At 72.2% G+C, this 44,748-nt stretch carries 42 protein-coding genes; 8 read left to right on the plus strand and 34 right to left on the minus strand.

From position 1 onward, the window contains the following. Positions 1-433 precede the first annotated feature (433 nt). Positions 434-1,636, plus strand: a complete 1,203-nt coding sequence (locus ABZV94_RS20565; RefSeq protein WP_356342107.1) for an amino acid deaminase/aldolase — start codon at positions 434-436, stop codon at positions 1,634-1,636. A gap of 6 nt (positions 1,637-1,642) precedes the next feature. Here ABZV94_RS20565 and ABZV94_RS20570 read toward each other — a convergent pair whose 3' ends face one another. From ABZV94_RS20570 to ABZV94_RS20580, 3 genes are read right to left on the minus strand one after another with little or no spacing between them, the layout of a single operon-like run. After that, on the minus strand, positions 1,643-2,425 hold the full coding sequence (locus tag ABZV94_RS20570) for a 3-oxoacyl-ACP reductase (protein WP_356342109.1): 783 nt from the start codon (positions 2,423-2,425) through the stop codon (positions 1,643-1,645). Next, positions 2,422-3,795: an aldehyde dehydrogenase family protein gene (locus tag ABZV94_RS20575; protein ID WP_356342111.1), complete on the minus strand. Its 1,374-nt coding sequence runs from the start codon at positions 3,793-3,795 to the stop codon at positions 2,422-2,424. Before ABZV94_RS20575 ends, ABZV94_RS20570 begins: the two co-directional genes overlap by 4 nt. 11 nt (positions 3,796-3,806) lie before the next feature. Continuing rightward, a complete protein-coding gene (locus ABZV94_RS20580; RefSeq protein WP_356342113.1) occupies positions 3,807-5,165 on the minus strand; it encodes a glutamine synthetase family protein in 1,359 nt (452 codons plus the stop codon). 97 nt (positions 5,166-5,262) lie between these two features. Here ABZV94_RS20580 and ABZV94_RS20585 point away from each other — a divergent pair, with 97 nt between their 5' ends. Beyond that, on the plus strand, positions 5,263-6,000 hold the full coding sequence (locus tag ABZV94_RS20585; RefSeq protein WP_356342115.1) for an FCD domain-containing protein: 738 nt from the start codon (positions 5,263-5,265) through the stop codon (positions 5,998-6,000). 64 nt (positions 6,001-6,064) lie between these two features. After that, on the plus strand, positions 6,065-6,751 hold the full coding sequence (locus tag ABZV94_RS20590; RefSeq protein WP_356342117.1) for a gamma-glutamyl-gamma-aminobutyrate hydrolase family protein: 687 nt from the start codon (positions 6,065-6,067) through the stop codon (positions 6,749-6,751). 35 nt (positions 6,752-6,786) lie between these two features. On the opposite strand, the gene ABZV94_RS20595 is transcribed toward ABZV94_RS20590, so the two are convergent. From ABZV94_RS20595 to ABZV94_RS20615, 5 genes are all read right to left on the minus strand, one after another. Next, complete coding sequence (locus ABZV94_RS20595; protein ID WP_356342119.1) at positions 6,787-7,704, minus strand: LysR family transcriptional regulator; 918 nt, start codon at positions 7,702-7,704, stop codon at positions 6,787-6,789. 143 nt (positions 7,705-7,847) lie between these two features. Next, positions 7,848-8,567, minus strand: coding sequence for a helical backbone metal receptor (locus tag ABZV94_RS20600; protein ID WP_356342121.1), 720 nt, complete (start codon positions 8,565-8,567; stop codon positions 7,848-7,850). A gap of 90 nt (positions 8,568-8,657) precedes the next feature. Next, the gene (locus tag ABZV94_RS20605; RefSeq protein ID WP_356342123.1) at positions 8,658-9,230 is read right to left on the minus strand and encodes a helix-turn-helix domain-containing protein; all 573 of its coding nucleotides are present in this window, start codon (positions 9,228-9,230) and stop codon (positions 8,658-8,660) included. Between the two features lie 403 nt (positions 9,231-9,633). Further along, positions 9,634-11,448 carry an ABC transporter permease/substrate binding protein gene (locus tag ABZV94_RS20610; RefSeq protein ID WP_356342125.1) on the minus strand — a complete coding sequence of 605 codons (1,815 nt, stop codon included), beginning with the start codon at positions 11,446-11,448 and terminating at the stop codon, positions 9,634-9,636. After that, positions 11,441-12,517, minus strand: coding sequence for a glycine betaine/L-proline ABC transporter ATP-binding protein (locus tag ABZV94_RS20615; protein WP_356342127.1), 1,077 nt, complete (start codon positions 12,515-12,517; stop codon positions 11,441-11,443). Before ABZV94_RS20615 ends, ABZV94_RS20610 begins: the two co-directional genes overlap by 8 nt. A 155-nt stretch (positions 12,518-12,672) precedes the next feature. On the opposite strand from ABZV94_RS20615, the gene ABZV94_RS20620 reads away from it, so the two are divergent. Together ABZV94_RS20620 and ABZV94_RS20625 are read left to right on the plus strand one after the other, a co-directional pair. Next, positions 12,673-13,593: a 5'-3' exonuclease gene (locus ABZV94_RS20620; RefSeq protein ID WP_356342129.1), complete on the plus strand. Its 921-nt coding sequence runs from the start codon at positions 12,673-12,675 to the stop codon at positions 13,591-13,593. A gap of 110 nt (positions 13,594-13,703) precedes the next feature. Next, complete coding sequence (locus ABZV94_RS20625) at positions 13,704-14,552, plus strand: siderophore-interacting protein (RefSeq protein WP_356342131.1); 849 nt, start codon at positions 13,704-13,706, stop codon at positions 14,550-14,552. A gap of 127 nt (positions 14,553-14,679) precedes the next feature. Here ABZV94_RS20625 and ABZV94_RS20630 read toward each other — a convergent pair whose 3' ends face one another. Next, entirely contained in the window at positions 14,680-15,261 is a 582-nt protein-coding gene (locus tag ABZV94_RS20630; RefSeq protein WP_356342133.1) for a GNAT family N-acetyltransferase, read from the minus strand. 86 nt (positions 15,262-15,347) lie between these two features. Between ABZV94_RS20630 and ABZV94_RS20635 the strand changes: the two genes are divergently transcribed. After that, on the plus strand, positions 15,348-16,298 hold the full coding sequence (locus ABZV94_RS20635) for an RluA family pseudouridine synthase (protein ID WP_356342135.1): 951 nt from the start codon (positions 15,348-15,350) through the stop codon (positions 16,296-16,298). Positions 16,299-16,671: 373 nt separating this feature from the next. Here the strand turns inward: ABZV94_RS20635 and ABZV94_RS20640 are convergent, their stop codons facing one another. The 16 genes from ABZV94_RS20640 to ABZV94_RS20715 all read right to left on the minus strand — a co-directional run bounded on the left by ABZV94_RS20640 (position 16,672) and on the right by ABZV94_RS20715 (position 33,684). Continuing rightward, positions 16,672-18,171, minus strand: coding sequence for a cytochrome P450 (locus ABZV94_RS20640; protein WP_356342137.1), 1,500 nt, complete (start codon positions 18,169-18,171; stop codon positions 16,672-16,674). An 81-nt stretch (positions 18,172-18,252) separates the two neighbouring features. After that, positions 18,253-18,873: an ATP/GTP-binding protein gene (locus ABZV94_RS20645; RefSeq protein WP_356342139.1), complete on the minus strand. Its 621-nt coding sequence runs from the start codon at positions 18,871-18,873 to the stop codon at positions 18,253-18,255. Then, positions 18,854-19,306 carry a DUF742 domain-containing protein gene (locus ABZV94_RS20650; protein ID WP_356342141.1) on the minus strand — a complete coding sequence of 151 codons (453 nt, stop codon included), beginning with the start codon at positions 19,304-19,306 and terminating at the stop codon, positions 18,854-18,856. The genes ABZV94_RS20645 and ABZV94_RS20650 overlap by 20 nt, the downstream gene beginning before the upstream one ends. Then, positions 19,303-19,707, minus strand: coding sequence for a roadblock/LC7 domain-containing protein (locus ABZV94_RS20655; protein WP_103812405.1), 405 nt, complete (start codon positions 19,705-19,707; stop codon positions 19,303-19,305). Before ABZV94_RS20655 ends, ABZV94_RS20650 begins: the two co-directional genes overlap by 4 nt. Then, the gene (locus ABZV94_RS20660; RefSeq protein WP_356342143.1) at positions 19,704-21,374 is read right to left on the minus strand and encodes an ATP-binding protein; all 1,671 of its coding nucleotides are present in this window, start codon (positions 21,372-21,374) and stop codon (positions 19,704-19,706) included. Before ABZV94_RS20660 ends, ABZV94_RS20655 begins: the two co-directional genes overlap by 4 nt. Before the next feature lie 706 nt (positions 21,375-22,080). Beyond that, positions 22,081-24,933 carry a DEAD/DEAH box helicase gene (locus ABZV94_RS20665; protein WP_356342174.1) on the minus strand — a complete coding sequence of 951 codons (2,853 nt, stop codon included), beginning with the start codon at positions 24,931-24,933 and terminating at the stop codon, positions 22,081-22,083. A gap of 132 nt (positions 24,934-25,065) precedes the next feature. Then, complete coding sequence (gene tatC / locus ABZV94_RS20670) at positions 25,066-26,016, minus strand: twin-arginine translocase subunit TatC (RefSeq protein WP_356342145.1); 951 nt, start codon at positions 26,014-26,016, stop codon at positions 25,066-25,068. Between the two features lie 47 nt (positions 26,017-26,063). Beyond that, positions 26,064-26,345 (minus strand): Sec-independent protein translocase subunit TatA, encoded by a 282-nt coding sequence (gene tatA, locus ABZV94_RS20675; protein ID WP_356342147.1) that lies wholly within the window; start codon positions 26,343-26,345, stop codon positions 26,064-26,066. 259 nt (positions 26,346-26,604) lie between these two features. Beyond that, on the minus strand, positions 26,605-26,799 hold the full coding sequence (locus ABZV94_RS20680; RefSeq protein ID WP_356342149.1) for a hypothetical protein: 195 nt from the start codon (positions 26,797-26,799) through the stop codon (positions 26,605-26,607). Positions 26,800-26,841: 42 nt separating this feature from the next. Continuing rightward, complete coding sequence (locus ABZV94_RS20685; protein ID WP_356342176.1) at positions 26,842-27,102, minus strand: hypothetical protein; 261 nt, start codon at positions 27,100-27,102, stop codon at positions 26,842-26,844. Positions 27,103-27,322: 220 nt separating this feature from the next. Further along, the gene (locus ABZV94_RS20690; RefSeq protein ID WP_356342151.1) at positions 27,323-28,327 is read right to left on the minus strand and encodes a WYL domain-containing protein; all 1,005 of its coding nucleotides are present in this window, start codon (positions 28,325-28,327) and stop codon (positions 27,323-27,325) included. Positions 28,328-28,345: 18 nt separating this feature from the next. Beyond that, positions 28,346-29,299 (minus strand): WYL domain-containing protein, encoded by a 954-nt coding sequence (locus ABZV94_RS20695; protein ID WP_356342153.1) that lies wholly within the window; start codon positions 29,297-29,299, stop codon positions 28,346-28,348. Between the two features lie 148 nt (positions 29,300-29,447). Next, positions 29,448-29,819 carry an FKBP-type peptidyl-prolyl cis-trans isomerase gene (locus ABZV94_RS20700; protein WP_030654003.1) on the minus strand — a complete coding sequence of 124 codons (372 nt, stop codon included), beginning with the start codon at positions 29,817-29,819 and terminating at the stop codon, positions 29,448-29,450. An 87-nt stretch (positions 29,820-29,906) separates the two neighbouring features. Further along, positions 29,907-30,911 carry an FKBP-type peptidyl-prolyl cis-trans isomerase gene (locus ABZV94_RS20705; RefSeq protein WP_356342155.1) on the minus strand — a complete coding sequence of 335 codons (1,005 nt, stop codon included), beginning with the start codon at positions 30,909-30,911 and terminating at the stop codon, positions 29,907-29,909. Between the two features lie 142 nt (positions 30,912-31,053). Next, positions 31,054-32,415 (minus strand): Pup--protein ligase, encoded by a 1,362-nt coding sequence (pafA, locus tag ABZV94_RS20710; protein ID WP_171157931.1) that lies wholly within the window; start codon positions 32,413-32,415, stop codon positions 31,054-31,056. A 9-nt stretch (positions 32,416-32,424) separates the two neighbouring features. Then, positions 32,425-33,684: an MFS transporter gene (locus tag ABZV94_RS20715; RefSeq protein WP_356342157.1), complete on the minus strand. Its 1,260-nt coding sequence runs from the start codon at positions 33,682-33,684 to the stop codon at positions 32,425-32,427. 117 nt (positions 33,685-33,801) lie between these two features. Here ABZV94_RS20715 and ABZV94_RS20720 point away from each other — a divergent pair, with 117 nt between their 5' ends. Further along, positions 33,802-34,821 carry a LacI family DNA-binding transcriptional regulator gene (locus ABZV94_RS20720; protein ID WP_356342159.1) on the plus strand — a complete coding sequence of 340 codons (1,020 nt, stop codon included), beginning with the start codon at positions 33,802-33,804 and terminating at the stop codon, positions 34,819-34,821. Positions 34,822-34,879: 58 nt separating this feature from the next. Here the strand turns inward: ABZV94_RS20720 and prcA are convergent, their stop codons facing one another. The 6 genes from prcA to arc all read right to left on the minus strand — a co-directional run bounded on the left by prcA (position 34,880) and on the right by arc (position 40,742). Further along, entirely contained in the window at positions 34,880-35,635 is a 756-nt protein-coding gene (gene prcA, locus ABZV94_RS20725) for a proteasome subunit alpha (protein ID WP_356342161.1), read from the minus strand. A gap of 61 nt (positions 35,636-35,696) precedes the next feature. After that, complete coding sequence (prcB, locus tag ABZV94_RS20730) at positions 35,697-36,542, minus strand: proteasome subunit beta (protein WP_103812392.1); 846 nt, start codon at positions 36,540-36,542, stop codon at positions 35,697-35,699. After that, positions 36,494-36,697: an endonuclease domain-containing protein gene (locus tag ABZV94_RS20735; RefSeq protein ID WP_356342178.1), complete on the minus strand. Its 204-nt coding sequence runs from the start codon at positions 36,695-36,697 to the stop codon at positions 36,494-36,496. The genes prcB and ABZV94_RS20735 overlap by 49 nt, the downstream gene beginning before the upstream one ends. A gap of 144 nt (positions 36,698-36,841) precedes the next feature. Then, positions 36,842-37,060 (minus strand): ubiquitin-like protein Pup, encoded by a 219-nt coding sequence (locus ABZV94_RS20740; RefSeq protein WP_030608326.1) that lies wholly within the window; start codon positions 37,058-37,060, stop codon positions 36,842-36,844. Positions 37,061-37,231: 171 nt separating this feature from the next. After that, positions 37,232-38,743 (minus strand): depupylase/deamidase Dop, encoded by a 1,512-nt coding sequence (dop, locus tag ABZV94_RS20745; RefSeq protein WP_356342163.1) that lies wholly within the window; start codon positions 38,741-38,743, stop codon positions 37,232-37,234. A 232-nt stretch (positions 38,744-38,975) separates the two neighbouring features. After that, positions 38,976-40,742 carry a proteasome ATPase gene (gene arc, locus ABZV94_RS20750; protein ID WP_356342165.1) on the minus strand — a complete coding sequence of 589 codons (1,767 nt, stop codon included), beginning with the start codon at positions 40,740-40,742 and terminating at the stop codon, positions 38,976-38,978. Positions 40,743-41,263: 521 nt separating this feature from the next. Between arc and ABZV94_RS20755 the strand changes: the two genes are divergently transcribed. Continuing rightward, positions 41,264-41,566, plus strand: a complete 303-nt coding sequence (locus ABZV94_RS20755; RefSeq protein ID WP_356342167.1) for a ferredoxin — start codon at positions 41,264-41,266, stop codon at positions 41,564-41,566. A 7-nt stretch (positions 41,567-41,573) separates the two neighbouring features. Here the strand turns inward: ABZV94_RS20755 and ABZV94_RS20760 are convergent, their stop codons facing one another. The 3 genes from ABZV94_RS20760 to ABZV94_RS20770 form a co-directional block, all read right to left on the minus strand. Next, complete coding sequence (locus ABZV94_RS20760; RefSeq protein WP_356342169.1) at positions 41,574-42,155, minus strand: hypothetical protein; 582 nt, start codon at positions 42,153-42,155, stop codon at positions 41,574-41,576. A 229-nt stretch (positions 42,156-42,384) separates the two neighbouring features. Continuing rightward, positions 42,385-43,287, minus strand: coding sequence for a tRNA (adenine-N1)-methyltransferase (locus tag ABZV94_RS20765; protein WP_356342171.1), 903 nt, complete (start codon positions 43,285-43,287; stop codon positions 42,385-42,387). Positions 43,288-43,424: 137 nt separating this feature from the next. After that, positions 43,425-44,748, minus strand: a 1,324-nt coding sequence (locus ABZV94_RS20770) for a site-2 protease family protein (protein ID WP_356342172.1), incomplete at its 5' end; no start/stop codon positions are given.

Genomic DNA, 44,748 nt, shown 5'->3' on the forward strand with positions numbered 1-44,748 from the left:
GGGTGCGGGCCGCGCACCGCGCGGGGTGAAGACCGACGGCTCCTCGTCGGGGTCGTCGTCCGGGCGGGGCGGGACGGAGGGCGTCGGCGGGCGCTGGGCCGGGGGTCCCGGGGGAGTCGACGGGCGTCGCGGGATCGGGGCGTGGCGGGCTCCCGTGCTCATGCACCCCCCGTTTCCTCGTGCCCGGGCCGTCTCCTCGTACGCGGGCCGGTCTGCTCCTCGGCTGCGCCCGGTGTGGAAGCTCCTCCCGGGCACGCATACCCGTACGGCCGGACCGGCATCCCGGTTCACGTGGTGGCCGGACGCGTTCCGCCGTACGTGCGCGTCACTCTACGGGTTGTCCGGGAGAGAAGGAGAACCAGTCCACGAGCCAGGGGCATCTGCCCGGAACGTCCCCCTACCCTGCGGTAATCCTGTCTGGCAGGCTTCCGTCATGACTGCGCGCGCCGCCGACCGGGCCCGTTACGACCGGGCCACCGCCCATCTCGACGCCCCTCTCGCGATCGTGGACCTGGACGCCTTCGACGCCAACGCGGACGACCTGGTCCGCCGTGCCGGGGGCAAGCCCGTGCGGGTCGCCAGCAAGTCGGTCCGCTGCCGGGCCCTGCTGGAACGCGTCCTGGCCAAGGACGGCTTCCGGGGCATCATGTCGTTCACCCTGGACGAGTCGCTGTGGCTCGCGCGTTCCGGGTTCGAGGACGTCCTGCTGGCCTATCCGTCGGCGGACCGCGCCGGCTTCGCCGAGCTGGCCGCCGACCCCAAGCTGGCCGGTGCCGTCACCGTGATGATCGACGATCCGGCGCACCTGGACCTCATCGACGCGGCCCGCGACGGCGGGCGCGAAGTCGTGCGGGTGTGCCTGGAGTTGGACACCTCGCTGAAGCTGCTCGGCGGCCGGGTCCGGGTCGGCGCCCGGCGCTCGCCGCTGCACTCCCCCGCCCAACTCGCCGAGCTGGCGCGGTCGGTGGCCCGGCGGCCGGGCTTCCGGCTGGTGGGGATCATGGCGTACGAGGGGCACGTCGCCGGGGTCGGGGACGCGGTCGCCGGGCGGCCGCTGCGCTCGCGGGCGATCCGGCTGATGCAGGCCGCCGCCCGGCGGGAGCTGGCCGAGCGGCGGGCCGCGGTCGTGCGGGCGGTCCGGGCGGTCGTCCCTGACCTGGAGTTCGTCAACGGCGGCGGCACCGGCAGTGTGCAGCACACCGCCGCCGAGGACGCGGTGACCGAGATCGCGGCCGGTTCCGGGCTGTACGTGCCGCGCCTGTTCGACAACTACACGTCCTTCACCGGCCGCCCCGCCGCCCTCTTCGCCCAGCCGGTGGTCCGGCGGCCCGGCGTCGGCGTCGTCACCGTGCTCGGCGGCGGCTACCCGGCCTCCGGCGCCGCCGGCCCCGACCGGCTGCCGGTGCCGTATCTGCCGGAGGGGCTGAGGTACGACCCGCAGGAGGGTCCCGGCGAGGTGCAGACCCCGCTGCTCGGCTCGCCCGCCGACGATCTGCTCATCGGCGACAAGGTGTGGTTCCGGCACGCCAAGGCGGGCGAGCTGTGCGAGCGGTTCGACACCCTGCACCTGATCGAGGGCGACACGGTGACGGCCGCGGTGCCCACTTACCGGGGTGAGGGGCGCACGTTCCTCTGAGCCGCCCTAGAGGGGGGTGACGTACGCGCCGGCGATCCCGCCGTCCACCAGGAAGTCGGTGGCGTTGACGAAGGAGGAGTCGTCGCTGGCCAGGAAGGCGACGGCGGCGGCGATCTCCTCGGCCTCGGCGAACCGGCCGACCGGGATGTGGACGAGGCGGCGGGCGGCCCGCTCCGGGTCCTTGGCGAACAGCTCCCGCAGCAGCGGGGTGTTGACCGGGCCGGGGCACAGCGCGTTGACCCGGATGCCCTCCCTGGCGAACTGCACGCCCAGTTCGCGGGACATGGCGAGGACGCCGCCCTTGGAGGCCGTGTAGGAGATCTGGGAGGTGGCCGCGCCCATCCGCGCCACGAACGACGCCGTGTTGATGATGGACCCCTTGCCCTGGCGGCGCATGTAGGGGATGGCGGCCTTGCAGCACAGGTAGACGGAGGTGAGGTTGACCTCCTGGACGCGCTTCCAGGCCTCCAGGCCGGTCTCCAGGATGGAGTCGTCGTCGGGCGGGGAGATGCCGGCGTTGTTGAAGGCGACGTCGACGCTGCCGTAGGTGTCGTACGCGGCCCTGAACAGCGCCTCGACCTGCTCGGGGTCGGTGACGTCGGTCTCCACGAAGAGCCCGCCGACCTCGTCGGCGGCGGCCTTGCCGCGGACCTCGTCGACGTCCGCGCAGACGACGTGGGCGCCCTCGGAGGCGAGCCGGCGGGCACTGGCGAGTCCGATGCCGCTGCCGGCCCCGGTCACGACGGCGGTACGGCCGACCAGGCGGCGGCAGACACTGTTGTCGGTCACTGTGCGGGGACCTCCGTGCTGAGGAAGACGTTCTTGGTCTCGGTGAAGGCGGTCAGGGCGTCGGGGCCGAGTTCCCGGCCGAGGCCGGACTGCTTGTAGCCGCCGAACGGGGTCCAGTAGCGGACGCTGGAGTGGGAGTTGACGGACAGGTTGCCCGCGCGGACGGCCTGGGACACGCGCAGGGCGCGGCCGACGTCCCGGGTCCAGATGGAGCCGGACAGGCCGTAGGGGGTGTCGTTGGCGAGGCGGATCGCGTCCTGCTCGTCGGTGAAGGGGAGCAGGACGGCGACCGGGCCGAAGATCTCCTCGCGGGCCGCCGGGCTGTCGTGCCGCTCGCCGGTGAGCACCGTCGGCGGGAACCAGAAGCCGGGGCCGGCGGGGGCCTTGCCGCGCAGGGCCGGGGCGTCGTCGGGGACGTAGGACCGTACGCGCTCCAGCTGCCGGCCGGAGATGAGCGGGCCCATCTGGGTCTTCTCGTCGGCCGGGTCGCCCACGACCACGGCGGCCAGCGCGTCGGCGAGGAAGGCGCGGGCCTCGTCCAGCACCGCCTCCTGGACCAGGACGCGGGTGCGGGCGCAGCAGTCCTGGCCGGCGTTGTCCAGGAAGGAGAAGGGGTCGAGGGCGGCCTGGAGGTCGGCGTCGGCGAAGACGACGTTGGGGCTCTTCCCGCCGAGTTCGAGGGTGACCGGTTTGACCAGGCGGGCGCAGCGCTCCATGACCTCGCGGCCGGTGCGGGTGGAGCCGGTGAACACGATCTTGGCGACGTCCGGGTGGTCGACCAGGGCGCGCCCGGCGGTGTCGCCGTGGCCGGGCAGCACCTGGAAGAGGTGCTCGGGCAGGCCCGCCTCCAGGGCCAGCCCGGCGAGGCGGAGCGCGGTGAGCGGGGTGGCCTCTGCGGGCTTGAGGAGGACCGCGTTACCGGCCGCGAGCGCCGGGAAGGAGCCCCAGGCGGCGATGGGCATGGGGAAGTTCCAGGGGGCGATGACGCCGATGACGCCCAGCGGTTCCTGGAAGGTGACGTCCCAGCCGCCGGGGACCGGGATCTGCCGGCCGACCAGGCGCTCGGCGCCGCCTGCCGCGTACAGGAGCAGGTCGCGGGCGTTGCCGGCCTCCCAGCGGGCGTTCGCGACGGTGTGGCCGGCCTCGCGGACCTCCAGCTGGGCGAGTTCCTCGGTGTGGGCGTCGACCACGTCGGCGAAGCGGCGCAGCAGCCGGGCCCGGTCGGCGGGGGCGAGGGCGGCCCAGCGGGTCTGGGCGCGGGCGGCGCGGGCGACGGCGGTGTCCACGTCGTCGGCGGTGGCGGCGGGGACGGTGGCGACGACCTCCTCGGTGGCGGGGTCGAGGACGGTCAGCTCGTTCGGGTCGGGCACGGGGTGACCTTTCACAGGCGTTCGAAGGAGCGGCGCAGCTCCCAGTCGGTGACCGCGGCGTCGAAGGCCTCCAGCTCGACGCGCGCCATGTTGCGGTAGTGGGCGACGACCTCGGCGCCGAACGCCGCCTCGGCGATCGGGCTGTTCTCCCACAGGTCGGCGGCCTCGCGCAGGGTGGTCGGCACGTGCGCGTAGTCGGCGGTGTAGGCGTTTCCGGGACAGGGCTCGGGCAGCTGAAGCTTCTGCTCGATGCCGTGCAGACCGGCGGCGACGAGCCCCGCGACGGCGAGATGCGGATTCACGTCCCCGCCGGGCAGGCGGTTCTCGAAGCGCAGGGAGCGGCCGTGGCCGACGACGCGCAGGGCGCAGGTGCGGTTGTCGTGGCCCCAGGCGACGGCGGTGGGGGCGAAGGAGCCCGGCTGGAACCTCTTGTAGGAGTTGATGTTGGGGGCGTACAGGAGGGAGAAGTCGCGGAGGGCGGCGAGCTGTCCGGCGAGGAAGTGCCGCATCACCTCGGACATGCCGTCGGGTCCGGCCATCGCGTTGGTGCCGTCGGCGTCGGCGAGCGAGAGGTGGATGTGGCAGGAGTTGCCCTCGCGCTCGTTGTACTTGGCCATGAAGGTGATCGAGACGCCCTCCTGGGCGGCGATCTCCTTGGCGCCGGTCTTGTAGAGGGCGTGCTGGTCGCAGGTGCGCAGGGCCTCGTCGTAGCGGAAGGCGATCTCGTGCTGGCCGGGGTTGCACTCGCCCTTGGCGGACTCGACGGTGAGGCCGGCGCCGGCCATGTCGTTGCGCAGGCGGCGCAGCAGGGGCTCGATGCGGCCGGTGCCGAGGATGGAGTAGTCGATGTTGTACTGGTTGGCGGGGGTCAGGCCCCGGTAGTTCGCGTCCCAGGCCTGCTCGTAGCTGTCCTTGAAGACGATGAACTCCAGCTCGGTGCCGACCTGGGCGGTGTAGCCGTGCTCGGCGAGCCGCTGGAGCTGGCGGCGCAGGATCTGGCGGGGGGCGGCGGCGACCGGGGAGCCGTCGTTCCAGGCGAGGTCGGCGATGAGCAGCGCGGTGCCGGGGTGCCAGGGGACGCGGCGCAGGGTGGACACGTCCGGGTGCATCGCGAAGTCGCCGTAGCCGCGTTCCCAGGAGGACATCGCGTAGCCGTCGACGGTGTTCATCTCGGTGTCGACGGCGAGCAGGTAGTTGCAGCCCTCGGTGCCGTGGTGCAGGACCTCGTCGAGGAAGAAGCGGGCGGCGAACCGCTTGCCCTGGAGGCGCCCCTGCATGTCGGGGAAGGCCAGGACGACGGTGTCGATCTCCCCGCTCGCGACCAGGGCGTGCAGTTCCTCGACGGCGAGCGGGGGTGTGCGGTCTGCCACGGGAGAGCCTCCTTCGGCGCCCTCGCGCCTTTTTCGGCCGGGCCGGGAGCCCTAAGGTATTGCCGGGAACCATTGGTTGGGAAGGGGGTGCGGCCGGATGTCGCAGCGGACGCGGGCGAGGGCGGTGGACGACCGGCTCGCTCCGGTGCTGCGGCCGGTGCGGGCGGGCAACGGCTTCGAGGAGGCGCTGGAGCAGATCCTCCAGGTCGTGCGGCTCGGCCTGGTGCCGGCCGGCGAGCGGCTCCCGGCCGAGCGGGAGCTGGCCGAGCGGCTCGGGGTCAGCCGGGTGACGCTGCGCGAGGTGCTGAAGGTGCTCCAGGACCAGGGCCTGGTGGAGGCGCGGCGCGGGCGGTACGGCGGAACGTTTGTGCTGCCGCGCCCGGACGCGGGCGGCGAGGACGAACTGCGGCGCCGGATCGCCGAGGCCGACATCGAGGACGTGCTGCGCTTCCGCGAGGTGCTGGAGGTGGGCGCGGCGGGGCTGTGCGCGGCGCACGGTCTGGCACCGGAGCGGGCGCGGCGGCTGCGGGAGGCGCTGGACCGCACCCACGAGGCCCCGCTGACGGACTACCGGCGGGCGGACACGCTGCTGCACCTGACGCTGGCCGAACTGTGCGGTTCGCCGTCGCTGACCGCGCAGTACGCGGCGGTCCGGGCCACCGTGAACGACCTGCTGGACTGCATCCCGCTGCTGGTGCGCAACCTGGAGCACTCCCAGCGGCAGCACACGGCGCTCGTGGAGGCGGTGCTGGACGGGGACGCGGACGGGGCGCGGGAGATCGCACGCGAGCACTGCGCGGGCACGGCGGCGCTGTTGCGGGGCTTCTTGGCGTGAGCGGCCCGGAAAGGCGATCACCTGAAAGGTGGTCAGGGAAACCTTTGAAGCTCGGGAGGGCGACATGACCGTACGGCCGCTGATCGGTGTGAGCACGTATCTGGAGTCCGGTGCGCGCTGGGGGGTGTGGGAGCTGGACGCGGTGCTGCTGCCGGCGGGCTATCCACGGCTGGTCCAGCGGGCCGGCGGGCTGGCCGCGCTGCTGCCGCCGGACGCGCCGGAGCAGGCCGCGGCGGCGGTGGCCCGGCTCGACGGGCTGGTCGTCGCGGGCGGCCCGGACGTCGACCCGTCCCGGTACGGCGCCGAGCGCTCGCCCCGCACCGGGCCGCCCGCGCCGGAGCGGGACGCCTGGGAACTGGCGCTGATCGACGCGGCGCTGGCGGCGGGTGTGCCGCTGCTCGGCGTGTGCCGGGGCATGCAGCTGCTGAACGTGGCCCTCGGCGGCACGCTCGTCCAGCACCTGGACGGGCACGCGGAGGTGGTCGGCGCCTTCGGCGAGCACCCGGTGAAGCCGGTGCCGGGGACGGTGTACGCCGGGATCGTGCCGGAGGAGGTGAGCGTGCCGACGTACCACCACCAGGCGGTGGAACGGCTCGGCGAGGGGCTCGTCCCGTCGGCCTACGCGGCGGACGGCACGGTGGAGGCCGTCGAACTCCCGGCCGACCGGGGGTGGGCGCTGGGGGTGCAGTGGCATCCGGAGATGGGCGAGGACCTCCGGGTGATGGCGGCGCTGATCGCTGCGGCGGGCTGAGCACCGCCCGGCGTTCGGCCGCGCTTCCGGGCGCCTCAGCCTCGGGTCAGGGACAGCAGTTCGCGGGCCGGGCCCGTGGGCCGGTGCCCTGTCGGCCACACCGCTCTCAGGTCCCGGCGGAGGGAGACGCCCTCGACCGGGATGCTCACCAGGCGCCGCATCCCCAGCTCCTCCCCCACCGCCAGTTCGCTGAGCACGGAGGGGCCCGCGCCGCTGACGGCGGAGGCCTTCACCGCCGTCGTGGAGGACAGCTCGATCAGCGGGCGGGCCAGGCCGCCGAGGGCCGCGTCCAGGACCTGGCGGGTGCCGGAGCCCCGCTCGCGCAGGATGAGCGGGGTCGCGGCCAGTTCCGCCGCCGTCAGGGGCCGTCGGCGGCGGGCCCACGGGTGGGCGGGCGCGGTGACGACGATCAGCCGGTCGCGGGCGATGACGGTGGAGTCCAGGCCCGTGGGCACGGTCAGCCCCTCCACGAAGCCCAGGTCCGCCTCGCCGGCCAGCAGGAGTTCCGCGACCTTCGCCGAGTTCCCGGCGAGCAGCGAGACCGCCGTGTCGGGCCGCTCGGCGTGCAGCGCGAGCAGCCAGCCGGGCAGCAGGTACTCGGCGATGGTCATGCTCGCCGCGACCCTGAGCCGCGAGTCCCGCCGGTCCCGCAGTGCCCGCGCGCCGGCGTCGAAGGCCGCCGCCGCCTCCACCACCCGCCGGGCCCAGTCCGTGACCAGGGCGCCGGCGTCGGTGAGCCGGGAGCCGCGCGGTGAGCGGTCGACCAGGGCCACGCCCAGCTGCCGTTCCATGGAGCGGATCCGGCTGCTGGCGGCCGGCTGGGTGATGCCGACCTCGCGTGCCGCCGCGCCGAGACTGCCCAGCCGCGCCACGGCGAGCAGCAGCTCCAGCGCGGCGAGGTCCGGTACCCGGTGCGCCAGCGATTCCGTGTGGTGCCCCTCCGCCTCGCTCATAAGACCAGCTTATGCCCTGCGCCGCTGCCGACCGGCTCCCGGCCGGCCGTCAGCGATCGGGCCAGGGGCCTCCGTGGCCTCCGGGCTGCTCGTCCCCGTGACGGCGCCGCTCGTGGCGGCACGGGGCGCGGAGCGCGGCCTGCTCAGCGGCGTGCTGCTCGCAGCGCCCCGGCCAGCACCCGTGGCGCTTCCGTCAGGGACGGGCCGTACCAGGTCAGATGCCGTCCGCTGACCAGGGCGCAGGGCAGCCCCCGGAACGCCTCGGGGCCGTCGTCGGCGGTGAAGCGGTACGGCTCGTCGGGCAGGACCACCAGGTCCGGCTCTCGTGCGCGCAGTTCGTCGAGGGGGACCCGGGGATAGCGCTCGGGGTGGTGCGCGTACAGGTGGTCCACGCCGAGGCGGGCGAGGACGTCCCCGGCGAAGGTGTCCCGGCCGAGGACCATCCAGGGGCGCCGCCAGATCGGTACGACCGCCGTCCGGCGCCGCGCCGGCTCGGGCAGGCCCGCCCAGACCTCCTCGGCCTCGGCCAGCCAGCCGGGGCGGCCCGGCGCACCGCACGCGCCGAGCACCCGGTCCAGCTCGGCGAGGGCCTGCGGCACGCTCCGCACCCTGGTGACCAGCACCTCCAGTCCGGCCGCGCGGAGGGCGTCGAGGTCGGGCGCGCGGTTCTCCTCCTCGTTGGCGACGACCAGGTCGGGGGCGAGCGCGATGATCCGCTCCACGTCCGGATTCTTCGTACCGCCGATCCGGACGACGTCCAGCTCCTCCGGGCGACTGCACCATCCGGTGGCACCGACGAGGGCTCCGGGCAGGGTGACGGCCACCGCTTCGGTGAGCGACGGGACGAGGGAGACGACGCGCACTACCCGGCTCCGGCGACCGGCCCCGAGGGCACCGCGGACGGCGGACGCACCCGCACCCGCTTCATCCCGTGACCCCCTTCCGCCGGCCCCTCAGCGGGACCTGTCGTGCACCGCCTCGATGTGCTCCGCCACCGCCACCACGATCACCCTCGTGTCCGGCACCGTCGCCCGCCACCGGTGCCGTACCCCGCCCGTCAGATACAGCGTGTCGCCGCGCCCGAGACGGTACGCGCGCCCCTCGGCCTCGATCTCCACCGCGCCGTCGGCGACGTACATCAGCTCGTCGTTGCGGTGCTGGAACTCGCGGCCGGCGTCGTGGTCGCCGGTGAACTCGGAGGCGTGCAGCTGGTGGTGGCCGCGCACCAGGGAGCGGGTCCGCGGGTCGAAGTCGCCCTCGGCGACGGCCTCGGCGCGGACCACGTCCACGCTGGCGGCCGGGTCGGCGGCGGCGAGGAGTTCGACGGCCGTGGTGCGCAGGGCGTCGGCCAGTTTCTCCAGGGAGGTGCGGCTGGGGCGGGCCCGGTCGTTCTCGACCTGGCTGAGGAAGGGCACCGAGAGGCCGCTGCGCTCGGCCACGACGGCGAGGGTCAGCTCCAGGGCACGGCGGCGCCGCCGGACGGCCGCGCCCACCCGCACGGGCTGCTGCTCTTTGTGGTCGCCCATCGCTCCGGCTCCCTCCCTCGCTCGTGCCGCTCTCCGAGTGCCCGCTGCGGGGCACACCTCTTCCGATGACTTCTCTGCACCCTACGCATGTTCGGCAAACCGTTTCACGTGGCTGTCACATCCCTGACACTGTCGTGATCCCCGACCCTCACGGTTCGCGCCAGTGCCCGGGGACCGGGGAGCGGTCCGGGACCAGGTCACCCCGGAGGATGAACAGGCCGTCCAGCTGGGCCGGGTGCCCGGGCACGGGCCATGGTTCCTCACGCGGTGTGATTGGCCTGAACCTTCCCGTGGGCGGAAGTCCAGGGAGAGACCCGGGGAGACCGCGAGGGGCGGGCGGCACCGGACGCGTGTCGGCGTCCGGCGGCGCCCGCCCCTCGGGAGGCGGTCCGGGCCGGTCAGGTCACCCGGCCGCCTGGCTCGTGGTGTCCTCCTGGGTGACCGGGGCCCACTTGTCGACGAGGCCGGGGTGCTGCCGCAGCCAGGCGCGGACGGCGTCCTGCTCCTCGCCCTCGCCCGCCTTCTGGATCCGCGCCTCCAGGCCGGTCAGCTGCTCCTCGGTCATCGAGAAGTCCTTCAGCCACTGGCCGACCTGCGGGTTGTCGGCGGCGAAGCCCTTGCGGGCGAGGGTGTGCACGCCGTCGCCCTCGCCCCAGGCGCCCTGGGGGTCCTTCAGCTTCTTCAGGTCGTAGTCGCTGTACGCCCAGTGCGGCGACCACAGGGTGACGACGACCGGCTGCTTCCTGGCGTAGGCGCGCTTCAGCTCGGCGAGCATGGCGGGCGTGGAGCCGTCGACCACGTCGTAGGTGCCCTGAAGGCCGTACCCCTTCAGCACCTTGTTCTTCAGCAGGCCCATCATGCCGGCGCTGGGCTCGATGCCGATGATCTTGCCGTGGAACTCGGACGCGTGGTCCTTGAGGTCCGCCAGGGAGTTCACGTCCTTCACGTACGACGGGACGCTCAGCTCCAGGGACGTGGGGCCGTACCACGTGCCGAGGTCGTCCAGCCGCTCGCCGTACTTCGCCCAGTACTCGGCGTGGGTCGTGGGCAGCCAGGAGTCGGTCTGGAAGTCGAGCCGGCCGGTGGCGAGGCCGGTGTAGAGCGGGCCGGCCGCGTACTGCGTGGTGGTCACCTTGAAGCCGCGCTCCTCCAGCAGTTCCTTCCAGAGGAAGGTGGAGGCGATGCCCTCGTCCCAGGGGATGTAGCCGATGCGGATCTCCTTGCCCTTGCCGATGTCCGCGCCGGAGGCCTCGGAGGTGCCGGCGGAGGAGCCGAAGATCCCGAGGCCGCCCGCGACCAGGGCGAGGACGACCACGCCGACGACGGCGACGGCCGGGCGCGGACGGTACGACCACGCGCGCGTGCCGGTCTTCGCGGCGGCCCTGCGGCCCAGCGGGGACAGCCGGGTGCCGAGCGCGCCGGTGACGCGGTCCAGGTAGATGGCGAGGACGACGATGGCGACGCCCGCCTCGAAGCCGTAGCCGATGTCGAGCCGGCCGATCGCCTCGTTGACGGCGCCGCCGAGGCCTCCGGTGCCGACCATGCCCGCGATGACCACCATGGACAGGCCCAGCATGATCACCTGGTTGACGCCCGCCATGATGGTCGGCAGCGCGAGCGGGAGCTGGACGCGCCACAGGATGTTCCGCGGGGTGGTGCCGAACGCCTCGGCCGCCTCGACCAGTTCGGCGTCGACCTGGCGGATGCCCAGTTCGGTCATGCGGACGCCGGGGGCGAGCGCGAAGATCAGGGTGGCGACGACACCGGCGGCGGTGCCCAGGCCGAAGAAGAGCATGGCCGGGATCAGCAGCACCATCGACGGCATGGTCTGGAGCAGGTCCAGGACCGGCCGTACGGCGGCGCCGACCGCCCTGGACCGGGCGGCCCAGATGCCCAGCGGGAGGGAGATCACCAGGGCGATCACGGTCGCCACGAGGACCAGGGCGAGGGTGGACATGGCCCGGTCCCACAGGCCGAGCGAATCGACCAGCGCGAAACCGGCGAAGGCGAGGACACCGGCGAGCAGGCCGCGCAGCCACCAGGCGAGCACGGCGAGAATGCCCGCCATCAGCAGCGGCTCGGGGGCGGCGAGCACCGCGTCGATGCCGTCGTACATGCCCTCCATGACCGCCCTGACGGCGTCGAAGAGCCAGGAGAGGTGGCCGACCAGCCAGTCGACACCGGAGTCGACCCAGTCGCCGAGGTGGATCCTAGGCACGGCCGGTCACCTTCCCCCGCGGGTTGTCACAGGGCGCGGGTCCGGCCGTCTCCTCGCCGAGGAAGCCGACCAGCCGCTGCCTGGGGACGACACCGACGACGCGGTTCGCCTCGTCCACGACGGAGACGCGGTGGGACAGCCGGGCGCTGATCGCGCACAGCTGGGTGAACGGGGTCTCGCGGGTCGCGGTCTCGCAGCCGCACAGCGGGGCGTCGGCCGTGACCGAGGTGTCCATGAGGGCACCCGCCGTCAGGACCCGGGACCGGTCGACGTCCTGGATGAAGGAGGCCACGTAGTCGTTCGCGGGGCGCAGCAGGATGTCCTCGGCGGTGCCGGTCTGGACGATGCGGCCGTCGCGCATGACGGCGATGCGGTCGCCGAGCCGCATGGCCTCGTTGAGGTCGTGGGTGATGAAGACGATGGTCTTCTTCAGGGTCTTCTGCAGTTCCAGCAGCTGGTCCTGCATGTCGCGGCGGATCAGCGGGTCCAGGGCGCTGAAGGACTCGTCCATCAGCAGCACGTCGGCATCGGTGGCGAGGGCGCGGGCGAGGCCGACCCGCTGCTGCATGCCGCCGGACAGCTCGTCGGGCCAGGAGGCCTCCCAGCCGGCCAGGCCGCACAGGGCGAGCGCCTCGTCGGCACGGCGCTCGCGCTCGGCGCGGGGCACGCCCTGCACTTCCAGGCCGTAGGCGGCGTTGTCGCGGACGCTGCGGTGCGGGAACAGCGCGAAGTGCTGGAAGACCATGCTGATCTTCCTGGCGCGCAGTTCGCGCAGCTGCCGGTCGGTGAGCGCGGTCAGGTCCCGGCCGTCGAAGCGCACGGTGCCCGCGGTCGGCTCCAGCAGCCCGTTGAGCGTGCGCAGCAGGGTGGACTTGCCGGAGCCCGACAGCCCCATGACGACGAAGATCTCGCCGGCCTCGACGCGGAAGGACGCGTCGATCACGGCGGCGGTCGTGCCGTCGGCGCGCAGCTCCGTCCGGTCGGCGCCCCCGCGCAGGCGTTCCACTGCTTCGTCGGGTCGTCTGCCGAACACCTTGTACAGGTGCTCCACCTCAAGCCTGGCTGACACGCGGACCTCTCGTCTGGCGGGGACTGGACAGAGGCCGCGCCTCCCCAGGCCGGCCCGGGTCAAACGCGCGAGTGGCCGGGTTCACGGCGATGCGCGTGACGCAACGTGTTCCGGGGCCGGGGGCCGCTGTCGGTGCCGTGCGGCATGATGCGTGCGTGACCGGACGACTCATGCTTCTCGACACCGCCTCGCTGTACTTCCGCGCCTACTTCGGCGTCCCGGACTCCGTGAAGGCGCCGGACGGCACGCCCGTCAACGCGGTGCGCGGGCTGCTGGACTTCATCGACCGGCTGGTCAAGGACCACCGTCCGGAGCACCTGGTGGCCTGCATGGACGCCGACTGGCGCCCGCAGTGGCGGGTGGACCTCATCCCCACCTACAAGGCGCACCGGGTCGCCGAGGAGCACGAGGGCGCGCCGGACGAGGAGGAGGTGCCGGACACCCTCGCCCCGCAGGTTCCGGTGATCGAGGACGTGCTGGACGCCATCGGGATCGCCCGCGTCGGGGTCGCGGGGTACGAGGCGGACGACGTGATCGGCACGTTCACCGCGCGGGCCGAGGGCCCGGTGGACATCGTCACCGGTGACCGCGACCTGTACCAGCTCGTGGACGACGAGCGCGGGGTCCGGGTGCTGTATCCGGTGAAGGGCGTCGGCACGCTCCAGCTGACCGACGAGGCCGCGCTGCGCGAGAAGTATGGCGTCGACGGGCGCGGGTACGCGGATCTGGCGCTGCTGCGCGGCGATCCGAGCGACGGCCTGCCGGGTGTGGCCGGCATCGGCGAGAAGACGGCGGCGAAGCTGCTCGCCGAGTTCGGCGACCTGGCCGGGATCCTGGCGGCGGTCGACGATCCGCGGGCAAGGCTCACGCCGTCGCAGCGCAAGCGGCTCACCGAGGCCCGGCCGTACCTCGCGGTCGCGCCGAAGGTGGTGCGGGTCGCCGACGACGTGCCGCTGCCGGACGTCGACACGGCCCTGCCGCGCACCCCGCACGACCCGGCGGCACTGGAGGCACTGACGCACCGGTGGGGCCTCGGCGGCTCCTTGCAGCGGCTGCTGCACACCCTCGGGGAGTGAGGCCGGCCATATTCCGGCAAAGGGATCTCCTCGCGCGCTCATCGAAGAGGTGGTGCGGCGCAACGAGGTGCTAACTTAGGTAACCCTAACCAACACCGCAGGAGGCCGTGATGGCAGAGCGTCCGGGTCGAAAGCCGCGCAAGCCCCATACCGCCCAGGTGGTGCGCACCGAGCGGCTGACCCCGCACATGCAGCGCGTGGTGCTCGGTGGCGAGGGCCTGGCCGGATTCGCCGCGGACACCTGCACCGACCACTACGTGAAGCTGCTGTTCGGGGCCGCCGGCGTCACCTACCCGGAGCCCTTCGACCTGGAACGGATCCGCGCCGAGTTCCCGCGCGAGCAGTGGCCGGTCACCCGGACCTACACCGTGCGCGCCTGGGACCCCCGACGGCTCGAACTGACCCTGGACTTCGTCATCCACGGCGACGAGGGCCTGGCCGGTCCCTGGGCCCTGCGCGCGCGCCCCGGCGACACCGTGCGCTTCATGGGCCCCGGCGGCGCGTACGCGCCCGACCTCCAGGCCGACTGGCATCTGCTCGCCGGGGACGAGAGCGCGCTGCCCGCCATCGCCCGCGCCCTGGAGACGCTGCCCTCCGGTGCCCGGGCACACGCGTTCATCGAGGTCTCCGGCCCCGAGGAGGAACAGAAGATCGACAGCGGGGTACCGGTCGTCTGGCTGCACCGCGGGGACCGGCCGGTCGGCGAGGCCCTGCTGGAGGCGGTGCGCGGGCTGGAGTTCCCCGAAGGCAGGCCGCACGCGTTCGTGCACGGCGAGGCGGGCTTCGTGAAGGAGCTGCGCCGGCTGCTGCGGGTCGAGCGCCAGATCCCGCGCGAGGACCTGTCGATCTCCGGTTACTGGCGGCTCGGCCACAACGAGGACGGCTGGCAGGCCTCCAAGCGGGAGTGGAACGCCCGGATCGAGGCGGAGCAGGAGGGCGGCACGGCGGCGGCCGCCTGAGCGACGCCGGGACGGCGGCATCCGGGAAGGGTGCCGCCGCTCTCGTACGCCCGGTGTCCCTGTCCCCCTGCGTCCCCCTGCGTCCCCCTGCGTCTCCCTGCGTTCCCCTGCGCGGACCGGGTGCGGATCAGTCACCCCGGACGCGCGCGTGCAGATGCATGTCGTGCCAGCCGTCCTGGTGGAGGTAGGCGCTGCGCTTGGTGCCCTCCAGGGCGAAGCCGGCCTTGCCCGCGACCCGGCACGAAGCGGGGTTGGCGAGCGCGTGCATCAGTTCGAGGCGGTGGAAGCCGACCTCCTCCAAGGCCCAGTGGGTCAGCGCCGTCGCGGCCCGCAGGGCGACGCCGCGGCCCCGCGCCCCCGCCACTGTCCAGTACGCGATCTCGGCGACACCGTCGCCGAGCAGGATCTGGCGCAGCGCGACCCGCCCCAGCAGCGCGTCCGTGTCCTCGTCCACGACGGCCCACTGCGCGTCGCGCTCGTCCGCCCACCCGCTCCGCCACTGCGCGATCCAGTCGGCGGCCTCTGCCGCGGAGTCGCAGGACCGGCCGTGCCACTGGCGCAGCACCGGGTCCTGGAAGGCCGCGTGCACGGCATGCGCGTCCCCGGCCCGCCACGGGCGCAGGAGCATGCCGTCGGCGGCGGGGAGGGCGGGCTGTGGGGCACGGGCGAGGGTGCCGGGGGCGAGGACGGGGCTGGTGAGAAACGGCATGATCCCTATCCTGCCGAGTGCGGGGCCGGCGGACCCCCTTCTGCCGACGGCCACCGGGGTGACCGTCCCCCGTACCCTTGACCCCGATGAGACGCCGTACCCCGCCCCCGCCTGCCCCGCTCCCCCAGCGCGCGGGGGTGGACCCCGTCCGGGTACGACTGCCCGCGGACGGCCAGTGGGCCACCGTCCGGGAGCATCTGGTGGAGCGGCTGACGGGGGCTCCGCCCGGGGTGGTCGAGTCGATGTTCGCCGCCGGGCTGGTGGTCGGGGCCGACGGGCGGGCCGTGGCGCCGGACGCGCCGTACCGGCCGGGCATGTTCGTCTGGTTCCACCGCGAGCTGCCCGCCGAGGCGCCGGTGCCGTTCCCGGTGGAGGTGGTGTACCGGGACGAGCACATCGTGGTGGCGGACAAGCCGCACTTCCTGGCCACGACCCCGCGGGGTGCGCATGTCGCGGAGACCGCGCTGGCCCGGCTCCGGCGTGAGCTGGGCATCCCGACGCTGACGGCGGCGCACCGGCTGGACCGGCTCACCGCCGGGCTGGTGCTGTTCACGGTGCGGCCCGAGGAGCGGGGCGCGTACCAGTCGCTGTTCCGGGACCGGCGGGTGCGCAAGGAGTACGAGGCGGTGGCGCCGTACGATCCCGCGCTCGCCCTGCCCCGGACCGTGCGCAGCAGGATCGTGAAGGAACGCGGCGTGCCGGCCGCGCGGGAGGTGCCGGGCGAGCCGAACGCGGAGACCCGGGTGGAGCTGATCGAGCACCGGGGCGGGCTCGGCCGCTACCGGCTGGTGCCGGCCACCGGGCAGACCCACCAGCTCCGGGTGCACCTGACCGCGCTGGGCGTGCCCATCCTCGGCGACCCGCTGTACCCGGAGGTGACCGCCCCGGTACCGGCCGGCGACTTCCGGCGCCCGCTCCAACTGCTCGCGCGGAGGCTGGCGTTCACCGACCCGGTCACCGGCACGGCCCACACCTTCACCAGCGCCCGCACCCTCCACGCGTGGACGTCCCACGAGGCCTGGGCGGCCGGAACCTAGCCCTGGCGGGGAGAGGCGCACCACGCCGACGGCACCGACGAGCGAGGACGGCCGGCCTCACCGACCGGCGCCCACCTGCCGGGGGCAGGCGATCCCGTCGCGGGTGCCCCAGCGGGGAGAAGCGAAGGCAGGCCCCGCCGGGCAGGCCGCCCCCGTCGGAGAGGCCGGCCCGGCAGGCGAGCCGGCCCCGCCGGGCAGGGGGCGTTGCCGTATGAGGCGTCCGTCCAGGCCGGCGGGCCCCAGCGGGCGGCGTCACTTCACGCCCCTGCCCGGCACAGTCACTCCGCGGCTCGGCCCGGCAGGATCACGCCAGGACAGCCAGGCCCGCGGCACCCACCCCCGGAGCGGGTGCCGCCGGGGGGGCGGCCCGGTGTCACTCTCCGCGCCACCAGTGCAGCAGGCGGCCCCACAGGCCCCGCGGGCGGGGCGGTTCCGGGGCCGGAGGGATGGGGGCCGGGGGCGAGGACGTGCGGGCGGGTGCCGGGGCCGGCTCGGCGGCCGGAGCCGGGGCCGGGTCGCTGCTCAGGGTGCCGACCTGCCAGTTGGACCGCTGCGGCGGGGCGGGCATGGCGCGCGGGGGCGTGTCGATGTCCTGCTGCGGCTTCGGTTCGAAGCGCACCGGCAGGGCCACCAGGTGCCGGGAGGCGATGGACGACCGCCAGCGCAGGTCCTCCTCGGCGCAGTCGAGCTGGATGTCGGACAGCCGCGTGAGCAGCGCGTCGACGCCGACGTCGGCGATGGCGCGGCCGATGTCCTGGCCGGGGCACTCGTGGGGGCCGCCGCCGAAGGCGAGGTGGGCGCGGTTGCCCTGCATGCTCGCGGACAGGTCGGGCCGCACCCGCGGGTCGACGTTGCCCGGTGCGGGCGCGAACAGCAGCCCGTCGCCCTTGCGGATCTGCCGGCCGCCCAGCTCGGTGTCCTGCTTGGCGTAGTAGCCGAGGACCGTGCTGAACGGCGGCTCGTCCCACAGGGACTGCTCGATCGCCTCCGGCACGGTCATCTGGCCGCCGTTGAGCTGCGCGCGGAACCCCGGCTCGGTCAGGACCATGCGCAGCGCGTTGGCGAGGAGGTTCGCCGTGGCCTCGTAGGCGGCGAAGAGGACGACCCGCAGGTGTTCGCGGACCTCGTCGTCGCTGAGCCCGGCCGGGTGGGTGAGGAGGTGGCTGGTGAAGTCGTCCTCAGGCCGGGCGCGCCGGCGGGTGGTGAGCCGGCTGAGCGCGTCCATGACGTAGCTGTGGCTCTGGATGGCGGTCTCGGTGCCCTTGAGGGCGTCACGGGCGGCCTGCACCATCCGGTCGTTGTACTCCTCGGGCATGCCGAGGATCTCGCACATCACGGCCATCGGCAGGTGCTCGGCGAACTGGCCGACCAGCTCGGCCCGGCCCCGCTCGCAGAAGCTGTTGACCAGGATCTGGGTGTAGCGGCCGATGTGCCGGCGCACCCCGCGGTGGTCGATGGTCTCCATGGCCGCGGTGACCGCGCCGCGCAGCCGCTTGTGCTCCTCGCCCTCGGCGTGGGAGCAGATGGGCTGCCAGGCGATGTGCGGCATGAGCGGGTGGTCGGGCTTGACCATGCCGTCGCGCAGCGGGGTCCAGATCCGGCTGTCGCGGGTGAACTGCGAGGGATTGCGCACCAGTTGCAGGTTCTCGGCGTGGCCGAGGACCACCCACATCGGTACGTCGTCGTGGAGGAGCACGGGCGCCACGGGGCCGTGCTCCTCCCGCAGGCGCTCGTAGAGGTCGCCGAGGTCCTCCGCGCCGGGGCCGTAGAGCCGGTGCGGCCTCCCGGGGCCGAGGCCGTGCGCGGGGCAGCCCGGCGGCGGACCGGAGAGGGTGTCGGATGTCCCGGTCGGTGAGGGGGATTCAGGCGTCACAGTGGTCGCTCCGGAACGGAAGGGGTCGGGGTGGGTGGGGTGCCGTCGGGTGCGGGCGCCGGTCAGGCGAGGGCGCGCCGGTCAGGCGAGGGCGCCGGACATCGCCAGCGAGTGCAGGAAGCCCATGAGGGTCATCAGCACGTCCTTGCTGGAGGCCCGGCGGCGCACATCGCACTCGATGATCGGGATGTCCGGGCTCAGATCCAGCGCGGTGCGCAGTTCCTCGATCGGGTAACGGGGCGCGTCCGGGAAGGAGTTGACGGCGACGACGAAGGGCACGCCGCCCTCCTCCAGCCGGCCCATGACGTCGAAGCTGACCTCCAGGCGCCGGGTGTCGACCAGGACGACCGCGCCGAGCGCGCCCTCGAACAGGCCGTTCCACAGGAACCAGAAGCGCTCCTGACCGGGGGTGCCGAAGAGGTAGAGCACCAGTTTCTCGGTGATGCTGATCCGGCCGAAGTCCATGGCCACCGTGGTGGCCGTCTTGGTTTCGGAGCCGTAGTCGTCGTCGACGCCGATGCCGGCCTGGGTCATGGTCTCCTCGGTGGTCAGCGGCCTGATCTCGCTGACCGAACCGACCATGGTGGTCTTGCCGACGCCGAAGCCGCCCACGATCACGATCTTGACCGCGGCCTGCGCGGTGTGCGGCAGGTGGTCCTCGGTGCGCGGGCCGGGGAGGGTGTCAGAGCCTTTGAAGTCCATGCATCACCGCTTCGAGGAGTGAACGGTCGGGGAGCGCCTGGCGGACGATGGGGTCGCGCGCCTGCACCAGTTCGGCCGTGATCAGCTCGGTGAGCAGGACGGTCATCGTGCTGAACGGCAGTCGGAGGTAGGCCGACAGTTCCGCCACGGACAGGGGGGTCGTGCAGAGCCGGAGCACTGCCGTCTGCTCCGGGGTGGCGGAGACCGGGGGTGCGGAGCGCGCCACGATCAAGGTCACCAGGTCGAGTTCGGCGCGGGCGCCGTCGCCGGACCCGGCGACCGAGTACAGCCGTTCCGGGTTGTCGCCCGGTCCCTTGGCCCCCGCGGCCTCCGGCGACGGGGGCCGCGGGGGCTGCGGGGGCTGCGGCAGGCGCGGGGGCTGGGGAGCGGGCGGGGGCTGCGGCCGGCGCCGCGTGCGTCGTGGAGGGGTCATACGGTCTGCCCGTTCCGCCGGGGCGGACTGCTGAGATGGGCGCCGATCCGGACGACGAGGTCGCGCATCATGCCGCTCATCCGCCCCGGTTCGCAGGTCACGTCGGAGAGCACGGCGAGGTAGGCGTTGTCCCCCGCGTTCATGAGGTAGAAGTAGCCGCCGTCGATCTCGAAGACGACGGTCTTCATGTCGCCGGCGCCGGGCAGCTCCTGGATGATGGCACTGGCCAGGCTCTGTACGCCCGCGCAGGCGGCGGCGACCCGGTCGGCGGCGTCGGGGTCGCCGCCGTAGCGGGCGATGCGCAGTCCGTCGGCGGAGAGGACCACGATCATCTCGATGCCCGGCACGCCGTCGTTCAGCTGCTTGAGCATCCAGTCCAGGTTGCCACGCTGCTGGATCACTTGAGGTCCCCCTCGTCGTCGGCCACGGTGGCGCCCTCGGCGGGGTCGGCCGGATCGTTGAGCAGATGCAGGTACTTGGTCGGGTGGAGCGTGAAGTCGGTCAGTTGGTGGGTGGGGGTGTCCGGGGGCATGCCCTCGCGCAGGCCGTCCCAGAAGGCCTCCATCCACATGCCCGGCGGCCGTTCCATGAGCTTCTTGCGCTCGGGGTCGATCTCCGGCTCGGGTTCCGGCTCCGCCGTCCGCTGGGACCAGATGGTCGGCCGGCCCTCGCGCTCGGCGCGTTCGATGGCGGCCTGTTCGGCGTACCGCTGGCTGAGCGGGGTCTTCACCCGGCTGCGGCGCTGCGGCAGACCCCCCGCGGTCCACTCGGTGACCTCGGGGATGTCGTCCTCCAGCGAGATGCCGGCGGGGATCTTGGGGCTGGTGGGGCGGCGCTTCTTGGGCGGACGCTTGGGGCCCTCGACGGCGTCCGCCGTGGGGATCTGGGCGGCGGCGGCCCCGATGCCGTGCGCGGCGCCGACGCCGGGTTCGGTGGTCGTCATGACGCGCGGCACCACGAGGATCGCGCGGACACCGCCGTACGCGGAGGAGCGCAGCGAGACGTCCATGTCGAACCGCTTGCACAGGCGGCCGACGACGGCGAGGCCGAGGCGCGGGTTCTCGCCGAGGTTGTGCGCGTCCTCGCCGTTCTTGGCGTCCTCGATCATGCGCTCGATGCGGGCGCGGGACTCCTCGCTGAGGCTGACGCCGCAGTCCTCGATCTCGATGACGACGCCTGTCTGCACCTCGACGGCGGTGACGTGCACCTTGGTCGACGGCGGCGAGTAGCGCGTCGCGTTGTCGAGGAGCTCGGCGGCGGCGTGGATGACCGGCTCGACCGAGGTGCCCTTGATGTTGATGTTGACGATCGAGGCGAGGTTGATGCGGCGGTACTCCAGGATGCGGGACATCGCGCCGCGCAGCACGCTGTAGAGGGAGACCGGCTTGGGCCACTGGCGGCCGGGCCGGCCGCCGCCGAGGACGGAGATGGTGTCGGCGAGCCGGCCGATCAGCGAGGTGCCGTGGTCGATGCGCAGCAGGTCGTCGAAGACCTCGGGGTTGCGGCCGTGGTCCTCCTCCATCTCGCGGAGTTCGTAGGCCTGCTGGTGGACGATGGCCTGGACGCGCCGGGCGACGCTCACGAAGGAGCGCTCGGTGGCGTCGCGCATCGAGATCTCCTGGTCGGCGCCGCGCAGCGCGATGCGCACCAGCTCGCGGTAGCCCTCGGGCAGGCCGCGCAGTTCGGGGTCCGCGTCGAACACGTCGCGTACGACGTCCCGGAGCACCTGGCCGCGGCGCAGCCGGTAGAAGCCGGCGGGCAGGACGTCGGTGGCGAAGCGCTCCATCAGATCGTTGTGCTCGGCGATCCGCCGCTCCAGGTGCGCGGCGTGCCGGGCGTGTTCGGCCCGCGCCTCGCGGAGCAGACGGCCGCGCCGGGCGGCCTCCCCGGCCGTGCCGAGGACCAGCAGCACGGCCAGGGCTCCGCACACGCCGACGGCGATCCGGGCCGTGGGCGGTACCAGGGCGACGGCGGCCCCGGCCGCCGCGGCCATCACTATGGCCGGTGGCAACAGCACGCGCGCATAGGGACGTTCACGGCGACCGGGAGGCTTCTGAACACTCACCATGGATGCCTTCTGAGACGAGTCGGCTGGGTGTCGGGGGTGCTTGCGGGGGGAAGGTACAGGGAACTGTCGGGACGGATTCCACATAGGGGAACAAGCGCACGATTTACCTCAACTCGGTGCGCCGCGGGCGAGCTTAGTCCGACCGGATCATCGCCGTGTCATATTCGGCAAGCACCTGAAATCGCCCCGCGAGGGGAGTACTCTCAACTCCTTTTGCACGCATGGCTTTTACTCGCACACGAGGAGTAACGGCACACGGGCGTACGAAAGTCGCTCACCATGGGGGGTGAAAAGGGAGCCGGGGCCGCACCTCATCGGCCGTGGTCCCCGTTCCCTTCGCCGTGACCACCATCACCCGGTCACGTGCGAAGGGCGCGCCCGGCTCCGGCAGGGCCGGCTCACCAATGGCCCAGCCCCTGCTCCGCGTGACTCCGCGGGCGCCGACAGGCCGCCGCGCGTCGCGGAGCGCCGATCGCGGCGACACGAGCGCCGTTCGCGAGAGGGACGCGCGGTGAACGGCGTACCCGTCCCCCTGCCAAGGCCCCATGATCAGCGCCGGCGCCCGAGCGAGAGTCCACCGGCACTCCGCGGGCGTGTGCGGCGCGCTCCTCGCCGGCCCCCGGGTGCCGCGCGTCCGTGTGGGCCCGGTGCGTGCTGCTGGGCCCGGCCCGCCTGACGAAGACGGTCCGGGCCCTCGCCGGGCGGGTCAGCCCACGGACGAGTAGGCGACCACGCCCCGCAGCAGCTGGTCAACCGCCTTGCGCGCGGCCTTCGCCACGGTCGAGCCCTCCGCAGGAGCCGCCGCCGAGATCTGGCCCAGCACGTCGATCACCTGCTTGCACCACCGCACGAAGTCCCCGGCCGGCATCTCCGCCTCCCGCAGCACCTCGTCGAGCCCCTTGCCTGACGCCCACATGTACGCGGCCCAGGCGAACCCGAGGTCCGGCTCCCGCTGCCCGACGCCCTCGGTCTGGTTGATCCGGAACTCCTCCTCCAGGGCGTCGAGCCGGCCCCAGATCCGGACCATCTCACCGAGCGCCGCCTTGGCCTTGCCGGAGGGCAGCTTCGGCGCCATGGCGTCGTCGCCGACCCGGGCCTCGTACACCAACGCCGAGACACAGGCGGCGAGTTCGGCGGGGGCCAGCCCCTCCCAGACCCGCTCGCGCAGGCACTCGCTGGCCAGCAGGTCCAGTTCGCCGTAGAGCCGCGCGAGCCGCTTGCCGTGCTCGGTGACCTCGTCACCGCGCAGATAGTCCAGCTCGGTCAGCAGGGCCACGATCCGGTCGAAGGTCCGCGCGATGGTGTTGGTACGGCCCTCGATGCGCCGCTCCAGCTGCGAGGTGTCCCGCAGCAGCCGGTGGTAGCGCTCGGCCCAGCGGGCGTGGTCCTCACGGTCGTTGCACCCGTGGCAGGGGTGCGCCCGGATCGCCGTGCGCAGCCGCGCGATCTCGCGGTCGTCGGCGGCCTGGGACCGCTTCTTGCGCGCCCGCTCCGGCGGGATGTGCCCGGCCTTGGTCCGCAGGGCGGAGGCGAGGTCCCGGCGGGACTGCGGGGAGCGCGGGTTGAAGTTCTTGGGGATGCGCATCCGGTCCAGCGGCTCGACCGGCACCGGGAAGTCCATCGACGCCAGCCGCTTGACCTGCCGTTCGGCGGTCAGCACCAACGGCCGTGGCCCGTCGTGGTGGTCGAAGCCGCGGTGGCCGTTGGACCGGCCCGCGGGCAGCCCCGGGTCCAGGACCAGGGCCAGGCCCGCGTACTTGCCGGTGGGCACGTGGATGACATCGCCCGGCTTCAGCTTCTCCAGGGCGACGGCGGCCTCCGCGCGCCGCTGGTTCGCGCCCTGCCGGGCCAGCTCGGTCTCCCGGTCCTTCAGCTCCCGGCGCAGCCGCGCGTACTCCTCGAAGTCGCCGAGGTGGCAGGTCATGGAGGCCTTGTAGCCCTCCAGGCCCTCCTCGTTGCGCTGCACCTGGCGGGAGATCCCGACGACCGACTTGTCGGCCTGGAACTGGGCGAAGGAGGTCTCCAGCAGTTCGCGCGAGCGGTGCCGGCCGAACTGCTCGACCAGGTTGACCGCCATGTTGTACGACGGCTTGAAGCTGGAGCGCAGCGGGTACGTGCGCGTGCCCGCGAGACCGGCGAGGTGCTCGGGGCTCATGCCGCGCTGCCACAGCACCACGGCGTGGCCCTCGACGTCGATGCCCCGGCGGCCGGCCCGGCCGGTCAGCTGGGTGTACTCACCGGGCGTGATGTCGGCGTGCTGCTCGCCGTTCCACTTGACGAGCTTCTCCAGCACCACCGAGCGGGCGGGCATGTTGATGCCGAGCGCGAGGGTCTCGGTGGCGAACACGGCCTTGACCAGGCCGCGTACGAACAGCTCCTCCACGACCTCCTTGAAGGTCGGCAGCATGCCCGCGTGGTGGGCGGCGATCCCGCGCTCCAGGCCCTCCAGCCATTCGTAGTAGCCGAGGACGTGCAGGTCCTCCGGCGGGATGGAGGCGGTGCGCTCCTCGACCAGGGCGCGGACCTGTTCCCGCGCCTCCTCGTCGTTGAGCCTCAGGCCCGCGTACAGGCACTGCTGGACGGCGGCCTCGCAGGCGGCGCGGCTGAAGATGAAGGTGATGGCCGGGAGCAGGCCCTCGGAGTCGAGCCGCTCGATGACCTCGGGACGGCCCGGGGTCCACACCCGCGAGCGCTGTCTGCGCTCCCGCTCGCGGTCGGCCTCGCGCATCGCCCGGCCGCGCCTGCGGTCCTGGTACGACGGCCGGGTGGCCTCCATGCGGGCGAGGCGGACCAGATCGGGGTTGACGGCCTTCTTGTGGCCCTCGCCCTCCTCGAACAGGTCGTACATCCGGCGCCCGGCGAGCACGTGCTGGAACAGCGGCACGGGCCGGTGCTCCGAGACGATCACCTCGGTGTCGCCGCGGACGGTGTCCAGCCAGTCGCCGAACTCCTCCGCGTTGGACACGGTGGCGGACAGCGAGACCAGGGTCACCGACTCGGGCAGGTGGATGATCACCTCCTCCCAGACGGCGCCGCGGAAGCGGTCGGAGAGGTAGTGCACCTCGTCCATGACCACATAGCCGAGGCCGAGGAGGGTCTGCGAGCCGGCGTAGAGCATGTTCCGCAGCACCTCGGTGGTCATCACGACCACCGGGGCGTCGGAGTTCACGCTGTTGTCGCCGGTGAGCAGGCCCACCTTCCCGGTGCCGTAGCGGCGGCACAGGTCGGCGTACTTCTGGTTCGACAGCGCCTTGATGGGTGTCGTGTAGAAGCACTTCTTGCCCTGCCGCAGGGCGAGGTGGACGGCGAACTCGCCCACGATCGTCTTGCCGGAGCCGGTGGGGGCGGCCACCAGAACGCCCTTCCCCGCTTCGAGCGCCTGGCAGGCCTCGATCTGGAAGGGGTCGAGGCCGAAGTCGTACATCTCGCGGAAGGAGGCGAGCGCGGTGGCCTGCTCGGCTGCCCGCCTGCGGGCTGCCGCGTACCGCTCGGCCGGTGAGAGGTCCTCTGTCATCGTACTTTCGAGCGTACCGGGCCCCACTGACAACAGGACGATCATTATCCGGATCACCCTCCGGACGGCAGCCGGAGGGTAAGAAGACCGGAAGAATCACGCCGGAGGGCCGCCCGGGACACCGATGCCCCCGTCCTGAGGGGGGCGGGGGCATCGCGTGGCGGGTTCGGTGAGGGCTCAGGTCACGTCGTCGTAGCCGTTGACCCGGTCGGGGCCCGCCTGCTCGGGCAGGGCCCGGGTGGCGGAGACCGGCTCGACGTCGCCGATGTCCTCGGGCGTGAGGTCCAGCTCGGAGGCCTCGTCGTCGGCGGGGCCCGTGGCATCGCGACGGCGCCGGCGCTTGTCGTTGAGCAGCGAGAAGGCGACCGCGCCGAAGTACAGCACCCAGATCGGCCCGGCGAGGGCCAGCATGGACAGCGGGTCGGTGCTCGGCGTGGCCACGGCCGCGAAGACCGTGATGCCGAGGATCATGGCCCGCCACCAGCCGAGCATGCGCCGGCCGGTCAGCACCCCGGTGAGGTTGAGCATGACCAGCAGCAGCGGCAGCTCGAAGGAGAGGCCGAAGACGATCACCATGCGGGTGACCAGCTGGAGCAGGTCGTCGAGCGGCAGCAGGTTCTTGATGTCGCCGTTCGGCGTGAAGTCGATCAGCACCTTCGCGGTGGTCGGCAGCACCTTGTACGCGAAGAAGGCACCGGCGAAGAACAGCGGGGCACCCGTGAAGACGAAGGCGTAGGCGTACTTCTTCTCGTGGCGGTGCAGACCCGGCGCCACGAAGGCCCACAGCTGGTAGAGCCAGATCGGCGACGCGAGCACGACACCCGCCATCAGCGAGACCTGGAGGGCCAGCGTGAACGGCGCGAGGAGGCCGTTGATCGTGATCTCCGCGCACTGCGTCTTGCCGTCGGAATGCGCCAGCTGTTCGAACGACGCCCGGCAGCCGACCGAGTCGAGGATCGGCTTCGTCAGGAAGTTGATGATGTCGTTGTAGTAGAAGGCCGCGACGATCGTCACGATGACGATGGCCAGCATCGCCTTCGCGAGCCGGTTGCGGAGCTCACGAAGGTGATCCGCGAGGGGCATCCGCCCCTCGGGATCCTTCTCCTTCTTGCGGGCAGGCTTGAGCAACCCACGTCCTCATCTCGTGCGGCAGGCCGGGGGTTTCCGGCCCTGCGTCAGCGCTGGGTGGTGTCCGTCGGCTCGTTGACCGGCCGCGAGCTGGTCACGTCACCGGGGGCCGCCTGGATGGTGCGCTGCGCAGGAGGCTGCTCGCCCTGGCCGGGCGCCTGGGCGGAGGCGTTGCCGCCCTCTTCCTTCATCGCCTTGGCCTCGCTCTTGAGGATGCGCGCGGACTTGCCGAGCGAGCGGGCCATGTCCGGAAGCTTCTTCGCGCCGAACAGCAGGATGATGACGACGAGGATGAGAATGATCTCGGGAGCTCCGAGCCTTCCGAACATAAGTCTTTACCTTCTCACCGAGGCGGCTGGGTGGGGTGCTGTCCGACCAGTCGGACATGTGTCCGATGGTCACGCTGACAGCGATCGTAACGCTCAGGGGTAAACGTGAGGCAATCCCCGTGCGTACTCCCGGTCCACGGTGCGGGCCTCGTTCTCCACACCACGACCAGCAGCGTACCTGTCCCACCGGGCAGCATGACAGGGCGAAGTGACGCAAAGCGCTTGCGTCGCCGGTCTCACAGGCACCGTTCGGCGCCCCTCACAGCGCGTCAACGGCGCGGGCCGCCCGCACGGTCGCCCGCTCCAGATCCTCGGCGGCCCTGTTGATACGGCGCGCGGAGTCCGCGACCTGCTCCCCGAGGCGCCGCGCCTCCAGGAACACCCGCACGGCCAGCACCCCCAGCACGGCGATACCCAGGAAACCCATCGCTACCGCGAACATCGGCCAGAACATGACGCCGAGCCTAGACCGTCCGCCGGCCCGGGGCGCAGGCGGCTACACGGTGGAGTGCAGCCGCAGGGTCCTGACCCCGCCGCCGGTGAGCAGCTCGACGATCCGCTCCCCGGCGGGCTTGCGGACGGCGGCGCCGCAGTCGGGGCAGGTGAAGGAGTAGAACGTCGTCCGGCTGCTGGCGCCGATGGCGAGGCGCAGGGCGCCGGCGGCGAGTTCGAAGCGGCCGCGGCAGTCCGGGCAGCCGGCCCTGAACACCACGGGGACCGCTCTTCTCATGCCGGCGAAGGCGGTCGCCACCGTCATCTCACGCCCACCGGACTCCGGAGACTCGCTCACAGCCTCGCTCCTTCTTCTGGTCGTTCGCCAAGCGCGCCGCCGGAGGTACCGGGTTCCGCCGGCTCGCGTCCGCGGCGCCGTCGCGGCCGGTCGCTCCCCCGGGTTCCGGGCCTCGCCCGAAGCCGGGGGGACCGCCGTGGCGGCGGAGCCGCATAGTGACACAGCCCCGCCCCCTCCAGGGCCGCTTTCACCGCCCGCAGCCCGCCGACGGCTCCGTGTCGTACGCCGCCAACGCCTCCGCCGCCGCGCGCCGCGCGCTCTCGGCCAGCTCCGGCGGCGAGACGATCCGGCCGTCGGCGCCGAGCCGCAGCGCGAGGCGGCGCAGGGAGGCCGGGTCGGGGGTGCGCAGGGTGATACGCAGCCCGCCGTCGGGAAGCTCATCGGCGCTGTCGTGCGGGTAGTACTCGGCGACCCAGCGGCCGCCCGGGCCGACCTCGACCACGACCTCGGGGTCCTCGGCGGCCGGCTGCACCAGCCCCTCGGAGAGGTCGCGCAGCTCTATCTCGGGCGGCGCCGAGGGCGCGTCGAGGATCCTGATCTCCGCCACCCGGTCGAGGCGGAAGGTGCGCCGGGCCTCGGAGCGGCGGCACCAGGCCTCCACATAGGTGTGGCCGACGCTGACGAGGCGGATGGGGTCGATCTCCCGCTCGGTGACCTCGTCCCGGGCCGGGGAGTAGTAGCGGATCCACAGCCGGCGGCGCTCGGAGATCGCCCGGTCGACGTCGGCGAAGACCCCGCCCTCGGACTCGAAGGTCACCGACAGCCGGGAGCTGGCACCGGCGGCCTCACCGGCCGCGGCCTCCACCTTGGCGGTGGCCCGCAGCAGGGCCTGGCGGTCGCTCTCCCTGAGGCCGGGCAGGGTCGAGACCGCGCGGGCTGCGACCAGCAGCGCGGTGGCCTCGTCGGCGGCGAGCCGGAGCGGTTCGGCCGCCTCCTCGCCGAGCGCCGCCGGATTGTGCCACCAGATGCGCTCACCGTCGGTGTCGATGTCCAGCAGGTCGCCGCCGCGGAAGCTGGTGCCGCACATGGGCAGCAGATCCAGGTCGGCGACCAGCTCGTCCTCGGTGATGCCGAAGGCCCGCGCCACGTCGGCGATCCGGGCGCCGGGGCGCTCCCTCAGGTATGTCACCAGGGAGAGCATCCGCCGTGTCTGGTCGATGGCGTTGACGGTCCTGGCCGGTTTGACTGCCACAGTCCTGCCCCCTCCCCCTCAGCCCTTGGCCACGGCGCGCAGCCGGTCCACCACGTCGGCCCGCAGCTCGGCGGGCTCCAGGACCACCACGTCCGGCCCGAACTCCACCAGCCAGGCGTCCAGGCCGTGCCCGTACGGAATCTCCAACTCGTCCCAGCCGTCGTCGAGTTCCCGGACCTTGGTGGCCTTCGCCCGAAGGGGGTAACCGGCGCCCGAGCGCAGCCGGATCAGCGCGGACCGGTCGGCGATCTCGCCGGCCCAGCTCGCGACGGTCTCGCGCACGGTGACGACGTCCGGCACGGGCGCGGTGAAGCCCGTACCCCGGGAGCGGACCTTGCCGGTGATCCGGGAGAGCCGGAAGACACGCTCGGCACCCCGGTCGCGGTCGAAGCCGGCCAGGTACCAGTGGCCGCGCCAGCACTCCAGCGCCCACGGCTCGACGTGCCGGGGCTCGGGGCGGGCGGCGGAGGCCTTGCGGTAGTCGAAGACCACCGGGCGGCGGTCGCGGCAGGCCAGCATCAGCGGCTCGAAGGCGGCCTCGTGCACCGGGATGCGCGGCTCCAGGGCGCCGTGCGCCTCGTACGGGTCGACCTCCTCGGGCAGGCCGGCGGCGCGCAGCTTCTGCAGGGCGCCGCTGGCGGCCCCGGCCAGCCGGGCCTGCTGCCAGACCTTGGCGGCGAGGCCGAGGGCGGCGGCCTCCTCGGCGTCCAGGGTGATGGGGGGCAGGCGGTTGCTGTCGCGGCGGGCCAGGTAGCCGATCTCTCCGTCGAGGTTCTCGACGGTCTCGATGACCAGGCCCAGTTCCCGCAGGTCGTCCTTGTCCCGCTCGAACATGCGGTTGAAGGAGTCGTCACTGCCCGCTTCCAGGTAGGCCTCGATGGACTCGCGCAGCTCCCGCTTGCTGAGCGGCCGCCGCGTCCCGAGCAGACACAGCGCGAGGTTCATCAGCCGCTCGGCCTTGGCAATGGCCATCGACGCCCTTCGCCTTCCCTATGGTGCTTCTGACCGATGACCGTACCGCTCCGCGGGGCGGTGACAAAAGCCGAGGGCCCATGCCCGAGCAGGCATGGGCCCCAGGTGATCGGTTCCGGTCGGACCCGGCCGGTCGACCGGGCGCGGATCAGACGCCGAGCAGGTCGACCACGAAGATGAGGGTCTCGCCGGGCTTGATCGCCGGGGTCGGGCTCTGGTTGCCGTAGGCGAGGTGGGCGGGGATGGTCAGCTGGCGGCGGCCACCGACCTTCATGCCCTGCACGCCCTGGTCCCAGCCCTTGATGACCCGGCCGGCGCCCAGCGGGAAGCGGAACGGAGTGCCGCGGTTCCAGCTGGCGTCGAACTCCTCGCCGGTGCTGAAGGCGACGCCCACGTAGTGGACGGTGACGTTCTGGCCCGCCTGCGCGACCGGTCCGTCGCCCTCCCAGATGTCCTTGATCTCCAGGTCCGCCGGGGGCTCGCCGCCCGGGAAGTCGATCTCGGGCTTCTCGATGCTCACGTCAAAAGCTCCTGCTTGTGTACGACACGAAACGTGGACAGTCTTTCATCATCGCGGGGTTCCCGCCCGCCCCGGGCGTCCCGGGTGCTACATGGCCGCGAGGATGTCCACGGTGAACACGAGGGTGGCGCCCTTCTTGATCACTCCGCCGCTCGGCGGGTTGTCGCCGTAGCCCAGCTCCGGCGGGACGACGATCAGGACCCGGCTGCCGACCTTCTTGCCGGTCAGGCCCTGGGCGAGGCCCTTGACCGCCTGCTGCATCTGCTCCAGCGAGAACTGGCTGAGCCGCCCGGAGCCGTACGTCCGCTGGAAGGTCTTGCCGCCGTCCCAGACCAGGCCCTGGAACTGGCACAGGACCGTCTGGTCGGCCTTCAGCTCGGGCCCGTCGCCCTCCAGGACGTACTCCGACACGAGCTTCTTCGGCGGGTCGGTCTTCGGCACGGTGACCTTCGGCACCTGGCCGTCGGTGTTGGTGGCCACCTTCGGCAGGGCGGCGTCGTCCTGCGGGACCGGCTTGCCCTGGGCCGAGCTCTTGGAGTTGAAGGAGTCGATCAGGTCGATGACGAAGACGAGGGTGTCGGTGCCCTTGATGCCCGCCTGCGCGTTGCCCTCCTTGCCGTAGCCCCAGGTGGGCGGGACGGCCAGCTGGACGCGGCTGCCGGTCTTCTTGCCCGCGAGGCCGTACCGCCAGCCGTCGATGATGCCGCCCTGGGCGAGCTGGATGACGAGGGGGCGCTTGCGGTCGTAGGAGTTGTCGAAGACCTTGGCCGTGCTCCAGATCTGGCCGAGGTAGTTCGCCTGGATGAAGTCGTTCTCCGCGATCGTGCGGCCACTGCCCGCGATCAGCGTCTTCACCGCGAGGTTCTTCGACGGGTCGCCCGGTCCCTTGGCGACGGTCGGCTTCTCGCCGAACTTCGTGCCCGCCGTGACCGCCGGCAGCGGCCCGTCCACGATCTTGGGCGGGGGCACGGACGACGCCGAGGCCGACGGAGAGGCGCCGGTCTTGCTGGAGTCGGACTTGCCGTCACCGCATCCGGCGAGCGTGACCAGCCCTGCGGGAACGGCGGCGAGGAGGAGTGAGCGTCGGCGCACGGAAGAGCCTCGTAATCGGTCGATCTTGCGGATGGCGTGCGCGCAACTCTACGACTTGAGAAGGGCGCCGTACGGGAAACGTACGGCGCCCGTGTGGCGTTCCGGCATTTCGGTGCCGGAACGCTTGACCCACCAGCCGTGACTACATTCCGGCGATGAGCTTCTCCACCCGGTCGTCCACCGAACGGAACGGGTCCTTGCACAACACGGTGCGCTGTGCCTGGTCGTTGAGCTTGAGGTGCACCCAGTCGACCGTGAAGTCCCTGCGCTGTTCCTGTGCCCGCCGGATGAAGTCGCCGCGCAGCCGGGCGCGAGTGGTCTGCGGGGGAACCGACTTGCCCTCGAAGATCTTCAAGTCGTTGCAGACCCGGGCCGCTTGGCCCTTCTTCTCCAGCAGGTAGTACAGGCCACGACGGCGGTGGATGTCGTGGTAGGCGAGGTCTATCTGGGCGACCCGCGGGTGCGACATCGTCATGTTGTGCTTGGCCCGGTACCGCTCGATGAGCTTGTACTTCATGACCCAGTCGATCTCGGTCTCGATGCGGTCGAGTTCCTCGTTCTCGATCGCCTCCAGGGTGCGGCCCCACAGCTCCAGGACCTGCGCGACCGTGCCGGTGCGGATGCCCCGGCGGTCACAGAAGTCCACGGCCTTGTCGAAGTACTCGCGCTGCACCTCCAGCGCCGAGGCCTCCCGGCCGCTGGCCAGGCGCACCTTGCGCCGGCCGGTGATGTCGTGGCTGACCTCGCGGATCGCCCGGATCGGGTTCTCCAGGGTGAGGTCGCGCATCACGGTGCCGGCCTCGATCATGCGCAGCACCAGGTCGGTGGCGCCGACCTTGAGCAGCATCGTCGTCTCGGACATGTTCGAGTCGCCGACGATGACGTGCAGCCGGCGGTAGCGCTCGGCGTCCGCGTGGGGTTCGTCTCGGGTGTTGATGATGGGCCGGGAGCGGGTCGTCGCCGAGGAGACGCCCTCCCAGATGTGCTCCGCGCGCTGGCTGACGCAGTAGACGGCGCCGCGCGGGGTCTGGAGCACCTTGCCGGCGCCGCACAGCAGCTGCCGGGTGACGAGGAAGGGGATGAGGATGTCCGCGAGCCGCGAGAACTCCCCGTGCCGCGCCACCAGGTAGTTCTCGTGGCAGCCGTAGGAGTTGCCCGCCGAGTCGGTGTTGTTCTTGAAGAGGTAGACGTCGCCTGCGATTCCCTCCTCGTGCAGGCGTCGTTCCGCGTCCACCAGGAGTCCTTCGAGAATGCGCTCGCCGGCCTTGTCGTGGGTGACCAGTTCGATCACGTTGTCACATTCGGGGGTCGCGTATTCCGGATGTGAGCCCACGTCGAGATAGAGCCGGGCGCCGTTTCGCAGAAAGACATTGCTGCTGCGGCCCCATGACACGACACGGCGGAAGAGGTACCGCGCCACCTCGTCAGGAGACAGGCGGCGCTGTCCCCTGAACGTGCACGTGACGCCGTACTCGTTCTCCAGCCCGAAAATGCGGCGGTCCATGAGGGAACATTACGCCCGATCCCCCGAGCTGAAACGGGGTTCGGCAGCACGATTTGGATCATTTTCCGATGAAGCCGCAACGATCCCGCCCCGCGCGGGAGCTGCGAGGACCCGTCCGGTGGCGAGCAGGACCAGCAGCGACACGGCCCCGGCGGCACCCGGCAGCGCGAAGCCCCACAGGGTGCCACCGGCCTGGACCACGGGCCCTGCCAGCCCCGTTCCGGCCGAGGCGCCCACGGTGAACGTCGTCACGAGCCAGGAGAACGCCTCGGTGACGGTCCCGCTCGGCGCGTGCCGGTCGACGATGATGAACGCGCAGGCGATGCAGGGCGCCAGGAACACACCGGCGACCACGCTGAGCACCACCATGGCCACCGGGCCCGGCACCAGCATCAGCGGCAGGTAACAGACCGCCAGAAGGGCCACCAGCACTCTGAGTCGCCGTTCGGGTGCGCCGCCCCACGCGCGGGCCCCGTAGACGGTCCCGCCGGCCAGCGCCCCGAGGCCCAGCCCGGCCATCATCCAGCCGTACACCGCGTCGCCGCCGTGACCGTCCGCGTACGACACCGAGGCGACCGTGATGGAGCCCAGCGCGATGCCGACGAACAGGAAGGCGGCGAGCAGCGCGAGCAGGCCCGGGGAGCGCAGGGCGCCCAGCCAGTGGGCCTCGCGCGGGGCCGAGCGCCACGCGCGCGAGGGCGGCGAGAGGACCACGGAGAGCGCGCCGAGCACGCCCACCAGGTTGAGCGCGAGCAGGGCGGCGCGCTCGTCCCACAGGGCCACGCACAGGGTCACCAGCAGCGGGCCGACGGTGAACATGACCTCCTGGGCGATGGCGTCCATGGCGTACGCGGTGTGCACCTGCTCCTCGCGGCCCAGCACGGACGGCCACAGGGCGCGCAGACCCCCCTCCAGGGGCGGGGTGAACAGGCCGGCCGCCGCCACGGTGGCGTAGGCGAGCGGCAGCGGGGCGGTGCCCGAGAACGCGAAGAGGGTCATGGCGAGGGCGGCGAGGACCGCCGCGGGCAGCTGGACGCGCGGCTGGCCGTACAGGTCGACGAGGCGGCCCAGCACCGGCTGGCCGACGGCGTTGGCGACGCCGTACACGGCGGCGAGGGCGCCGGCGAGGGTGTAGCTGCCGCCCTCGGCGCGGACGAAGAGCACCAGGGCGATGGCGGCGGTGGCGTTGGGCAGCCGGCCCACCAGGGTGCCGGTGAGCAGCCGCAGGGCGTGCCTCGCCCTCAGGATGTCCAGGTATCCCGTGGCCATGTGCTGCCCTCCGTGGCTCGCCGGGACGCGGTGACGACCCGAAGTGTTACGTATAACGTCCCGCTTCATACGTACCATGTGCGCTGTTCGCACGTCCAGACGACCGGGAGTCAAGTGGTGGCCCGCAGCAGCACGCGCCCGACCAGCCGGGACGTCGCCCAGGCGGCCGGGGTCTCCCAGGCGGCCGTCTCGCTCGTCCTGGGCGACAAGTGGCGCGGCCGGGTCTCGGAGACCACCGCCGAACGCGTCCGGGCGGCCGCGCGCGAGCTGGGCTACCGCCCCAACCTCGCCGCCCGCAACCTCCGCCTGGGCCGCACCCGTACCGTGCTGCTCGTGGTGCCCGCGCTGACCACGGAGTTCTTCGCCGGCGTCTACACCGGCGCCGCGCGGGTGGCGGCCGAACACGGCTTCGGCGTGGTGCTCTACCCCTCCCCCGAGGGCGTCGGCCCGGCCCGCGACCCCTTCGCCTCCGCGCAGGCCGCCCTGGACGGCGTCATCGCCTCCTCCATGGCCGCCGACGCGCTCACCGCGATCCGGGGCGACCAGCTGCCCCTCGTCATGCTCGACAGCGACCCGGCGGGCAGCCTGGGCGCCGCGACCGTGAACCTGGACATCGCCGACGGCGTCCGGCAGGTCGCCGCGCACCTGCTGGCCCTCGGCCACCGCCGCGTGCTGCACCTCGCGGCCGACGTGCCTTCCTGGACCTTCGAGGTCCGCGCGAGGGAGCTGGCCGCGCGCCTGGCCGCCGTGCCGGGCACCGAGGTCCGCACGGCACGGGCCCCGATCTCCATCGAGGGCGCGCTCGCCGCCACCGAGGCGGCACTCGCCGCGCCCGGCCCCCGCCCCACGGCGGTGGTCTGCGACGACGACAAGCTCGCCGCCGGCGCCTACAAGGCGCTGCGCCGCCTCGGCCTGCGCGTCCCGGACGACATGTCCGTCACCGGTCTGGACGACCTGGCCCTGGCCACCGCGCTCGACCCCGAGCTGACGACGGTACGGCTGGACGCCGAGCTGTTCGGGGAACGGGGCATGCGAGCCCTGCTGGCGGTCCTCGAGGGCCGGGAACCGGAGGGCGGGGACATCCCCGTCGAACTGGTCGTCCGGGGCTCCACGGCGCCGCCACGCGCGTTCCCGTGAAAAGCCGGGTGCCCCGGCCGGAGATCCGGCCGGGGCACCCGGCTTTTCACGCGCGCGGCTACTCCTCCTCGGAGTCCTCGGAGCCGGCCGCGCTCTCCGCTTCCGTGCTCGCCCCGTCAGCCGCCAGCAGACGGGCGAGCTGGCGGCCGACGATGCGCTTGAACTTGCGCTTCTGCGGGCGCGTGCGGTCCAGGACGGCGACCTCCAGGCGCTCCGCGGGGATCTCCCGCTCGCTGCCGTTGGTGTCCCGGGACAGGGCCTGCACCGCCAGCTTGAGGGCCTCCGCGAGGCTCATGCCGTCACGGTGGCGCTGGTCGAGGAAGCTGCTGATCTGCTCGGCGTTGCCGCCCACGGCGACCGAGCCGTGCTCGTCCACGATGGAACCGTCGTGCGGCAGCCGGTAGATCTGGTCGCCCTCGGGGGTCTCCCCCACCTCGGCCACCACCAGCTCCACCTCGTACGGCTTCTCGGCCGCGGAGGAGAAGATCGTGCCCAGCGTCTGGGCGTAGACGTTGGCCAGACCGCGGGCGGTGACGTCGTCGCGGTCGTAGGTGTAGCCGCGCAGGTCGGCGTAGCGGACACCGCCGATGCGCAGGTTCTCGTACTCGTTGTACTTGCCGGCCGCCGCGAAGCCGATCCGGTCGTAGATCTCGCTGAACTTGTGCAGCGCGCGGGACGGGTTCTCGCCGACGAAGACGATGCCGTCGGCGTACTGCAGCACGACCAGGCTGCGGCCACGGGCGATGCCCTTGCGGGCGTACTCCGCCCGGTCGGCCATGGCCTGCTGGGGTGAGACATAGAACGGCGTCGACACCGGTTATCCGTCCCTTTCTGTCATGGTCACTGGATCACCTTGATAAGAACCGGGCCCGCGCTCAGAGCAGGGCGGCCTTGGGGCCGTCGGGCTCCTCCAGGCGCTTCTGGAGCACCGCGCGGGCGATCTCGGACGCCTCGTCCTCGGTGAGCCTGCGGAAGCCGTCCTCGGTGATCACGGTGATGATCGGGTAGATCCGGCGGGCGACATCGGGACCGCCGGTCGCCGAGTCGTCGTCAGCCGCGTCATAGAGGGCCTGCACCACGAGGGTGGTGGCCTGCTCCTCGGTCAGGTCGTCACGGAACAGCTTCTTCATCGCACCGCGCGCGAAGATCGAGCCGGAGCCCGTCGCCGCGAAGTTGTGCTCCTCGGAACGGCCGCCCGTGACGTCGTAGGAGAAGATGCGCCCCTTCTCGCGGTCCAGGTCGTACCCAGCGAAGAGGGGGACCACGGCGAGGCCCTGCATGGCCATGCCGAGGTTGGAACGGATCATGGTGGACAGCCGGTTCGCCTTGCCCTCCAGGGACAGCTGGGCGCCCTCGACCTTCTCGAAGTGCTCCAGCTCCAGCTGGAAGAGCTTGACCATCTCGACGGCCAGGCCGGCGGTGCCGGCGATGCCGACGGCCGAGTACTCGTCCGCCGGGAACACCTTCTCGATGTCACGCTGCGCGATCACATTGCCCATCGTGGCCCGGCGGTCACCGGCGAGCACCACGCCGCCGGGGAACGTCACGGCCACGATGGTCGTGCCGTGCGGCGCCTCGATCACGCCCTTCGTGGGCGGCAGCTGCCGGTTGCCGGGCAGCAGCTCGGGCTGGTGCTCGGCGAGGAAGTCCATGAACGAAGAGGATCCTGGCGTCAGGAAGGCAGCTGGTAGACGCCCGGTGCCACGAGAGTTGGCTTCCACGAGGTTCCTTCCAAGTAGGCAACGGCACGACGGCCAACCTCGGGGTCGCCCCTCAATTTGCCGATGGCCGAGTTGCAGTTGAAGCACAGTACGCCACGGACACTACCCGCCTTGTGGCAGTGATCCACATGCATGGACGGGGGGTCCGGACACATCACACAGAGCCCGTGCCCAGCGGCGGCCACCGCACCGGACGAACGCTGCCCACGGCTTGCCTTGCATGCACCGCGAGCAGCGCTTCACGCCCTCAGTTGCCAACCCGAGCCCCCCGCAACCTTCGATTCGAAGGCCAGACTGGTCTACTGGCCGCCCTTCTGAACGAAGGAGCGCACGAAGTCCTCGGCGTTCTCTTCGAGCACGTCGTCGATCTCGTCCAGCACGGAGTCCACGTCGTCCGACAGCTTCTCGTGCCGCTCCTTGAGGTCCTCCGAGGCCTGCGCGTCCTGCGCCTGCTCCTCGACCTCCTCGGTGGAGCGCGTGGCCTTCTGCTGGCCGCCGCCCGTGTCCTTGGTCGCCATAACCCTCACCCCGCTCAGTTCGCCTGCCGATCGGTGATGATCAGACCCTACAAGCCGGGTCCGACATCGGCCCCGCAGTTTCTGCAACGTACGGGGGCCACCCCGATGATTCCCGGACGGTGGGGTTTCCACCCCGGCCGCCCGGGCGCACCGAGTACCCCCTGGCTCCGCTCACCCGCCGGACAGGACCCTGACCAGGTCTTCCGCGGTTCGGCAGCGGTCCAGGAGCTCCTTGACGTGATTTCGCGTTCCGCGTAGCGGTTCCAGGGTTGGAACGCGCTGGAGCGAGTCGCGGCCGGGGAGGTCGAAGATGACCGAGTCCCAGGAGGCGGCCGCGACGTCGTCCGCGTACTGCTCCAGGCAGCGTCCGCGGAAGTACGCGCGCGTGTCCTCCGGCGGCTTCGTACGGGCCCTGTCGACCTCGGACTCGTCCAGGAGCCGCTTCATGCGTCCCCGGGCCACCAGGCGGTTGTACAGGCCCTTCTCGGCGCGCACGTCGGCGTACTGGAGGTCGACCAGGTGCAGCCGCGCCGCGTCCCAGTCCAGGTCGTCGCGGCGGCGGTAGCCCTCCATCAGCTCCCGCTTGGCGACCCAGTCCAGCTCGCCGGCCAGGCTCATCGGGTCGTTCTCCAGCCGCGTGAGGGTGTCCTCCCAGCGGCTGAGGACGTCCTTGGTCTGGTCGTCGGCGTCCGCGCCGAAGCGCTCCTCGACGTACTTGCGGGCCAGCTCGAAGTACTCCATCTGCAACTGGACCGCGGTGAGGGTGCGCCCGCTGCGCAGGGTGACCAGGCGCTTGAGGGACGGGTCGTGCGAGACCTGGTGGAGGGTGCGCACCGGCTGGTCGACGGCGAGGTCGACGGCGATGAAGCCGTCCTCGATCATGGACAGGACCAGGGCGGTCGTGCCCAGCTTGAGGTACGTCGAGATCTCGGAGAGGTTCGCGTCGCCGATGATCACGTGCAGCCGGCGGTACTTCTCGGCGTCCGCGTGCGGCTCGTCCCGGGTGTTGATGATCGGCCGCTTCAGCGTGGTCTCCAGGCCGACCTCGACCTCGAAGTAGTCCGCGCGCTGGCTGAGCTGGAAGCCGTGCTCGTGCCCGTCCTGGCCGATGCCGACGCGGCCGGCTCCGGCGAAGACCTGGCGGGAGACGAAGAAGGGCGTGAGGTGGCGCACGATGTCCGAGAACGGGGTCTCCCGCTTCATCAGGTAGTTCTCGTGCGTGCCGTAGGAGGCGCCCTTGTTGTCGGTGTTGTTCTTGTAGAGGTGGATCGGCTGCGCGCCGGGCAGCTGCGCGGCCCGCTCGGCGGCCTCGGCCATGATCCGCTCGCCCGCCTTGTCCCAGAGGACGGCGTCGCGGGGGTTGGTGACCTCGGGCGCGCTGTACTCGGGGTGGGCGTGGTCGACGTAGAGGCGCGCACCGTTGGTGAGGATCACATTGGCCAGCCCGATGTCCTCATCGGTGAGCTGGCTGGCGTCGGCGGCCTCCCGGGCGAGGTCGAAGCCTCGCGCGTCGCGCAGCGGGTTCTCCTCCTCGAAGTCCCAGCGGGCCCGGCGGGCCCGGTGCATCGCCGCCGCGTAGGCGTTGACGATCTGGGACGAGGTGAGCATGGCATTGGCGTTCGGGTGGCCGGGGACGGAGATCCCGTACTCCGTCTCGATGCCCATTACTCGCCGTACGGTCATGCGGCCCTCCTTGCCCGGCGGCACCCTCGGTCGTGGGCGCCGCTCACATACCGCTGGCGCTCCGGTGCGTGTGCGGTGCCCGTCCCCGCACGGCGCGACTCGGCGGCAGGAACGAGCCTAGAACGCCTTTGCGCTGGTGGGGAGATCATTTGCGTCATTGGCTGCTCCGGTCGTGGCCCGAAAAACAGTCGGCTGCGGGTACCCACTGAGGGCACCCGCAGCCGCCCTGCCGTTACAGGTACTGACCGGTGTTCGCCACCGTGTCGATGGAGCGTCCGGTGTCCGCGCCCTGCTTTCCGGTGATGAGCGTGCGGATGTACACGATCCGCTCGCCCTTCTTTCCGGAGATCCGGGCCCAGTCGTCCGGGTTGGTGGTGTTGGGCAGGTCCTCGTTCTCCTTGAACTCGTCCACGCAGGCCTGGAGCAGGTGGGAGACGCGGAGACCCTTCTGGCTCTTCTCCAGGAAGTCCTTGATCGCCATCTTCTTGGCGCGGCCCACGATGTTCTCGATCATGGCGCCGGAGTTGAAGTCCTTGAAGTAGAGGACTTCCTTGTCGCCGTTGGCGTAGGTGACCTCCAGGAAGCGGTTCTCCTCGGATTCGGCGTACATGTGCTCGACCGCGGTCTGGATCATGCCCTGGACCGTGGCGCCCTTGTCGCCGCCGTGTTCCGCGAGGTCGTCCGCGTGCAGCGGCAGACGCTCGGTGAGGTACTTGCCGAAGATGTCCTTCGCCGCCTCCGCGTCCGGGCGCTCGATCTTGATCTTCACGTCGAGCCGGCCGGGGCGCAGGATGGCGGGGTCGATCATGTCCTCGCGGTTGGAGGCGCCGATCACGACCACGTTCTGCAGGCCCTCCACGCCGTCGATCTCGGCGAGCAGCTGCGGGACGATGGTGTTCTCCACGTCCGAGCTGACACCGGAGCCGCGGGTGCGGAAGAGGGACTCCATCTCGTCGAAGAAGACGATCACGGGGGTGCCCTCGCTGGCCTTCTCACGCGCACGCTGGAAGACGAGGCGGATCTGCCGCTCGGTCTCGCCGACGTACTTGTTGAGCAGCTCGGGACCCTTGATGTTCAGGAAGAAGCTCTTGCCGGCGGCCTGGCCGGTGACCTCGGCGACCTTCTTGGCCAGCGAGTTCGCCACGGCCTTGGCGATCAGCGTCTTGCCGCATCCGGGCGGGCCGTAGAGGAGGACGCCCTTGGGCGGGCGCAGCTCGTGCTCCTTGAACAGGTCCGGGTAGAGGTACGGCAGCTCGACCGCGTCGCGGATGGCCTCGATCTGGTTGCCGAGACCGCCGATCTGCTCGTAGCCGATGTCGGGGACCTCTTCGAGGACCAGTTCCTCGACCTCGCTCTTGGGCACGACCTCGTAGACGTAGCCGGAGCGGGGTTCGAGCAGGAGCGCGTCGCCGGCGCGGATGGTGACGTCCAGCAGCGGCTCGGCGAGCCGTACCACCCGCTCCTCGTCGGTGTGGCCCAGTACCAGGGCGCGCTCGCCGTCCTCCAGGATCTCCTTGAGGGTGACGATGTCACCGACGCGCTCGAACTCCATGGCCTCGACCACGTTGAGCGCCTCGTTGAGCATGACCTCCTGGCCGCGCCGCAGCTCGTCGAGCTCGACGCTGGGGCTGACGTTCACCCGGAGCTTGCGGCCGCCGGTGAAGATGTCGGCGGTGCCGTCCTCGTTGGCCTGGAGGAAGACACCGAAGCCGGCCGGCGGCTGGGCGAGCCGGTCGACTTCCTCCTTGAGGGCCACGATCTGGTCGCGGGCCTCACGGAGGGTGTTGGCCAGTCGTTCGTTCTGGGCGGACACGCCGGCCAGGTTGGTCTGCAGCTCGACGATCCGCTCTTCGAGAATCCTCGTGTGGCGCGGAGAGTCGGCGAGCTTGCGGCGCAGGACGGCGATCTCCTGCTCAAGGTAGGCGATCTGCCCGGCCGGGTCGTCGGACCCGCGTCCCGGGCGGATGCCGCGGTTCATGTCGTCGTCGTGGGCTGCCACGGTCCTCACCTCCTCCAAGGGGAGCTGGACGCTTCCAGACCCTACCTGGGCTGGTGTCGATTGAAACCCCTAGATCACAAAGACTGTCAAGGTGTGTCGTCGGTCACCCGGTGCACACTCCCTCGCACGGAGGGGATACCCACTCAACGTGAAGGGAAAGCAGCTTGTTCCATGCATGGCGTGGTCGAATCCCTTCATTACTGACCGGAGTTGTCCGCACCCGACCGATCGGCCCGTTTTCGGGCAGCACGCGGAGCGCTCGTACGATCATCACGCAGAGCGACGGCGTCGGCGGGTCGTGTCACCGCCGTGGCGGCCTGAAGTGATCGACCCGGCCGCCGGGGAACCCCTTTCCCGGTCCGGCGCTGGTACCCGACCGGACCGGACCGGAAACCCCGAACCGCGTGCCACGCGGCGGCAAACCGGGCGGAGGTAGGGTCGAGGGTGTTCAACAGCCGCTGGAGCGGACCCGGCTGGCCCTCGGGGTGCCGGAACCGCCCGGCGAACCGACGGCAGGAGAGATGACCGTGCAGCAGGAGGCCCCGGACGGCGAGGCGCTGGAGGTCTGGATCGACCAGGACCTGTGTACCGGCGACGGGATCTGCGCCCAGTACGCCCCGGAGGTGTTCGAGCTGGACATCGACGGGCTGGCCTATGTGAAGGGCCCGGACGACGAGCTGCTCCAGGCCCCCGGGGCGACCGCGCCGGTGCCGCTGCCGCTGCTGACCGACGTGGTGGACTCGGCGAAGGAGTGTCCCGGCGACTGCATCCACGTGCGCCGGGTTTCGGACAAGGTCGAGGTCTACGGGCCCGACGCGGAGTGAGCCCGGTTCAGACGCTCCGGGCCCCGGCCGGGGTGGAGCGGAGGAAGGCGTTGCCGTTCCACCGCCATGAGGCGGGGGTCTTCACATCGGGGCAGCAACTGGGCACGGCGTCCGAGGAGTAGCCGAGCAGCGTGGCGGAGACCGCACGCGCGCGCAGCGCGAAGTCGGTGACCGTGAGCCGCTCCTTCGGCTCCACGAGGGTGGCGACCACCCGTGGCGTGCCGCCGTCCGCGGAGCGGGTCAGGACGTACACCCCGTCGGGCGGGGTGCCCATGGGGGCGTCGCAGTGCACCACCGCGACGGTCTCCGGTCTGCCGTCGCCGTCCAGGTCCCCGGTGGCCTTCTTGGCGACCACCGCCTTGACGGGGCCGCAGTCCAGCGGGAACCGCACACCGGACGTGCTCGGCGGCGCGACGGCCGCGGCGGCGGACCTGCCCTTGGCGGCGGGGGCGGACTGGGCGGCCGTGGCCGATCCGGGCTGGACGACGGAGGAGAGGGCCACGACACCCGCGACGGCCGTGGCGGTGGCGACCCAGTGGATGGGCCGGGTCTGGGTGTGCGCGAGCTCCGGAACGGCGGAATGCTGCACGAGGAGCGTCTCCTGTGAGGGCTGTGCCGGTGGGATGGGCTGCATGGTGCCACACGTCACAGTGCGCGGGAACGCCGGGGTCCGGGATTCCCGGCCGGATTCCGCGCAGGCCGCGCGCGAGGGAGGCTCCACGCCGGTGCCGTGCCAACGGAAGGGCGCCGTGCCCGAGTTCCCGGATGCGGCCGGGAACTCGGGCACGGCGCCCTCGCGTTGTATCGGCGGCGGCCGGTCAGCGGCCGGCGCCGCCGTCGGCGTTCGGCCCGGCGTAGTCCTCGCCGTAGGCGCCCTTGGCGGGGCGGCGGCGGCGCATGGGCGGCTCGACGCCGTCCGCGAGGCGGCGGGCGGTGAGCAGGAAGCCGGTGTGGCCGATCATCCGGTGGTCCGGGCGGACGGCCAGGCCCTCGATGTGCCAGTTGCGGATCATGGTCTCCCAGGCGGTCGGCTCGTTGAAGCAGCCGATCTCCCGGATGGACTCCACGGTCCGGGCGAGCTGGGTGGTGGTGGCCACGTAGCAGCACAGGATGCCGCCCGGGACGAGCGCCTTGGAGACGGCCTCCAGGCACTCCCAGGGGGCGAGCATGTCGAGGATGACGCGGTCGACGTCGGTGTCGGACAGGTTGTCCTGGAGGTCGCCGACGGTGAGCTGCCAGGAGGGGTGCGGGCCGCCGAAGTAGCGCTCCACGTTCTGCCGGGCGATGTCGGCGAAGTCCTCGCGGCGCTCGTAGGAGTGCAGCATGCCCTGGTCGCCGATGGCCCGCAGCAGGAAGCTGCTGAGCGAGCCCGAGCCGACGCCGGCCTCCACGACGCGGGCGCCGGGGAAGATGTCGGCGAAGGCGAGGATCTGCCCCGCGTCCTTCGGGTAGACGACGGCTGCCCCGCGGGGCATGGACAGGACGTAGTCGGGGAGCAGGGGGCGCAGCGCGAGGTAGGCGACGTTGCCGGTGGTCCGGACAACGCTGCCCTCGGGAGCGCCGATCAGTTCGTCGTGCGGGAAGGAACCCTTGTGGGTGTGGAAGTTCTTCCCGGCTTCGAGCGTGAACGTGTAGTGGCGACCCTTGGGGTCGGTCAGCTGTACCTGGTCCCCGACCTTGAAGGGCCCGCGCCTGCGGGCGGCACCGGTCGGTTCGGACATGTGACCAGCGTACCGGGTCCCTGCCGGGGGCTTGACCGACGGAGGGTGCGGGGGCGGGCGCCGGTGCGGAAGGCACGGGCCGGGGCTGGGTGCGCGGTCCCCCGCGCCCCGCGGCGGCGCACCGGCTCCGGCCGCTGTCAGACCGGCCTCGCCATGGCCCTCACGAAGGCTCGCTCCACGTCGGCGGCGGACAGGACGCCGTAGATCTCGCCGGTCTCCTCCACCACCAGGTACTCGGTGGCCGGGGTGGCGCGCAGCACGTCCAGCAGTTCCTCGCCGGCCAGCTCGGCGGAGACCCGCATGCCGTCGGTCAGCTCCTGGGCGAGGCCGCTGACGGCCACCCAGGGGCGGCGGTGCTCGGGTACGCCCACGATGGCGGCCTCCCGGACCAGCGAGAGCGGGTTGCCGTCGGCGTCGACCACGACCAGGGCGCGGGCCCCGGCGGCGTTGGCGCGGCGCAGCGCCTCGGAGAGCGGGGTGTCGTTCTCCACCGGCACGGCCCGCCGGGTGAGGGCGCGGGCGCGCAGCTCGGGGAGGTGTTCGCGCAGCCGGGCCATGCGCAGGCTGTTGCCGGCGCCGGTCCAGATGATCGCGGCGAGGATGGCGGCGAGCAGGGCATCGGTGACGGTGTCCATGCCGCCCACGTCCTCGCCGCTGCCGCCGAGGGCACCGGACTGGTTGAGCAGGGGCAGGCCGATCAGGACGGAGACGGCGAGGGCGCGGCCGACCCAGGCGGCGGCGACCGTGCCGGTCATCGGCTTGCCGCTGAGCTTCCAGACGACGGCGCGGAGCATGCGGCCGCCGTCCAGCGGGAGGCCGGGCAGGAGGTTGAAGATCGCCACGATGAGGTTGGAGACCATCAGCCCGGCCAGCAGGACACCGGGCACGGTGCCGGGCTCCACGGGCTTCATGGCGAGGTAGAACAGGCCGGCCAGGGCCAGGGAGAGCAGCGGGCCGACGAAGGCCAGCACGAACTCCCGGCCCGGGGTCTCGGCCTCCTTCTCGATCTCCGAGACGCCGCCGAAGAACTGGAGCTGGATGCGGCGGACCGGGAGCTTGAAGCGGATCGCCGCGACCGTGTGGGCCAGCTCGTGAACCAGGACGGAGGCGTAGAAGGCGACCGCGAAGAAGAGGGAGACCAGGTAGCGGGCCGCACCCAGCTCGGGCAGCACGCGGTCGAGCTGGCCGCCGAAGACCCAGGTGATCAGCGCGGCGACGAGGAACCAGCTGGGCGCGACGTAGACGGGCACGCCGAAGGGGCGCCCCATGAGGATGCCGCCGCCGGGCTCCTTGGGCCGCGGCTCGGGCGGCTCACCCTTGGCGATGCCGGAGTGGGCGAGGGAACGGTGCTCGGGGGCGTCGGCGTGGTGCGTGGGGGCCTGGCTGGAACCGGGGGTCTCGTCGGGGGCCTGGTGCTGCGGGGCGCGGGGGTCCGGCTCGGTGGGGGCCCCGCCACCGGNC

The sequence above is a fragment of the Streptomyces sp. NPDC004658 genome, from assembly GCF_040609555.1.
Classification (GTDB): domain Bacteria; phylum Actinomycetota; class Actinomycetes; order Streptomycetales; family Streptomycetaceae; genus Streptomyces.

What these genes read in the sequence shown, in the direction of transcription:
- ABZV94_RS20685 (WP_356342176.1), bottom strand. Translation starts at nt 27,102, where the DNA reads ATGACGGTGGCGACCGCCTTCGCCGGCATGAGAAGAGCGGTCCCCGTG.
- ABZV94_RS20765 (WP_356342171.1), bottom strand. Translation starts at nt 43,287, where the DNA reads ATGTCCGAACCGACCGGTGCCGCCCGCAGGCGCGGGCCCTTCAAGGTC.
- ABZV94_RS20650 (WP_356342141.1), bottom strand. Translation starts at nt 19,306, where the DNA reads ATGACCCCTCCACGACGCACGCGGCGCCGGCCGCAGCCCCCGCCCGCT.
- ABZV94_RS20645 (WP_356342139.1), bottom strand. Translation starts at nt 18,873, where the DNA reads ATGGACTTCAAAGGCTCTGACACCCTCCCCGGCCCGCGCACCGAGGAC.
- ABZV94_RS20590 (WP_356342117.1), top strand. Translation starts at nt 6,065, where the DNA reads ATGACCGTACGGCCGCTGATCGGTGTGAGCACGTATCTGGAGTCCGGT.
- ABZV94_RS20740 (WP_030608326.1), bottom strand. Translation starts at nt 37,060, where the DNA reads ATGGCGACCAAGGACACGGGCGGCGGCCAGCAGAAGGCCACGCGCTCC.
- pafA (WP_171157931.1), bottom strand. Translation starts at nt 32,415, where the DNA reads ATGGACCGCCGCATTTTCGGGCTGGAGAACGAGTACGGCGTCACGTGC.
- ABZV94_RS20635 (WP_356342135.1), top strand. Translation starts at nt 15,348, where the DNA reads ATGAGACGCCGTACCCCGCCCCCGCCTGCCCCGCTCCCCCAGCGCGCG.
- ABZV94_RS20585 (WP_356342115.1), top strand. Translation starts at nt 5,263, where the DNA reads ATGTCGCAGCGGACGCGGGCGAGGGCGGTGGACGACCGGCTCGCTCCG.
- ABZV94_RS20565 (WP_356342107.1), top strand. Translation starts at nt 434, where the DNA reads ATGACTGCGCGCGCCGCCGACCGGGCCCGTTACGACCGGGCCACCGCC.
- dop (WP_356342163.1), bottom strand. Translation starts at nt 38,743, where the DNA reads ATGACCGTACGGCGAGTAATGGGCATCGAGACGGAGTACGGGATCTCC.
- ABZV94_RS20735 (WP_356342178.1), bottom strand. Translation starts at nt 36,697, where the DNA reads ATGTGTCCGGACCCCCCGTCCATGCATGTGGATCACTGCCACAAGGCG.
- ABZV94_RS20595 (WP_356342119.1), bottom strand. Translation starts at nt 7,704, where the DNA reads ATGAGCGAGGCGGAGGGGCACCACACGGAATCGCTGGCGCACCGGGTA.
- ABZV94_RS20665 (WP_356342174.1), bottom strand. Translation starts at nt 24,933, where the DNA reads ATGATCGTCCTGTTGTCAGTGGGGCCCGGTACGCTCGAAAGTACGATG.
- ABZV94_RS20695 (WP_356342153.1), bottom strand. Translation starts at nt 29,299, where the DNA reads ATGGCCATTGCCAAGGCCGAGCGGCTGATGAACCTCGCGCTGTGTCTG.
- ABZV94_RS20680 (WP_356342149.1), bottom strand. Translation starts at nt 26,799, where the DNA reads ATGTTCTGGCCGATGTTCGCGGTAGCGATGGGTTTCCTGGGTATCGCC.
- ABZV94_RS20630 (WP_356342133.1), bottom strand. Translation starts at nt 15,261, where the DNA reads ATGCCGTTTCTCACCAGCCCCGTCCTCGCCCCCGGCACCCTCGCCCGT.
- ABZV94_RS20660 (WP_356342143.1), bottom strand. Translation starts at nt 21,374, where the DNA reads ATGGTGAGTGTTCAGAAGCCTCCCGGTCGCCGTGAACGTCCCTATGCG.
- tatA (WP_356342147.1), bottom strand. Translation starts at nt 26,345, where the DNA reads ATGTTCGGAAGGCTCGGAGCTCCCGAGATCATTCTCATCCTCGTCGTC.
- ABZV94_RS20715 (WP_356342157.1), bottom strand. Translation starts at nt 33,684, where the DNA reads ATGGCCACGGGATACCTGGACATCCTGAGGGCGAGGCACGCCCTGCGG.
- ABZV94_RS20755 (WP_356342167.1), top strand. Translation starts at nt 41,264, where the DNA reads ATGACCGTGCAGCAGGAGGCCCCGGACGGCGAGGCGCTGGAGGTCTGG.
- ABZV94_RS20625 (WP_356342131.1), top strand. Translation starts at nt 13,704, where the DNA reads ATGGCAGAGCGTCCGGGTCGAAAGCCGCGCAAGCCCCATACCGCCCAG.
- ABZV94_RS20605 (WP_356342123.1), bottom strand. Translation starts at nt 9,230, where the DNA reads ATGGGCGACCACAAAGAGCAGCAGCCCGTGCGGGTGGGCGCGGCCGTC.